General features: G+C 65.6%; 49 protein-coding genes, 1 tRNA gene and 1 pseudogene (1 of these 51 running past the window's edge). 15 read left to right on the top strand and 36 right to left on the bottom strand.

What is annotated here, in order from left to right; translation table 11 throughout:
• From gltA to WS49_RS04050, 7 genes are all read right to left on the bottom strand, one after another.
• On the bottom strand, positions 1 to 1,232 hold the 5' portion of the coding sequence (gltA, locus tag WS49_RS04080) for a citrate synthase (RefSeq protein ID WP_011881720.1). Its footprint begins 70 nt before the window's first position; the window shows 1,232 of its 1,302 coding nt (coding positions 1–1,232); its start codon is at positions 1,230 to 1,232; its stop codon lies off the left edge, out of view.
• Positions 1,233 to 1,285: 53 nt separating this feature from the next.
• Entirely contained in the window at positions 1,286 to 1,558 is a 273-nt protein-coding gene (locus tag WS49_RS04075) for an FAD assembly factor SdhE (protein ID WP_059450790.1), read from the bottom strand.
• Positions 1,559 to 1,566: 8 nt separating this feature from the next.
• Complete coding sequence (locus WS49_RS04070; protein ID WP_059524716.1) at positions 1,567 to 2,268, bottom strand: succinate dehydrogenase iron-sulfur subunit; 702 nt, start codon at positions 2,266 to 2,268, stop codon at positions 1,567 to 1,569.
• A gap of 21 nt (positions 2,269 to 2,289) precedes the next feature.
• Positions 2,290 to 4,065 (bottom strand): succinate dehydrogenase flavoprotein subunit, encoded by a 1,776-nt coding sequence (sdhA, locus tag WS49_RS04065; protein WP_059524714.1) that lies wholly within the window; start codon positions 4,063 to 4,065, stop codon positions 2,290 to 2,292.
• A 3-nt stretch (positions 4,066 to 4,068) separates the two neighbouring features.
• A complete protein-coding gene (gene sdhD / locus WS49_RS04060) occupies positions 4,069 to 4,437 on the bottom strand; it encodes a succinate dehydrogenase, hydrophobic membrane anchor protein (RefSeq protein ID WP_006399546.1) in 369 nt (122 codons plus the stop codon).
• A gap of 4 nt (positions 4,438 to 4,441) precedes the next feature.
• Positions 4,442 to 4,858, bottom strand: a complete 417-nt coding sequence (gene sdhC, locus WS49_RS04055) for a succinate dehydrogenase, cytochrome b556 subunit (protein ID WP_059524712.1) — start codon at positions 4,856 to 4,858, stop codon at positions 4,442 to 4,444.
• 170 nt (positions 4,859 to 5,028) lie between these two features.
• The gene (locus tag WS49_RS04050; RefSeq protein ID WP_082721900.1) at positions 5,029 to 5,853 is read right to left on the bottom strand and encodes a GntR family transcriptional regulator; all 825 of its coding nucleotides are present in this window, start codon (positions 5,851 to 5,853) and stop codon (positions 5,029 to 5,031) included.
• 288 nt (positions 5,854 to 6,141) lie between these two features.
• Here WS49_RS04050 and WS49_RS04045 point away from each other — a divergent pair, with 288 nt between their 5' ends.
• From WS49_RS04045 to acnA, 5 genes are all read left to right on the top strand, one after another.
• Positions 6,142 to 7,128: a malate dehydrogenase gene (locus WS49_RS04045; RefSeq protein WP_044843799.1), complete on the top strand. Its 987-nt coding sequence runs from the start codon at positions 6,142 to 6,144 to the stop codon at positions 7,126 to 7,128.
• Between the two features lie 184 nt (positions 7,129 to 7,312).
• Positions 7,313 to 8,317 carry an HpcH/HpaI aldolase/citrate lyase family protein gene (locus WS49_RS04040; RefSeq protein ID WP_059524710.1) on the top strand — a complete coding sequence of 335 codons (1,005 nt, stop codon included), beginning with the start codon at positions 7,313 to 7,315 and terminating at the stop codon, positions 8,315 to 8,317.
• Between the two features lie 223 nt (positions 8,318 to 8,540).
• Entirely contained in the window at positions 8,541 to 9,050 is a 510-nt protein-coding gene (locus WS49_RS04035; protein ID WP_059524708.1) for a hypothetical protein, read from the top strand.
• Between the two features lie 32 nt (positions 9,051 to 9,082).
• Positions 9,083 to 10,534, top strand: coding sequence for a bifunctional 2-methylcitrate dehydratase/aconitate hydratase (locus tag WS49_RS04030; RefSeq protein WP_059524706.1), 1,452 nt, complete (start codon positions 9,083 to 9,085; stop codon positions 10,532 to 10,534).
• A 45-nt stretch (positions 10,535 to 10,579) separates the two neighbouring features.
• The gene (gene acnA / locus WS49_RS04025) at positions 10,580 to 13,297 is read left to right on the top strand and encodes an aconitate hydratase AcnA (RefSeq protein WP_059524704.1); all 2,718 of its coding nucleotides are present in this window, start codon (positions 10,580 to 10,582) and stop codon (positions 13,295 to 13,297) included.
• Positions 13,298 to 13,417: 120 nt separating this feature from the next.
• On the opposite strand, the gene WS49_RS04020 is transcribed toward acnA, so the two are convergent.
• From WS49_RS04020 to WS49_RS04010, 3 genes are read right to left on the bottom strand one after another with little or no spacing between them, the layout of a single operon-like run.
• The gene (locus WS49_RS04020) at positions 13,418 to 13,846 is read right to left on the bottom strand and encodes a DUF1801 domain-containing protein (protein ID WP_059524702.1); all 429 of its coding nucleotides are present in this window, start codon (positions 13,844 to 13,846) and stop codon (positions 13,418 to 13,420) included.
• Positions 13,843 to 14,274 (bottom strand): SRPBCC family protein, encoded by a 432-nt coding sequence (locus tag WS49_RS04015; protein ID WP_059524700.1) that lies wholly within the window; start codon positions 14,272 to 14,274, stop codon positions 13,843 to 13,845. The genes WS49_RS04020 and WS49_RS04015 overlap by 4 nt, the downstream gene beginning before the upstream one ends.
• Positions 14,271 to 14,594, bottom strand: a complete 324-nt coding sequence (locus WS49_RS04010; RefSeq protein ID WP_059524698.1) for an ArsR/SmtB family transcription factor — start codon at positions 14,592 to 14,594, stop codon at positions 14,271 to 14,273. Before WS49_RS04010 ends, WS49_RS04015 begins: the two co-directional genes overlap by 4 nt.
• 700 nt (positions 14,595 to 15,294) lie before the next feature.
• Between WS49_RS04010 and WS49_RS04005 the strand changes: the two genes are divergently transcribed.
• Positions 15,295 to 17,034 carry a S53 family peptidase gene (locus WS49_RS04005; protein ID WP_059524696.1) on the top strand — a complete coding sequence of 580 codons (1,740 nt, stop codon included), beginning with the start codon at positions 15,295 to 15,297 and terminating at the stop codon, positions 17,032 to 17,034.
• An 82-nt stretch (positions 17,035 to 17,116) separates the two neighbouring features.
• Here the strand turns inward: WS49_RS04005 and WS49_RS04000 are convergent, their stop codons facing one another.
• The 5 genes from WS49_RS04000 to WS49_RS03980 all read right to left on the bottom strand — a co-directional run bounded on the left by WS49_RS04000 (position 17,117) and on the right by WS49_RS03980 (position 23,235).
• Complete coding sequence (locus WS49_RS04000; RefSeq protein WP_063888579.1) at positions 17,117 to 18,544, bottom strand: MFS transporter; 1,428 nt, start codon at positions 18,542 to 18,544, stop codon at positions 17,117 to 17,119.
• 241 nt (positions 18,545 to 18,785) lie between these two features.
• Complete coding sequence (locus WS49_RS03995) at positions 18,786 to 19,622, bottom strand: ABC transporter permease (protein WP_059525632.1); 837 nt, start codon at positions 19,620 to 19,622, stop codon at positions 18,786 to 18,788.
• A gap of 37 nt (positions 19,623 to 19,659) precedes the next feature.
• Entirely contained in the window at positions 19,660 to 20,916 is a 1,257-nt protein-coding gene (locus tag WS49_RS03990) for an ABC transporter permease (RefSeq protein ID WP_059525635.1), read from the bottom strand.
• Between the two features lie 102 nt (positions 20,917 to 21,018).
• Complete coding sequence (locus WS49_RS03985; protein ID WP_059524693.1) at positions 21,019 to 22,065, bottom strand: ABC transporter substrate-binding protein; 1,047 nt, start codon at positions 22,063 to 22,065, stop codon at positions 21,019 to 21,021.
• 78 nt (positions 22,066 to 22,143) lie between these two features.
• Positions 22,144 to 23,235, bottom strand: coding sequence for an ABC transporter ATP-binding protein (locus WS49_RS03980; RefSeq protein ID WP_059524691.1), 1,092 nt, complete (start codon positions 23,233 to 23,235; stop codon positions 22,144 to 22,146).
• Positions 23,236 to 23,342: 107 nt separating this feature from the next.
• Here WS49_RS03980 and pdxR point away from each other — a divergent pair, with 107 nt between their 5' ends.
• Complete coding sequence (pdxR, locus tag WS49_RS03975; protein WP_059524690.1) at positions 23,343 to 24,866, top strand: MocR-like pyridoxine biosynthesis transcription factor PdxR; 1,524 nt, start codon at positions 23,343 to 23,345, stop codon at positions 24,864 to 24,866.
• Positions 24,867 to 24,875: 9 nt separating this feature from the next.
• Here pdxR and WS49_RS03970 read toward each other — a convergent pair whose 3' ends face one another.
• The 5 genes from WS49_RS03970 to WS49_RS03950 form a co-directional block, all read right to left on the bottom strand.
• On the bottom strand, positions 24,876 to 25,910 hold the full coding sequence (locus WS49_RS03970; RefSeq protein ID WP_059524688.1) for a lipase secretion chaperone: 1,035 nt from the start codon (positions 25,908 to 25,910) through the stop codon (positions 24,876 to 24,878).
• A 3-nt stretch (positions 25,911 to 25,913) separates the two neighbouring features.
• The gene (locus WS49_RS03965; protein ID WP_059524686.1) at positions 25,914 to 27,008 is read right to left on the bottom strand and encodes a triacylglycerol lipase; all 1,095 of its coding nucleotides are present in this window, start codon (positions 27,006 to 27,008) and stop codon (positions 25,914 to 25,916) included.
• 236 nt (positions 27,009 to 27,244) lie between these two features.
• Complete coding sequence (locus WS49_RS03960) at positions 27,245 to 29,377, bottom strand: TonB-dependent copper receptor (RefSeq protein WP_059524684.1); 2,133 nt, start codon at positions 29,375 to 29,377, stop codon at positions 27,245 to 27,247.
• Positions 29,378 to 29,460: 83 nt separating this feature from the next.
• Positions 29,461 to 29,829, bottom strand: coding sequence for a DUF2946 domain-containing protein (locus WS49_RS03955; protein ID WP_059524682.1), 369 nt, complete (start codon positions 29,827 to 29,829; stop codon positions 29,461 to 29,463).
• Between the two features lie 158 nt (positions 29,830 to 29,987).
• Positions 29,988 to 30,524: a cytochrome b gene (locus WS49_RS03950; protein WP_059524680.1), complete on the bottom strand. Its 537-nt coding sequence runs from the start codon at positions 30,522 to 30,524 to the stop codon at positions 29,988 to 29,990.
• A gap of 234 nt (positions 30,525 to 30,758) precedes the next feature.
• Here WS49_RS03950 and WS49_RS03945 point away from each other — a divergent pair, with 234 nt between their 5' ends.
• Entirely contained in the window at positions 30,759 to 31,397 is a 639-nt protein-coding gene (locus WS49_RS03945; RefSeq protein ID WP_059525630.1) for a Pr6Pr family membrane protein, read from the top strand.
• Between the two features lie 48 nt (positions 31,398 to 31,445).
• Here WS49_RS03945 and WS49_RS03940 read toward each other — a convergent pair whose 3' ends face one another.
• Positions 31,446 to 32,180 (bottom strand): peptidoglycan DD-metalloendopeptidase family protein, encoded by a 735-nt coding sequence (locus tag WS49_RS03940; protein WP_059524678.1) that lies wholly within the window; start codon positions 32,178 to 32,180, stop codon positions 31,446 to 31,448.
• A gap of 427 nt (positions 32,181 to 32,607) precedes the next feature.
• Between WS49_RS03940 and WS49_RS03935 the strand changes: the two genes are divergently transcribed.
• Entirely contained in the window at positions 32,608 to 32,928 is a 321-nt protein-coding gene (locus WS49_RS03935) for a hypothetical protein (protein ID WP_059524676.1), read from the top strand.
• A 115-nt stretch (positions 32,929 to 33,043) separates the two neighbouring features.
• Here the strand turns inward: WS49_RS03935 and WS49_RS03930 are convergent, their stop codons facing one another.
• The 4 genes from WS49_RS03930 to WS49_RS03915 all read right to left on the bottom strand — a co-directional run bounded on the left by WS49_RS03930 (position 33,044) and on the right by WS49_RS03915 (position 36,633).
• Complete coding sequence (locus WS49_RS03930) at positions 33,044 to 33,388, bottom strand: DUF4148 domain-containing protein (protein ID WP_059524674.1); 345 nt, start codon at positions 33,386 to 33,388, stop codon at positions 33,044 to 33,046.
• Positions 33,389 to 33,588: 200 nt separating this feature from the next.
• The gene (gndA, locus tag WS49_RS03925; RefSeq protein WP_059524672.1) at positions 33,589 to 35,001 is read right to left on the bottom strand and encodes an NADP-dependent phosphogluconate dehydrogenase; all 1,413 of its coding nucleotides are present in this window, start codon (positions 34,999 to 35,001) and stop codon (positions 33,589 to 33,591) included.
• Positions 35,002 to 35,098: 97 nt separating this feature from the next.
• Entirely contained in the window at positions 35,099 to 35,740 is a 642-nt protein-coding gene (locus WS49_RS03920) for a DUF938 domain-containing protein (protein WP_059524670.1), read from the bottom strand.
• Positions 35,737 to 36,633 (bottom strand): NAD-dependent protein deacetylase, encoded by an 897-nt coding sequence (locus WS49_RS03915; RefSeq protein WP_059524668.1) that lies wholly within the window; start codon positions 36,631 to 36,633, stop codon positions 35,737 to 35,739. Before WS49_RS03915 ends, WS49_RS03920 begins: the two co-directional genes overlap by 4 nt.
• A gap of 1,146 nt (positions 36,634 to 37,779) precedes the next feature.
• On the opposite strand from WS49_RS03915, the pseudogene WS49_RS03910 reads away from it, so the two are divergent.
• Positions 37,780 to 38,738, top strand: a pseudogene (locus tag WS49_RS03910) (LLM class oxidoreductase).
• A gap of 287 nt (positions 38,739 to 39,025) precedes the next feature.
• The gene (locus WS49_RS03905) at positions 39,026 to 41,473 is read left to right on the top strand and encodes a mechanosensitive ion channel family protein (protein WP_059524666.1); all 2,448 of its coding nucleotides are present in this window, start codon (positions 39,026 to 39,028) and stop codon (positions 41,471 to 41,473) included.
• Positions 41,474 to 41,842: 369 nt separating this feature from the next.
• On the opposite strand, the gene WS49_RS34790 is transcribed toward WS49_RS03905, so the two are convergent.
• Positions 41,843 to 42,004 carry a hypothetical protein gene (locus WS49_RS34790; protein ID WP_156441336.1) on the bottom strand — a complete coding sequence of 54 codons (162 nt, stop codon included), beginning with the start codon at positions 42,002 to 42,004 and terminating at the stop codon, positions 41,843 to 41,845.
• A gap of 327 nt (positions 42,005 to 42,331) precedes the next feature.
• Here WS49_RS34790 and WS49_RS03900 point away from each other — a divergent pair, with 327 nt between their 5' ends.
• Positions 42,332 to 44,167 carry a S53 family peptidase gene (locus tag WS49_RS03900; RefSeq protein ID WP_059524665.1) on the top strand — a complete coding sequence of 612 codons (1,836 nt, stop codon included), beginning with the start codon at positions 42,332 to 42,334 and terminating at the stop codon, positions 44,165 to 44,167.
• Between the two features lie 142 nt (positions 44,168 to 44,309).
• On the opposite strand, the gene WS49_RS03895 is transcribed toward WS49_RS03900, so the two are convergent.
• The gene (locus tag WS49_RS03895; protein WP_059524662.1) at positions 44,310 to 45,860 is read right to left on the bottom strand and encodes a phospholipase D family protein; all 1,551 of its coding nucleotides are present in this window, start codon (positions 45,858 to 45,860) and stop codon (positions 44,310 to 44,312) included.
• On the opposite strand from WS49_RS03895, the gene WS49_RS34785 reads away from it, so the two are divergent.
• Positions 45,853 to 45,999, top strand: coding sequence for a hypothetical protein (locus WS49_RS34785; protein WP_156441335.1), 147 nt, complete (start codon positions 45,853 to 45,855; stop codon positions 45,997 to 45,999). The genes WS49_RS03895 and WS49_RS34785 overlap by 8 nt on opposite strands.
• 174 nt (positions 46,000 to 46,173) lie before the next feature.
• On the opposite strand, the gene WS49_RS03890 is transcribed toward WS49_RS34785, so the two are convergent.
• The 6 genes from WS49_RS03890 to WS49_RS03865 form a co-directional block, all read right to left on the bottom strand.
• Positions 46,174 to 46,252, bottom strand: a tRNA-Ile gene (locus tag WS49_RS03890).
• A 138-nt stretch (positions 46,253 to 46,390) separates the two neighbouring features.
• Positions 46,391 to 48,808 (bottom strand): RNA polymerase sigma factor RpoD, encoded by a 2,418-nt coding sequence (gene rpoD / locus WS49_RS03885; RefSeq protein ID WP_082725464.1) that lies wholly within the window; start codon positions 48,806 to 48,808, stop codon positions 46,391 to 46,393.
• An 88-nt stretch (positions 48,809 to 48,896) separates the two neighbouring features.
• Complete coding sequence (gene dnaG / locus WS49_RS03880) at positions 48,897 to 50,774, bottom strand: DNA primase (RefSeq protein ID WP_059524658.1); 1,878 nt, start codon at positions 50,772 to 50,774, stop codon at positions 48,897 to 48,899.
• A gap of 72 nt (positions 50,775 to 50,846) precedes the next feature.
• A complete protein-coding gene (locus WS49_RS03875) occupies positions 50,847 to 51,293 on the bottom strand; it encodes a GatB/YqeY domain-containing protein (RefSeq protein WP_059524656.1) in 447 nt (148 codons plus the stop codon).
• 185 nt (positions 51,294 to 51,478) lie between these two features.
• Positions 51,479 to 51,691 (bottom strand): 30S ribosomal protein S21, encoded by a 213-nt coding sequence (gene rpsU, locus WS49_RS03870; protein ID WP_006479415.1) that lies wholly within the window; start codon positions 51,689 to 51,691, stop codon positions 51,479 to 51,481.
• Positions 51,692 to 51,797: 106 nt separating this feature from the next.
• A complete protein-coding gene (locus tag WS49_RS03865) occupies positions 51,798 to 53,024 on the bottom strand; it encodes an NAD(P)/FAD-dependent oxidoreductase (RefSeq protein WP_257127646.1) in 1,227 nt (408 codons plus the stop codon).
• 91 nt (positions 53,025 to 53,115) lie between these two features.
• Between WS49_RS03865 and WS49_RS03860 the strand changes: the two genes are divergently transcribed.
• Both WS49_RS03860 and WS49_RS33125 read left to right on the top strand, forming a co-directional pair.
• Positions 53,116 to 54,591 (top strand): site-specific integrase, encoded by a 1,476-nt coding sequence (locus tag WS49_RS03860; protein ID WP_306453895.1) that lies wholly within the window; start codon positions 53,116 to 53,118, stop codon positions 54,589 to 54,591.
• 72 nt (positions 54,592 to 54,663) lie between these two features.
• Positions 54,664 to 55,200, top strand: a complete 537-nt coding sequence (locus WS49_RS33125; RefSeq protein ID WP_082725463.1) for a lysozyme — start codon at positions 54,664 to 54,666, stop codon at positions 55,198 to 55,200.
• Between the two features lie 55 nt (positions 55,201 to 55,255).
• On the opposite strand, the gene WS49_RS33120 is transcribed toward WS49_RS33125, so the two are convergent.
• The 3 genes from WS49_RS33120 to WS49_RS03855 form a co-directional block, all read right to left on the bottom strand.
• Positions 55,256 to 55,672 carry a type II toxin-antitoxin system HicB family antitoxin gene (locus WS49_RS33120; RefSeq protein ID WP_059596236.1) on the bottom strand — a complete coding sequence of 139 codons (417 nt, stop codon included), beginning with the start codon at positions 55,670 to 55,672 and terminating at the stop codon, positions 55,256 to 55,258.
• A 61-nt stretch (positions 55,673 to 55,733) separates the two neighbouring features.
• Positions 55,734 to 55,916 (bottom strand): type II toxin-antitoxin system HicA family toxin, encoded by a 183-nt coding sequence (locus WS49_RS33115; RefSeq protein ID WP_082725462.1) that lies wholly within the window; start codon positions 55,914 to 55,916, stop codon positions 55,734 to 55,736.
• 90 nt (positions 55,917 to 56,006) lie between these two features.
• Positions 56,007 to 56,663 (bottom strand): SOS response-associated peptidase, encoded by a 657-nt coding sequence (locus tag WS49_RS03855; protein WP_059524653.1) that lies wholly within the window; start codon positions 56,661 to 56,663, stop codon positions 56,007 to 56,009.
• Positions 56,664 to 56,993 lie beyond the last annotated feature (330 nt).

The following is a 56,993-nucleotide window of genomic DNA, read 5'->3' as shown; positions in this document are numbered from 1 at the left end:
TTCTGTTCCGGATCCGCGATCATTTCGTTCCACTGTGCGATCCAGCCGACCGTACGTGCCATCGCGAAGATACACGTGAACATCGACGTCGGGATGCCCAGCGCGCGCTGAACGATACCCGAGTAGAAGTCGACGTTCGGGTACAGCTTGCGCGACACGAAGTATTCGTCTTCCAGCGCGATCTTCTCGAGCTGCATCGCGAGCTTGAACAGCGGGTCGTCGTGCAGGCCGAGTTCGTTCAGCACTTCGTAGCACGTTTCGCGCATCAGCTTCGCACGCGGGTCGTAGTTCTTGTACACGCGGTGACCGAAGCCCATCAGCTTCACGCCCGAATTCTTGTCCTTCACCTGCTTGATGAATTCGGGGATGTTGTCCGGCGAACCGATCTGCTCGAGCATGTTCAGCGCGGCTTCGTTCGCACCGCCGTGCGCCGGGCCCCACAGACATGCGATACCGGCTGCGATACACGCGAACGGGTTCGCGCCCGACGAGCCGGCCAGACGAACCGTCGACGTCGAAGCGTTCTGCTCGTGGTCGGCGTGCAGGATCAGGATACGGTCGAGTGCGCGGACGAGCACGTCGTTGACCTTGTACTCTTCGCACGGGTTCGAGAACATCATGTGCATGAAGTTCGCGCTGTACGACAGCGAGTTCTTCGGATACACGAACGGCTGACCGATGCTGTACTTGTATGCCATCGCGACGAGCGTCGGCAGCTTCGCGATCATGCGGATCGCCGACACTTCGCGGTGACGCGGGTCGTTGATGTCGAGCGAGTCGTGGTAGAACGCGGACAGCGCGCCGACTGCGGCGACCAGGATCGCCATCGGGTGCGCGTCGCGGCGGAAGCCACGGAAGAAGAAGTGCATCTGCTCGTGCACCATCGTGTGCTTCGTGACGGTGTCGACGAATTCCTTCTTCTGCGCCGCGTTCGGCAGTTCGCCCTTCAGCAGCAGGTAGCAGGACTCGAGGAAGTCGGCGTTCTGCGCGAGGTTGTCGATCGGATAACCGCGGTACAGGAGTTCGCCCTTGTCGCCGTCGATGTACGTAATCGCCGAATTACACGAAGCCGTCGACATGAAGCCCGGGTCGTAAGTGAACTTGCCGGTCTGGCCGTACAGCTTGCGGATGTCGATCACGTCCGGGCCCATCGTACCCTTGTAGATCGGCATTTCGACGCTCGGCGAGTTGTCGCTGAACGATAGCGTGGCTTTAACATCAGACGGAGTCATGGCACATCCTCAATCGAAATAAAGAAACGGGATTCGATAACGGGCGTAACGCGTTACACGTTGCGCAGCATCTCCAACAGCCGGTGAACGTCCGGGCTGTCTAGGTCGCCCTCTGGTTCCTTGCGCGCGAGGAGCAAGTCCATCAGGTCGTTGTCGCTCAGATCGAGCAGGCGCGACAACGCGCCTACGTCTGCATCGGTGAGGTCATGCTCGTATCTGCTGAAGAAACGCTCGAATACGATGTCGTTTTCCAGCAGACCCCGCCGCGCGCGCCAGCGGAGGCGCGCGCGACGGTGCGGGTCGGATTGATGCGAATCGTCGCTCATCACAAACTTCAAACCGCGCGACGAACCATCAGTTCCTTGATCTTGCCGATCGCCTTCGTCGGGTTAAGGCCCTTCGGGCAAACGTCGACGCAGTTCATGATCGTGTGGCAACGGAACAGACGGTACGGGTCTTCCAGGTTGTCGAGACGCTCGCCGGTGGCGGTGTCGCGGCTATCGGCGATGAAGCGGTAAGCCTGCAGCAGGCCGGCCGGGCCGACGAACTTGTCCGGGTTCCACCAGAAGCTCGGGCACGACGTCGAGCAGCTCGCGCACAGAATGCACTCGTACACGCCGTCGAGCTCGTCGCGTTCTTCCGGCGACTGGAGACGTTCCTTCTCGGGCGGCGGCGCGTCGTTGATCAGGTACGGCTTGATCGAGTGATACTGGTTGAAGAAGTGCGTCATGTCGACGATCAGGTCGCGCACGACGGGCAGGCCCGGCAGCGGGCGCAGCACGATCTTCTGCGGCAGCTCGTTCAGGTTCGTCAGGCACGCCAGACCGTTCTTGCCGTTGATGTTCATCGCGTCGGAACCGCACACGCCTTCACGGCACGAGCGACGGAACGACAGCGTCTCGTCCACGGCCTTCAGCTTGACCAGTGCGTCGAGCAGCATGCGCTCATGCTGGATCTCGAGCTCGTACGTCTGCATGCGCGGCGCCGCGTCCTTGTCCGGATCGTAGCGGTAGACTTCAAAAATGCGTTTTGCCATTTCGGATTCCTTTGACTCGGCTTAGAACGTGCGCGGCTTCGGCGGCACGGAGTCGACCGTCAGCGGCTTCATTTGAACCGGCTTGTAGTCGAGGCGATCGCCTTCGCTGTACCACAGCGTGTGGCGCAGCCAGTTGTCGTCGTCGCGATGTTCGTAATCGCTGTGTGCGTGCGCGCCGCGGCTTTCCTTGCGCGCTTCCGCCGACACCATCGTCGCGCGGGCGACTTCGATCAGGTTCTCCAGCTCGAGCGCTTCGACGCGCGCGGTGTTGAACACCTTCGACTTGTCCTTCAGGTGGATGTTTTCCACGCGTGCCTTCAGGCCGGCCATCTGGTCGACGCCTTCCTTCAGCAGTGCCGATGTGCGGAACACGCCTGCGTGCTTCTGCATCGTCGCGCGGATGTCGTTGGCGACGTCCTGCGTGTACTCGCCCGAGGTCGACTTGTCGAGCTTGTTCAGACGTGCCAGCGAGAATTCGCCTGCATCGGCCGGCAGCGGCTTGTGTTCCTTCTGGTTCTTCACGTGCTCGACGATGTGGTTGCCGGCCGCACGGCCGAACACCACGAGGTCCAGCAGCGAGTTCGTGCCGAGGCGGTTCGCGCCGTGCACGGACACGCACGAGCACTCGCCCACTGCGTAGAAGCCGTTGACCGGATCCTTGTGGCCGCGCGACGTGCCGACGACCTGACCATGGATGTTGGTCGGGATGCCGCCCATCTGATAGTGAATCGTCGGGACGACCGGGATCGGTTCCTTGATCGCATCGACGTTCGCGAACTTCAGCGCGATTTCGCGGATCGACGGCAGACGCTTCATGATCGTCTCGGCGCCGATGTGCGACAGGTCGAGCAGCACGTGGTCCTTGTTCGGACCGACGCCGCGGCCTTCCTTGATTTCCTGGTCCATCGAACGCGACACGAAGTCACGCGGCGCCAGATCCTTCAGCGTCGGTGCGTAGCGTTCCATGAAGCGCTCGCCGTTCGCGTTGCGCAGGATACCGCCTTCGCCGCGCACGCCTTCGGTGATCAGCACGCCCGCGCCGGCCACGCCGGTCGGGTGGAACTGCCAGAACTCCATGTCCTGCAGCGCGATGCCCGAGCGCGCAGCCATGCCGAGGCCGTCGCCGGTGTTGATGAACGCGTTGGTCGACGCCGCGAAGATCCGGCCTGCGCCGCCCGTCGCGAACAGCGTCGTCTTGCCTTCCATGATGTAGACGTCGCCCGTCTCCATCTCGAGGGCCGTCACGCCGAGCACGTCGCCGTCCGCGTCGCGGATCAGGTCGAGCGCCATCCATTCGACGAAGAATTGCGTCTTCGCTTCGACGTTCTGCTGGTACAGCGTGTGCAGCAGCGCGTGACCGGTACGGTCGGCGGCCGCGCAAGCGCGCTGGACCGGCTTCTCGCCGTAGTTCGCGGTATGGCCACCGAACGGACGCTGGTAGATCGTGCCGTCCGCGTTACGGTCGAACGGCATGCCGAAGTGTTCCAGTTCGTACACGACGTTCGGTGCTTCGCGGCACATGAACTCGATCGCGTCCTGGTCGCCGAGCCAGTCGGAACCCTTGATCGTGTCGTAGAAGTGGAAGTGCCAGTTGTCTTCGCTCATGTTGCCGAGCGACGCGCCGATGCCGCCCTGTGCGGCCACCGTGTGCGAACGGGTCGGGAACACCTTCGACAGCACGCCGACCGACAGGCCCGCGCGCGACAGTTGCAGCGCTGCGCGCAAGCCCGAGCCGCCCGCGCCGACGATCACCACGTCGAACTTGCGGCGCGGCAGGGAAGTTTTGATTGCAGCCATTCTTTACACTCTCCAGAGAATCTGCGCGGCGTAGCCCGCACATGCGAGCAGCCAGACGATGGTCAGCGATTGCAGCAGCAGGCGCACACCGACGGGCTTCACGTAGTCCATCCAGATGTCGCGCACGCCGACCCATGCGTGGTAGAAGAGGGAAAGCAGCGTCACGAAGGTCGCGAGCTTCATCCATTGCGCGGAGAAGATCGATGCCCAGCCTTCGTACGAGAAGTCATGCGCGCCGAAGAACAGGACGAGCAGAATGACCGTGTAGACCGCCATGATCGTGGCGGTGACGCGCTGCGCGAGCCAGTCGCGCAGGCCGTAGTGAGCGCCGACGACGAGGCGCTTCGAGCCGATTCGGTTATTGGCTGCCATTTTCTTAGAATGCTCCGAACAGTTTGAGTGCCATGGCGATCGTCAGGGCGATCGAGACGACAAAGACGACGATGGCCGTCCGCTTGCCGCCTTCCTTCGAGACGGCGTCGTGATTGACGTCCATCAGCAGGTGGCGAATGCCGGCGCAGAAATGGTGGAGGAACGCCCAGGACAACGCGAGGACGATCAGCTTGACGACGATGTTGGAGAGGAAAGCCTTGAAGACTTCGAAGCTGAGCTCGGAGGTGAGGCTCTGATCGAAGAGGAACAGCAGGAACGGCAGGAACAGGAACAGCAGCGCGCCGCTGACTCGATGGAGGATCGACAATATCGCCGCCAAGGGCATGCGATATTTCATCGTGATATCGCCGAATCCGATGTTCCGGTATTCCGGCCTCGGCTTTCTTACTGCGTCAGTCATGCTAGACCCCTACTATGTTGTCACACTAATCCGCGATTTTAGCGCCTTTTTATATCGCGCTGCAGCGAAAGTCTGCTCTGGATCATTACGCGAACGGGAATAAAGGCGGCCCGAAACGTGCTACGCGAACACGGGAAGCGCGCGCGCACGCTGCTTGTGCCGATACGTCGTCAGCTCAAGTCATTCTGATAGTAATACCCGGTTGTGACATACCAGCCGCGTCGCACTTCCACCGGCCGGTCTCCGTATGTATAGGACACACGCTCCACCGACAGCAAAGGAAAACCCGCCGGCACGTGCAGCAGGTCGGCCACCGCCGGCTCCGCCGCCACCGCGCGGATCTTCTCCGTCGCGCGGATCATCCGCGTGCCGAACTCCGTCTCGAACATCGCGTAGAGCGGCCCCTTGTACTCGCTCAGCCGCTCGAACGTGAGCCCGCGGAACATCGCGCCCGGCAGCCAGATCTCGTCCAGCACCGTCACTTCGTTCTCGAACTCCAGCAGGCGGCGCACCTGCACGACCGGGTCGGCCGGCTTCAGGTCGAGCTGCCGCGCGATCTCGGCCGGCGCGCGCAGGCGCCGGCATTCGAGCAGGCGGCTCACGTGCGGATGCTCGGCACCGTCGTCGGCCAGCAGACGCAGAAAGCGGAACTGCGCGCGATCTTCGTTGTGCGTCGCAACAAAAGTGCCCTTGCCCTGCCGCCGGACCACCAGGTTTTCGGCGGCCAGTTCGTCGATCGCCTTGCGAACGGTGCCCTGGCTGACCTTGTAACGGGCCGCGAGCTCCACTTCGCTCGGAATGATCTCGCCCGGCTTCCACTCGCCGGATTCCAGGCTTTGCGTGATCAATGACTTGATCTGCTGGTATAACGGACTGAAGGTCGGCGACGGCGAAGCGGCAGGCGCCGGCACGGAATCGGCCGCGCCCGGCTGCCCTGGGCCGCCTGCGCCGGTCGGATTCGCGTTGTTCGCCTGGTTCGATGTCATGGCGCGCATTTCATCACAAACCGCGCTTTTCCGTCCACTCAAATTCCGCAAAACATCTGTCTTATATAAGACATATGATACCGTTTGACTTTGGGCCCGCCGGCTCCTACACTCCGGGGCGAGCAAGGGTTCGCGGGTGCAAAACGCGTCCCCGGCTACGTGCCACGGCCGTCTCCAGGTTCACCGCGTCTGCCTTTCGCGAGTCCTCCGCCCTGCTTCAATGCAACGCTACGCGTAACGCGCATAGAATGGCGTTTTGCCTAGCGTCCACCGCTTCACCCGTCCTGGAGATTTTCAATGGCTAAGCCCGCAAAGCGCGTTGCCGTCACCGGCGCCGCAGGTCAAATCGCTTACTCCCTGCTGTTCCGCATCGCGAACGGCGACCTGCTCGGCAAGGACCAGCCGGTCATCCTGCAACTGCTCGACCTCCCGCAAGCCCAAGCCGCCGTCAAAGGCGTCGTGATGGAACTCGACGATTGCGCGTTCCCGCTGCTCGCGGGCGTCGTGATCACCGACGATCCGAAGGTTGCATTCAAGGATGCGGACGTCGCGCTGCTGGTCGGTGCACGTCCGCGCTCGAAGGGCATGGAGCGCAAGGACCTGCTGTCGGCGAACGCCGAGATCTTCACGGTCCAGGGCGCCGCGCTGAACGAAGTCGCGAGCCGCGACGTGAAGGTGCTGGTCGTCGGCAACCCGGCGAACACCAACGCGTACATCGCGATGAAGTCGGCGCCGGATCTGCCGAAGAAGAACTTCACGGCAATGCTGCGCCTCGACCACAACCGCGCGCTGTCGCAGCTCGCGGCGAAGTCGGGCAAGCCGGTCGCTTCGATCGAGAAGCTCGCCGTGTGGGGCAACCACTCGCCGACGATGTACCCCGACTTCCGCTTCGCGACCGTCGAAGGCGAGTCGCTGCTGAAGCTGATCAACGACGACGTGTGGAACCGCGACACGTTCATCCCGACTGTCGGCAAGCGCGGCGCGGCGATCATCGAAGCGCGCGGCCTGTCGTCGGCAGCGTCGGCGGCGAACGCGGCGATCGACCACGTGCGTGACTGGGTCCTCGGCACGAACGGCAAGTGGGTCACGATGGGCATCCCGTCGGACGGCTCGTACGGCATCCCCGAAGACATCATCTACGGCGTGCCCGTCACGTGCGAAAACGGCGAGTACAAGCGCGTCGAAGGCCTCGAAATCGACGCATTCTCGCGCGAGAAGATGGACGGCACGCTGGCCGAACTGCTCGAAGAGCGCGACGGCGTCGCTCACCTGCTGAAGAACTAAGCAGACTGCACGGCCGGGCCGCCTCCGGGCGGTCCGGTCACGGCACGGGCGGCGGGCCGGCAGCCGGCCCCGCCGCCCGATCCGATCCGGGCACGTTTTGCCGCTCCAGGCGCCCCGCGCGCCGGCCCAGAACGCGCCCGAATCCGATTTTCTCCACGTTGCCCGCCTCCTTGACGTAGAAGAGATGTCCGCGCTCACTCCTGCACAAGTGCTGTACGACGGGGCGTCCCCGCCCGCGATCCTGCCCTGCTGCGATCACTACGCGGGCAGCGAGAAGCTGATGCGCAAGTCGCTCGCGCTCCAGGCCGAACTCGGCCCCGTGTTCGACATCACGCTCGACTGCGAGGACGGCGCGGCCGTCGGCCAGGAAGCCGCGCACGCGCAACTCGTCGCCGAATTTCTCGGCAGCGCCGAAAACCGCTTCGGGCGTGTCGGCGTCCGCATCCACGACTTTTCCCATCCCCACTGGCGCGACGACGTGCGCATCGTGCTGCGCGCCGCGCGCGCGCCGGCCTACGTCACGCTGCCGAAGATCGCGAGCGCCGCGGACGCGGCCGAGATGGTCGCGTTCATCGAAGGCACGCGCCGCGAGCTGGGCCTCGCGCAGCCGATCCCGGTCGACGTGCTGGTCGAGACGCACGGCGCGCTCGCGCAGGCGGCCGCGCTCGCCGCGCTGCCGCGGGTCGGCACGCTCAGCTTCGGGCTGATGGACTTCGTGTCCGCGCATCACGGCGCGATTCCCGATGCGGCGATGCGCTCGCCCGGCCAGTTCGACCACCCGCTCGTGCGCCGTGCAAAGCTGGAAATCGCCGCCGCCTGCCACGCGCACGGCAAGACGCCGTCGCACAACGTGACGACGGAGGTGCGCGACATGGCCGTCGTCGCCGGCGACGCGCGTCGCGCACGCGACGAATTCGCGTTCACGCGGATGTGGAGCATCCATCCCGCGCAGATCCGCCCGATCGTCGACGCATTCGCGCCGCGCACCGATGAAGTCGCGCTGGCCGCCGAGATCCTGCTGGCCGCGCAGGCCGCCGACTGGGGCCCGACGCGCCGCGGCGATACACTGCACGACCGCGCGAGCTACCGCTATTACTGGTCGGTGCTGCGCCGCGCACGGGCGACCGGCCAGCCGGTGCCGGACGAGGCCGCGCCGCTGTTCGGCCCGGCCGCCGGAGACGCGCGGTGAGCGCGCGCCGACACACGCATTTCATCGAATCACCGGAGCGTGAACCCGCGACAGGTTTGCGAAACGACAAAAAACGTAACGGAGCCCGAAAACCTGAAATATGCGCGGCCAAATAGGTGAAAATAGCGGCCGCTGCGCGCTTCCGGGGCGCGTGCAGTTTCAAACCGGCCGACGGTGTCTGCCGCCGGCCCTTGTCAACTGATTATCGAAAGGTTCTGACTCCATGAAGAAACTCCTGATCGCTACCGCCATCGGCGCGTTGTCCGCCACGATGCTGGTGTCGGCTCCGAGCGCGTTCGCCCAGGATACGGCGACGACCGCGAAGAAGACGGCCAAGCGCCCGGCGCCGGCCAAGCGCATCGTTCCGCGCAGCAAGAAGGCGCAGGCGCGTGCCGCGGCCAAGGTCGATCCGGTACCGGACGGCGCAGCCAAGTGGGCGTGCAAGGACGGCCTGTCGTTCGACCTCGCCGGCGACATGAAGCGTGACCAGGTCGTCACGGTTCACTGGGCGAAGAAGAACTACAAGCTGCCGCGTCAGGCCACGACGACGGGCGCCGACACGTTTTACGATCCGGCCGCGGGCTTCAAGCTGGTCGTGATCCCGAGCAAGGCGATGCTGTTCAGCGACGCCAACGGCGGCGAGCGTCTCGCCGACGAATGCGTGACGCCGGAAATGGCGCAAGGCACGCCGGCTCCGACGCAATCGAACGAACTGAAGCCGGCAACGAACTAAGCGCCCGCGTCTTCACGCTCCCAGGCCCCTCGATGTCCGCCTCGGTCTCCAACGTCCGCCCCGCTCCGGATACGGTACTCGTCGATATCGTCGACTACGTGCTGAACACCGGAATCGACAGCGCGCTCGCGCTGGAGACGGCGCGTCATTGCCTGATCGACACGCTCGGATGCGGACTCGAGGCGCTGTCCTACCCGGCCTGCACCAAGCTGCTCGGCCCCGTCGTGCCCGGCACGATCGTGCCGAACGGCGCGAAGGTGCCCGGCACGTCCTTCCAGCTCGATCCCGTCCAGGCCGCTTTCGACATCGGCGCGATGATCCGCTGGCTGGACTTCAACGACACCTGGCTCGCCGCCGAATGGGGTCATCCGTCCGATAATCTCGGCGGAATCCTGGCGACGGCCGACTGGCTGTCCCGCACGGCCGTCGCGGCCGGCAGGAAGCCGCTTTCCATGCGCGACGTGCTCGTCGCGATGATCCAGGCCCACGAGATCCAGGGCTGCCTCGCACTCGAGAATTCGTTCAACGCGGTCGGGCTCGACCACGTGCTGCTCGTCAAGGTCGCGTCGACGGCCGTCGTCGGCCGCCTGCTCGGCCTCACGCGCGACGAGCTGATCAACGCGGTATCCAACGCATTCGTCGACGGCCAGGCGCTGCGCACGTACCGCCACGCGCCGAACACCGGTTCGCGCAAGTCGTGGGCGGCCGGCGACGCGACATCGCGCGCGGTGCGCCTCGCGCTGATCGCGAAAACGGGTGAAATGGGCTACCCGTCGGCGCTCACCGCGAAAACCTGGGGCTTCTACGACGTGCTGTTCGGCGGGCAGCCGTTCCGCTTCCAGCGCCCGTACGGCACGTACGTGATGGAGAACGTGCTGTTCAAGATCGCGTTCCCCGCCGAATTCCACGCGCAGACGGCCGCCGAGGCCGCGCTGCAACTGCACGCGCAGCTCGCCGCGGCGGGCCGCACCACCGACGAGATCAGCCGGATCACGATCCGCACGCACGCGGCCGCGATCCGCATCATCGACAAGCAGGGGCCGCTCGCCAATCCGGCCGACCGCGACCACTGCATCCAGTACATGGTTGCCGTGCCGCTGCTGTTCGGCCGGCTGACCGCTGCCGATTACGAAGACGCGGTCGCCGCCGATCCGCGCATCGACGCGCTGCGCGCGAAAACCGTGTGCGTCGAGGATCCGCAGTTCACGAAGGATTACCATGACCCGACCAGACGATCGATCGCGAACGCGCTGACGATCGAATTCGCGGACGGGTCGAAACTCGCCGAAGTGGCGGTCGAATACCCGATCGGCCATCGGCGTCGCCGTGCGGAGGGCATCCCGCTGCTGGTCGAGAAATTCAGGACCAACCTCGCCCGTCGCTTCCCGGCAAAGCAGCAACAAGCGATTCTCGACGTGTCGCTGGACCAGGCAAAGCTCGAAGCGATGCCGGTCGATGAGTACGTCGACTTGTATGTGATTTAGCACCAGGACTCTTTGTTTCCTAGCCTTAAACCCAGGAAAATCACCATGGCCCACAATCTCCACAAGACCCTCAAGGAATTCGACAGCGGTTCCGGCAAAGGCAAGTTCTACTCGCTGCCGCAGCTCGGCAAGGAACTGAAGACGAAGATCGAACGCCTCCCGGTGTCGATCCGTATCGTGCTCGAGTCCGTGCTGCGCAACTACGACGGCAAGAAGATCACCGAAGAACACATCGAGCAGCTCGCGAACTGGAAGCCGACCGCCAAGCGCGTCGACGAGATTCCGTTCGTGGTGTCGCGCGTCGTGCTGCAGGACTTCACTGGCGTGCCGCTGCTCGCCGACATCGCGGCCATGCGCGGTGTGGCAGAGCGTTCGGGCAAGAACCCGAAGAAGATCGAGCCGCTGGTCCCGGTCGATCTCGTCGTCGACCACTCGGTCCAGATCGACTACTTCCGCCAGAAGGACGCGCTCGACCTGAACATGAAGCTGGAATTCCAGCGCAACAACGAGCGCTACCAGTTCATGAAGTGGGGCATGCAGGCGTTCGACACGTTCAAGGTCGTGCCGCCGGGCGTCGGCATCGTCCACCAGGTGAACCTCGAGTATCTCGCGCGCGGCGTCCACAAGAAGGCGGACGGCGGCGACACCGTGTACTACCCGGACACGCTCGTCGGCACGGACAGCCACACGACGATGATCAACGGCATCGGCGTGGTCGGCTGGGGCGTGGGCGGCATCGAGGCGGAAGCCGGCATGCTCGGCCAGCCGGTGTACTTCCTGACGCCGGACGTCGTCGGCGTCGAGCTGAAGGGCAAGCTGCGCGAAGGCGTGACGGCCACCGACCTGGTGCTGACGATCACCGAAATGCTGCGCAAGGAGAAGGTCGTCGGCAAGTTCGTCGAGTTCTTCGGCGAAGGCACGAAGTCGCTGTCGCTGCCGGACCGCGCGACGATCGGCAACATGGCGCCGGAATACGGCGCGACGATGGGCTTCTTCCCGGTCGACGAAAAGACGATCGACTACTTCGAAGGCACGGGCCGCACGAAGGCGGAAATCGCCGCGTTCGAAAACTACTTCAAGGCCCAGAAGCTGTTCGGCATTCCGAAGGCCGGCGACATCGACTACACGAAGACTGTGACGCTCGACCTGGCAACGGTCGCCCCGTCGCTGGCCGGCCCGAAGCGCCCGCAGGACCGCATCGAGATCGGCAACGTCAAGTCGACGTTCACCGACCTGTTCTCGAAGCCGGTCGCGGAAAACGGCTTCGCGAAGAAGGCGGACGACCTGAACGCGCAATACACGACGAGCAACGGCGTCGACGTGAAGAACGGCGACGTGCTGATCGCCGCGATCACGTCGTGCACGAACACGTCGAACCCGAGCGTGCTGCTGGCCGCCGGCCTGCTCGCGAAGAAGGCCGTCGAAGCCGGCCTGACCGTCGCGCCGCACATCAAGACGTCGCTCGCGCCGGGATCGCGCATCGTCACCGAATACCTGACGAAGACGGGCCTGCTGCCCTACCTCGCGAAGCTCGGCTTCGAAGTCGCCGCCTACGGCTGCACGACCTGTATCGGCAACGCGGGCGACCTGACGCCGGAACTGAACGAAGCGATCACGAAGAACGACATCGTCGCGGCTGCGGTGCTGTCGGGCAACCGTAACTTCGAAGCGCGCATCCACCCGAACATCCGCGCGAACTTCCTCGCGTCGCCGCCGCTGGTCGTCGCCTACGCGATCGCCGGCAACATCACGCGCGACCTGATGACCGAGCCGGTCGGCAAGGGCAAGGACGGCTACGACATCTACCTCGGCGACATCTGGCCGACCAGCGATGAAATCCACGCGCTGCTCAAGTTCGCGCTCGACCCGAAGAAGTTCGAGGACAACTACTCGAAGCTGACCAAGAAGGGCGACCTCTGGAGCAAGATCGAGGGCGAAACGGGTCAGGTCTACGACTGGCCGAAGTCGACCTACATCGCCGAGCCGCCGTTCTTCGGCAACGACTTCTCGATGGAGCCGGCCGCGTCGATCCCGACGGTCAAGGGCGCACGCGCACTGGGCATCTTCGGTGACTCGGTCACGACCGACCACATCAGCCCGGCAGGCTCGATCAAGGAAGACTCGCCGGCCGGCAAGTGGCTGAAGGAGAACGGCGTGCAGAAGGCCGACTTCAACAGCTACGGCTCGCGCCGCGGCAACCACGACGTGATGATGCGCGGCACGTTCGCGAACGTGCGGATCAAGAACCTGATGATCCCGGCGAAGGCGGACGGCACGCGCGTCGAAGGCGGCCTGACGATCCACCAGCCGAGCGGCGAACAGCAGTCGATCTACGACGCGGCCATGCAGTACGTCGCGGCCGACACGCCGACCGTCGTGTTCGCAGGCGAAGAGTACGGCACGGGCTCGTCGCGCGACTGGGCCGCGAAGGGCACGCAACTGCTCGGCGTGAAGGCCGTGATCGCACGCAGCTTCGAGCGGATCCACCGCTCGAACCTGGTCGGCATGGGCGTGCTGCCGCTGCAGTTCAAGGGCGCGGACAGCGTCCAGTCGCTCGGCATCACCGGTGAAGAGACGTACGACATCGAAGGCCTCGGCGACGACTTCAAGCCGCAGCAGGACGTCACGCTCGTGATCCACCGCAAGAACGGCGAAGCGACCCGCGTGCCGGTGCTGCTGCGCATCGATACGCCGATCGAAGTCGACTACTACAAGCACGGCGGTATCCTGCCGTTCGTGCTGCGCTCGCTGCTCGCAGCGTAAGCGTCCTGCTTTTGCAGGTGCCGCAGCCGCCTCGCGGCGGTTGCGGCCGATTTGGATGCCCGACCTCGTGTCGGGCTTTTTTTTATGCGCGCGCGGCGGGAGCGCGATGTCGGCGGTACGTCATGCGGTCTTGTCGCCGCGTGCCTTGGCCCCCGCCCGCACGTTCTTCTTCAGGTGGGCGCGGTTGTAGTCGATCGCCGCGCGAACGAGGCGCTTCAGCGCGCGCTTGTCGAGCGTGTCGCCTTCGAGGAAATCGATCGCGCGCCGCGCATTGCCGTCGAGGCCGGCATTGAACAGCCCGTCGGGATCGGGCAGGTGCGCGCCGTGCATGAACGTGAGCTTCACCTTGCCCTTGTGCGCGTTCGCGACCGCGATCATCCCGTCGCAAGACCACACCGGGCTGCCCATCCATTTCCATTCCTCGACGATGCCGTCTTCGGCGGCAAGGATCGTCTCGCGCAGTTCGGCGAAGGTCTTGCCTCGCCAGTCGGCGATTCCCGCGATCAGCGCGTCGATGCGTGCCGACGGCTCCAGGTCCGGCGCGCTCATGCCCCGGCCTCCGGTTCTCCATCGGGCCGCGCCAGCACCTGTTCGAGCGACTCGAAGAATCGCACCCACCCGTGCTGCGCCCCGCGATACGCCTGTTCCTGATCCGCGCGGAAGCCGGCCTGCTCCATGCGCAGCAGCGTGCCGCCCGGCGTCGGCGTGAGCGTCCACGTGACGACACTTTCCAGGCCATACGCGGCCCATGTATAGGACAGCACGCGCTGCGGCTCGATCGTCAGCACCGTGCAGTCGACCGAACCCCAGTCCGCGCGGAAGCTGAACGCACGGCCCGCGACGGGCTCGAAGTCGCTCTGCATCAGCCACGCCTCGATCAGGTGCGGTTGCGTGAGCGCACGCCAGATCCTCTCCGGCGGATGCGACAGTTCCCGTTCGACGACGACGGTACGCGTTTCGGTAGTGGCCTGGTTCATTGATCCATCCTTTTGAGCAGATCTTCGAGAGCGTCGAACCGGTTCTGCCAGAAGCCGGCCATCTGGCTGGTCCAGTCGATCAACGGCGTCAGCGCCTGCGGCTGCGCGCTGTAGTGCGTCTGCCGGCCTTCGTGACGATCGCTCACGAGCCCGGCCTGCTTCAGTACGCCCAGATGCTTCGATACCGCCGGCTGCGACACGCCTGCATGGGCCGTGAGCGCGGCGACCGTCAACTCGCCCTCCTCGCACAGCCGCTCGAAGAGCGCGCGGCGCGTCGGATCGGCCAGTGTTCTGAAAAGCAGGTCGTGAGCGTCGTGCATGTCCGAATCAATAACCCGATGGTTATGGATCGAAGCATAGCCGGCGAACGATACGCGTCAAGGAGGAATTTCGCGCGTGACGTCGTTCGATCCCGCAGTGTGCTCGTTCGCCGGCGCGGGCCGAGCGGCAACGGAACCGCTGGCGACGGACATCCGGCGCGCGCCGAATCGGCGCCATCGTTCGCATTCGAGCATTTCCTCTAATCCGCTCGCCCGACCCGCGAACCGAAAGCACGCTGCAAGACTCGGCATCGCGCTGTTCCACAGTTCGGGAAACGCTCGCGATCGACCGGCCCCGTTTCTGTGCATCCGCGCATCGCGGCGTCGTCGCGTTGGCGTCATGGCGACGCTTGACCACATAGTGCAACGCGCGACGCGCCGACGCCCCATCACGCGCAATGCGCTTTCGCGGCGATTCGCTCCGCAATCGCGCGCATTCCGATACCGCAACGAACGAGTCGTGCGTGCAAACGTCGTCGACCGCAGCGCGATCGCGTCGCGAACCGGTTCCCTTCGGCGGCACCGATGCCGCGTGCGTCGACGCCGCCGCGCATGCGCGCGAACCCGCCGATGTCAGAACTGACAGCTATGGAAACTGGCAGCTACCTGAACGGCACCGACGCCCTACGCTCGTCACCGCTCGCGGCCCCACAAGGGCCGGGGGCTCCAGCAACGTCGTCTCTCCTAAAAAGGACTCCCGATGAAAAGGAACGCCTGGTTTGCCCTCCCCCTTCCGTCGCCCCGCCGCCTCGTGTGCGCGTGGCCGCTCGTGCTCGCCGCCGGCGCGGCGCATGCGACGACGGACTGGGTCGACACCCACACGAAAGCCTTTCTGACCGGCCCGCAACTGATGGCGCGCAGCGCGGCGCCGTCGCTCGAACTCGCGGCCGGCGAGACGACCGACGTCGTCGTCAGCCTGAAGCTGCGCAACGCCGCGCAGCTCAAGCAGCTCGCGCACGACGTGAACCGGCCCGGCAACGCGCATTACCGGCAGTACCTGACGCACGAGCAGTTCCTCGCCAGCTACGCACCGACCGACGCGCAGGTGAAGTCGGTCGTCGACTATCTGCGCAAGAGCGGCTTCGTGAACATCGAAGTGGCGCCGAACCGGCTGCTGGTGTCCGCACGCGGCACGGCCGGCACGGTGAAGACCGCATTCAACACGTCGCTCGTGCATTTCCAGTACGCGGGCCGCTCGGGCTTCGCGAACGCGTCGACCGCGCAGGTGCCGCGCGCGCTCGGCGACGTCGTCGGCTCGGTGCTCGGGCTGCAGAACGTCGCGCGCGCACGGCCGATGCTGCGCATCGGCAACGTCGCGAAGCCGCAGGCACTCGCGGCCGGCACGGCCACCGGCCACTATCCGAAGGAATTCCCCGGCCTCTACAACGCGACCGGCGTGCCGACCGCGGCCGGCGTGACCGTCGGCATCATCACGATCGGCGGCGTGTCGCAGACGCTGCAGGACCTGAAGCAGTTCACGTCGAGCAACGGTTACGGCACGGTCACGACCCAGACCGTCAAGACCAACGGCACCGGCACGAGCGGCAGCTACAGCGACGACCAGGACGGCCAGGGCGAATGGGATCTCGACAGCCAGTCGATCGTCGGCTCGGCCGGCGGCCAGGTCGGCAAGCTGGTGTTCTACATGGCGGACCTGAACGCCGCCGGCAACACGGGGCTCACGCAGGCATTCAACCGCGCGGTGTCGGACAACACCGCGAAGGTGATCAACGTGTCGCTCGGCTGGTGCGAAACCGACGCGAACGCGGACGGCACGATCGACGCCGAGGAACAGATCTTCACGACGGCTGCCGCGCAGGGCCAGACGTTCTCGGTATCGTCGGGCGACGAAGGCGTCTACGAGTGCAACAATCGCGGCTATCCGGACGGCGCGAACTACACGGTGTCGTGGCCGGCCGCGTCGCCGCACGTGCTCGCGATCGGCGGCACGACGTTGTACACCACGTCGGCGGGCGCATTCTCGAACGAAACGGTGTGGAACGAAGGCCTCGACGGGAACGGCAAGCTGTGGGCCACGGGCGGCGGCGTCAGCACGGTCCTGCCGGCGCCGGCGTGGCAGTCGGGCAGCAATCGTCAGTTGCCCGATGTATCGTTCGACGCCGCGCAAAGCACGGGCGCGTACATCTACAACTACGGCCAGCTGCAGCAGATCGGCGGCACGAGCCTCGCCGCGCCGATCTTCACCGGTTTCTGGGCGCGTCTGCTCGCGGCGAACGGCACGGGTCTCGGCTTCCCGGCCGGCAAGTTCTATGCGGACGTTCCGTCGAACCCGTCGCTCGTGCGCTATGACGTCGTGTCGGGGAACAACGGCTATCAGGGGTACGGCTACAAAGCAGGCACCGGCTGGGATCTGACGACCGGCTTCGGCAGCCTGAACATCGCGAACCTCAACAAGCTGATCCAGACGGGCGGCTTCTGAGCGTGATGCGAAGGCCGGCGCGCGGCGGTCGTTCGCCGCGCGCCGGCCGTGAAACTCGCGGGCAGCGGGCGCGTACGGAACGCTACTCCGTCGCCGGCTCCTTCGCCGGCGTCGCCGCGACCGATGCGACCGGCGCGCCGGCCCGATGCGACGGTGCGAAGAGCCGCAGCCCGCTCGCGACGCTCGCGGCGCCGGCAAAGCCCGCACCGAGCATCAGCGCGAGCGTCGGCCCATGACGCCCGGCGATCCCGAACGACAGCGCGACGAGCGCCGCGCCGGTCGCCTGCCCGATCAGCCGCGCGGTCGCGATGATGCCGCTCGCGCCGCCGCTGCGCTCGGGCGGCGCGCTCGACATCAACGCCTTCAGGTTCGGCGACTGGAAGAAACCGAAGCCCGCGCCGCATAGCATCATCCGCCAGCCGATGTCGACGACGTTCGGCGCCGCCGGCAGCGCGGCAAGCGACACCATCCCCGCGCTCAGCAGCGCGAGCCCGATCGCCCCGAGCAATCCGGGCGGATAGCGATCCGAAAGCCGGCCCGCGATCGGCGCGGCGAGCGCGACGATCGCCGACCATGGCGTCATCAGGAAGCCCGTCTCCACCGCGTCGCGATGCAGGACGGTTTCGAAGTAGAACGGCAGCGACACGAACGCGAGCCCCTGCGCGGCGAACGCGCACACGGCCGTCAGCGCGGACAGCGTGAACACCGGCCGGCGGAACAGGTCGACCGGCAACATCGGCGCCGGGTGCCCGGCCTGGCGGCGGATCAACAACGCCCCGAACGCGAGCGCGACCGCGGCAGCCGCGAACACGACGGACAGCGGCCCGCGCTGCGCGAATTCGCCGAGCGCGAAGATCAGCGATGCGAACGTGATCACGTTGAACAGCGCGGCGAGCGGATCGAACGCATGCTTGCCGCGCGCCGTCTGCGGCAGCGACGGAATCGCCACGGCAAGCGCGAGCACGCCGAGCGGCACGTTCACCGCGAACAGCCACGGCCAGGCGGCCACCGACAGGATCAGCGACGCGATCGTCGGCCCCACGGCGAACGACACGCCGACGACCAGTGCGTTGAAGCCGACGCCGCGCCCGAGCCGGTGCGCGGGAAACAGGTTGCGGATCAGCGCGACGTTCACGCTCATGATCGCGCTCGCGCCGAAGCCCTGCACGATCCGCGCCGCCGTCAGCTGCGGCAGCGTCGCCGCGAGCGAGCAGCCGAGCGACGCGAGCGTGAACACCGCGAGGCCCGCGACATACACGCGCTTGTGACCGACGATGTCGCCGAGCGACGCGAACGGCAGCAGCGTCGCGACCATCGCGAGCTGGTAGGCGTTGATGATCCACACCGACGCGGCCGGCGACGCGTGCAGGTCGGTGGCGATCGCGGGCAGCGCGGTGTTCGCGATTGCCGTGTCGAGCGTCGCGAGCGCGACGGCCAGCAGCACGGCGGACATCGCGCGCCAGTTGACGGCCGGCTCCCGGGCGCCGGCAGGGGATGCGAATTCGGACAAGATGAGGCTCGGCTGACGAGCGACGCGCGGCGTCGCGGATTGAGCGGCGCGGCACCGGGCGTCCCTGCTGCACGAACGGAACGCGCGGCACCGCGAGCCGTATTGTTGCAGAGCCGCATCGAACGTGCAGGCGACCGCGTCGTCAGTCAGCGAAACGAAAGCTTCGGTGTGCCGCGTCAAGTGCGTGGCATCGTTGAAAACGCAACGATCGACGGCGCACCGGACGCTGCGCTTCCGGCCGTCACGACACCGCGCGTCGCGCGTTGCGTCCGCGCAGCCATTCGAGCGCGAGCAGCAGGCTCGTCGAGAAGATGATCAGGATCGTCGCGAGCGCGGCGATCGTCGGGCTGATGTTCTCGCGAATGCCGGTGAACATCTGGCGCGGCAGCGTCGTCTGGTCCGCGCCCGCGAGGAACAGCGTGACGACGACTTCGTCGAACGACGTCGCGAACGCAAACAGGGCACCCGACATCACGCCCGGCGCGATCACCGGCAGCGTCACGCGGAAGAACGTCGTGACGGGATTCGCACCGAGCGACAGGCTCGCGCGCACCAGGTTCTGGTTGAAGCCCTGCAGCGTCGCGGCCACCGTCGTCACGACGAACGGCACGCCGAGCGCCGCGTGCGCGGCGATCAGCCCCGTGTAGGTATTCGCGAGCCCGAGCGGCGCGAAGAACAGGTACATGCCGACGCCGACCACGACCACGGGCACGATCATCGGCGACAGCAGCACGGCCATCAGGAGCCCCTTGCCGCGGAAGTCCGCCTTCGTGAGGCCGATCGCGGCGAGCGTGCCGAGCACGGTCGCGACGACGGTCGCCGACGGCGCGACGATGAAGCTGTTCTTCGCGGCCATCCGCCACTCGTCCGACGCGATCAGGTTCTCGTACCAGCGCATCGAGAAGCCCGGGATCGGATAGACGAGGAACGTGCTCGACGAAAACGACAGCGGCACGATGGCGAGCACCGGCAGGATCAGGTACAGCAGCGTCAGCACGACGAGCACGCGCAGCGCGACGTACCACGCGCGCTCGACGAACGACATGTGCGGCGCGAACAGCGGCCTGGCGAGTTTCATGGTCGGCATCCCCTTCCCGTTTCGTTGTGCGCGGCGCTCAGCCGAGGCTCACGTTGGTGCGCGTGAAGCGCCCATATACCGCATACAGCACCAGCGTCGCCGCGAGCAGCAGCCCGCCGAGCGCGCACGCCATGCCCCAGTTGATCGTCACGTTCGTGAAGTACGCGACGTAGTAGCTGACCATCTGGTCGTTCGGCCCGCCGAGCAGCGCAGGCGTGATGTAGTAACCGATCGCGAGGATGAACACGAGCAGCGCGCCGGCGCCGACGCCCGGATAGGTCTGCGGCACGTATACACGCCAGAACGCGGCGAACGGATGGCTGCCGAGCGACACGGCCGCGCGCTGGTAGGTCGGCGGGATCGACTTCATCACGCTGTAGAGCGGCAGGATCATGAACGGCAGCAGGATGTGCGTCATCGAGATGTATACGCCGACGCGGTTGAACAGCAGCGTCAGCGGATGCGAGATCAGCCCGCTGCCGATCAGCGCCGTGTTGATGAGCCCTTCGCTCTGCAGCAGCACGATCCACGCGGCGACGCGCACCAGCACCGAGGTCCAGAACGGAATCAGCACGAGGATCATCACGAGGTTCGCGCGCCGCTCCGACAGCGTCGAGATCCAGTACGCGAGCGGATAGCCGAGCAGCAGCGCGAACAGCGTGACCGCGACGCCGATCACGAACGTGCGGCCGAAGATCGCGAGATAGATCGACTGATCGGGATCGGCCTGCACGATCCGGCCGAAGCCGTCCTGCTTGTGGTCGAGCGCGGCGAGCAGGTAGAACGGCGACATCTGGCTGCCGTTCTTCGCGATCGACTGCCAGTACGCGACGTCGCCCCAGCGCGAATCGAGATCGATCAGTTTCGCGCGCGTTTGCGCGGGCGTCAGTGCCGCGTCGTTGTCGCCTTTCAGCGGCATCGCGCGCGCCGTCTTCGCGACGAGCGAGCGGTAGCCGGGAATCTCGGTGTTCAGGCGCCGCGCGAGTGCGCCCATCGCCTCGCTGTCGGCGACCTTCGTCATGTCGGCCGCGAGCGCGGCATACGCGGCGTCGGCCGGTGGCGCCTTGCGGTCCCAGCCCGACAGCGCGGCGATCGTGTTCGGCAGCGCGGTCGCGATCTCGGGGTTCTGCACCGCGCGCGTGAGCAGCGTGCCGATCGGCACGACGAAGATGAGCAGCAGGAAGATCGCGAGCGGCGCGATCAGCAGCAGCGCCATCGTGCGCTTGCGGGCCTCGGCGGCCTTCAGCTCGCGCTTGAGCGCGGCTGTCGACGGCGAGGAAGGAGCGATCGTCATCGTGTTCAACGGTTCTCTCCGGCCGGGCTCGATCCGGCGGAATGCCGCGCGACGCAGTCGATGCGCCGCGCGGCAGGTTGCATCAGGACACCTGAGTAGCGGTTACTTCGTCGCCCACGCGGCGAAGCGCTGCTCGAGCTCGTCGCTGTGGTCGGTCCAGAAGCCGATGTCCTCCAGCACCGCGTTCTTGCCGTTGGCCGGCGAGTTCGGCAGGTTCGCGAGTGTCTTCGCGTCGAGCGACTTGATCGCCGCGATGTTCGTGGGGCCGTACGCGATGTGCTGCGCATACCCTTGCTGCGGCTTCGGCGTCAGCGTGTACGCGATGTACTGCTCGGCCAGCGCCTTGTTCGGCGAGCCCTTCGGAATCGCCCAGTAGTCGAGGTCGTAGATGCTGCCGTTCCACACGACCTTCAGGTTCTTGCCTTCCTTCTGCGCGGCATCGATACGGCCGTTGTACGCGGTCGACATCACGACGTCGCCGGCCACCAGGAACTGCGGCGGCTGCGCGCCCGCTTCCCACCACTGGATGTACGGCTTCAGCTCGTCGAGCTTCTTGAACGCGCGGTCCTGGCCGGCCTTCGTGCCGAGCACCTTGTACACGTCCTTCGTCGCGACGCCGTCGGCCATCAGCGCGAACTCGAGGTTGTAGCGCGCGCCCTTGCGCATGCCGCGCTTGCCCGGGAATTTCTTCACGTTCCAGAAATCGGCCCAGCCGGTCGGCGCGGTCTTCAGCTTGTCCGCGTTGTACGACAGCGCGGTCGACCACACGAAGAAGCCGACGCCGCACACCTGCGGCGATTCGGGAATCAGGTCGGACTTCTTCGCGATCTTCGACCAGTCGAGCTTTTCGTACAGCCCTTCGTCGCAGCCGCGGTTCAGGTCGCCCGATTCGACTTCGACCACGTCCCAGTTGACGTGCTTCGCCTCGACCATCGCCTTCACTTTCGCCTGCTCGCCGTTGTACTCGACGGCCGTGACCTTGTTGCCGGTCGCCTTCTCGAACGGCTGGTTGAATGCGGCCTTCTGTGCGTCGCCGTTCGCGCCGCCGAAGTTGACGACCGTGAGTTCGGCCGCCGTGGCCGATGCGCCGACGACGGCGAGCGCCAGTGCGAGCGCGGTGCGACGCGCGGTAGAGCTTGCTCCGTTCATGATGGTTCCTCTCCTCTCGTGGTGGAAGTGGGCAGTTGTTGTTGACGACGTGCTGCGATAAAGCGGGAAAACCCTGCGTCAGGCGAATACGCGCAGATGCTCGGGCGCGAATGCGAGCGATACCGGCGCGCCGGGCGAGAACGCGTCGAGCGCGCCCGTGCCGAGCGGCACCTTCACGAAGCATTCGTCCTGGCCCGGCAGCGCGCAGCGCATGCGCACGTGATCGCCGAAATAGATGAGACTGCGCGCCTCGCCGGTCACGCGGTTGGCGGTGCCGTTCGCGTGGCCGTTCGCGAGGCTCATGCGTTCGGGCCGGATGCATGCGACGGCCGGCGCGCCTTCGGCCGCGTCGCCGATGCGGCGACCGACGAGCTGCGTGCCGTCGTCGAGGCGGAATTCGCAGAATTCGCCGTCGACGCGCGCGATGGTGCCGCGCAGCCGGTTGCTGTCGCCGATGAAGTTCGCGACGAATTCGTTGCACGGCGATTCGTACAGGCGGTCGACGGTATCGAGCTGCTGCACGATGCCCTTGTCGAACACCGCGACGCGATCGGACATCGTCAGCGCCTCGCCCTGGTCGTGCGTCACGTAGACGAAAGTCACGCCGAGCTTCTCGTGCAGCGCCTTCAGTTCGTACTGCATGTGTTCGCGCAACTGCTTGTCGAGCGCGCCGAGCGGCTCGTCCATCAGCACGAGCTTGGGCTCGAACACGAGCGCCCGCGCGAGCGCGATGCGCTGCTGCTGGCCGCCCGACAACTGCGCCGGATAGCGTTTCGCGAAACGCTCCATCTGCACCATCTTCAGCGCATGCGCGACGCGCTCCGCGCGCTCGGCCGGCGGCAGCTTGCGCACCGACAGCGGATACGCGACGTTCTGCTCGACCGTCAGGTGCGGAAACAGCGCGTAGTTCTGGAACACCATGCCGATGTTGCGCTTGTGCGGCGGCACGGTGTTCAGCAGTTCGCCGTCGAGGCGGATCTCGCCGCCCGTCGGAAACTCGAAGCCCGCCAGCATCATCAGGCAGGTGGTCTTGCCCGAGCCGGACGGCCCGAGCAGCGTCAGGAATTCCCCTCGGTGGATGTCGAGGTCGAGCGATTTGACGACCAGCGTCTCGCCGTCATAGGTCTTCCGCACGCCGCGAAAGCTGACGATCACATCATCGGACTTCATCGTGGCTGTCCCCTTGCTGCGCGACAAACGTTTTTGAGATGAACCCACTATACGGTGCGTACGGTTCTACAATAGGGAACCATTTCAATATTCCTAGTAGGACCACTTTGGATACCGTGATCCTGGCCGACTGGCTCTCCGCCCGTCTCGACCGCAGTTCGTCCGAGCCGATGTATCGGCAGTTGCTGCAACTGATGCAGCAAGCCATTCTGACCGGGGAATTAGGGCCAGGGACGAAGCTGCCCAGTTCGCGCACCCTCGCGGCAGATCTGTCGATCGCGCGCAATACCGTGCTGCACGTGTACGACCAGTTGACGGCCGAAGGCTACGTGCTGACGACGACCGGGAGCGGCACCTATGTGGCCGACACGCGCCCGGACGCGGCCGCGATCCGCGTGCCGGGCGCCGCGCCGCCGCCGTCCGACGCCGGTGCGGCGGCGCAGCAGGACGCACAAGGCGACCTGTCGATGCGCGGGCGGCAACTGATCGAGCATGCGGGCGTGTCGCGGCGCCAGTGGGGCGCGTTCATGCCGGGCGTGCCGGATGTGTCGGAATTCCCGAGCCGCACATGGAGCCGCCTGCAGGCACGCCTGTGGAAAGAAGCGAATCCCGAATTGCTGACCTATTCGCCGGGTGGCGGCTACCGGCCGCTGCGCCGTGCGCTCGCCGACTACCTGCGCGTCGCGCGCTCGGTCAAATGCTCGCCGGACCAGGTGATCATCACGACCGGCATTCACCAGTCGATCGACCTTGCGGTGCGGTTGCTGTCCGACATCGGCGATCGCGCGTGGGTCGAGGAGCCGTGCTACTGGGGCGTGCGCAGCGTGCTGCAGGCGACCGGCCTCGCGCTCACGCCGGTACCGGTCGACCAGGAAGGCATCGATCCGAGCGCGAGCGACATGCAGCATCCGCCGCGGCTCGTGCTCGTCACGCCGTCGCACCAGTATCCGCTCGGTATGGTGATGAGTCTCGCACGGCGTCGGATGCTGCTCGAGTACGCGCGCCAGCACCGCTGCTGGATCATCGAGGACGACTACGACAGCGAATTCCGCTACGGCAGCCGCCCGCTCGCGTCGCTGCAGGGCCTCGACGACGGCGGCCGCGTGATCTACGTCGGCAGCCTCGGCAAGATGCTGTTCCCGGGCCTGCGGATGGGCTACATGGTCGTGCCGGAGCATCTTGTCGACACGTTCCGCACCGGGTTGTCGGAACTGTATCGCGAGGGCCAGCTGATGCAGCAGGCCGTGCTCGCCGAATTCATCATGGACGGGCACCTGACTTCACACGTCAGGCGAATGCGCACGCTGTACGGCGAGCGCCGGCAATTGCTGATCGATGCGATCCATGCGCGCTTCGGCGACGCGCTGCCCGTGATGGGCGACGAGGCCGGCCTGCATCTGGTGCTCGGCCTGCCCGACACGTGCGACGATCGCGCGGTCACGCAAAGCGCATTCGACGCGGGTGTGATCGTGCGTCCGCTGACCAGCTACTACAGCAACCTCGACACCGCGCGGCGCGGGCTGCTGCTCGGCTATGCGTGCGTCGCGCACGAAGGCATCGGCCCCGCGTTCGACACGCTCGCGGCAACCATCGAACAGCATCTGCCGCGGCACTTCACGCGCGCGGCATGACCGTGTGCGTCACTGCGCGGCAGCCGCGCCGCGGTCGAGCGACGCCGCGCGCATCGCTTCGCCGGGCTTCGTGAACATGCGCTGCCGCAGCGCGGCGATCTGCGCGTCGCGATCCTGCGGCGACAATCCTGCCGCGCCGATCTGCGCACGCTGCGCCGCATAGTCGGCGTAGCGGCTCTGCCACGATGCGTCGTCCTCCTGCATCTGCGCGACGCGCGCGGCAGCTTCCGGGCCAAGTGTCTGCGTCAATTGCGCGCGCATTGCGTCCGGCGTCGCCCCGCTCTTCTGCAACTGCGCGATCTGGTCGATCGCGGCCTGCTGCCGGTCGGCCTTCTGCCGTGCCGCGCGTTCGTCGGCGGGCATCTGCTGCGCGAGCGCTGCGAGCCGCTCCGCCTTCTGTGCATCCGTCAGCGTGCGGTCCTGCGCAATCTTCAGCCGCGCGAGGTCGTAGCGCTGCCGCCACTGCTCCGAGCCGAAGAACGGCTGGCTCCAGTCGCCGAGCGCGCGCGACGCGATCGACGCGCGCCGATCGAGCGCGAGCTGCAGCGCACCGAGGTCGGACTTGTCGACCGCGCCCGCCTCCGGCAGCTTCGCCAGCGCGTCGAGATACGCGCGATATCGATGCCAGACGTCGAGGGCCTCGGGTTGCGCGACCGTGCCGTCGAGCTGTGCGGCGATCTCGCGCACGACGAGTGCGTCGAGCGCGGCCGCGTTCAGGTCGCTGCGCGCGGTCAGGCAGTAGTCGAAGAAATCGCGCACCGCGCGCGACTTCGCGAGATGGCCGCCGGCATCGAGCGGCAGCCTCGGCGCACTGGAACCGGCGAGCGGCGGCGGCAGGCCCGCGCTCGCGGGTAATGCGGCCTGCGGCGGTGCGACACGCGTACCGCCGAGCACTGCCGCATCGGCCGCCGCATGCGTCGCGTCGGCGCCGCGATGCGACGCCGTGCCGCTCCAGATCGCGACGCCGGCTATCGCCGCCACCCCCACCGCGCCATAGACCGCTACGCGCCGCGCCAGCGGCGCGCGTCCTTCACGTGCCGTCATCGATCATGCGCCCGCGAGCTTCAGCCGGTTCGCATGCGTGCGGATCACCGCGACCGGATCTTCCGCATTCGCGCCGCGCACGCCGAGCAACTGGTTGATCTCGTCGAGATGGTTCCACTTGTAGCTCGTGCTCAGCACCTTCCCGTAAAGCGCACTGCACTTCGACACGAGCCCGTCGTTCTGGCCCGAGGCGCGATTGATCATCACCGTGCCCGTGCCGAACAACGCAAGCGTCGACAGGTCCAGCGCGTTCGCCGGGTCGATCAACGGAATCGTGCTGGTGTCCGTCGCGCCCGTCACGCCGAACGCGGAGACGGTCGGCTGGATCGCCGTGCCGGCCCACGAATACAGCAGGTGCGTATTGCCACCGACGGTTTCCGTCGGCGCACCCGTCTGGCAGCTTCCCGGCGCGCCGAGGCCCGCGCTCGGGTAATTCTGGTTGTACGTGGCGGCCTGGGAAGTCGTCAGCGTCTTCAGTGAGGCGAGCGCGTCCTGGTTGGCGTTGTTGCTGCTGCTCGTCAGGATACCGAACACATTGGCGAACGCCGCGATCACCGACGACGACAATCCGGTCGGATCGTAGGCGAGCACGCCCTGCACGAAGTCGGCGAACTCCGAGCCGCGATGCGGCGTGCCGATCGTCGTCACCGACGCGACGAGATCGGGTGCGACGGCCGCGACGTAGCGCGAAGTGAGGCCGCCCTGACTGTGACCGACCAGGTTCACCTTGGTCGCACCGGTCGCCGCGAGCACCGTCTTTACGTAAGCGAGCAGTTGTTCGCCGCGCCCGTTCGGCCCGTCGTCGCTCTGGAACCCCGACAGGTTCGCGACGTAGACGGTCGCGCCATGCTGCTGCAGGTCCTCCTGGATGCCGTACCAGTACTCGAGCACGCCCGCGTACTTGTCGGTGCCGGTGAGCCCGTGCACGAGGATGATCGGATAACGCGTCGCCGCGTAGTCGTCCGCCGGCGCGGTTGCCGCCATCGCCGCGTGCGTCGTTGCGAGCGTCATCAGCGCGGTCGTCCCCGCGAACGGCGCGACGCTCATCGCGCAAGCCACTGCCCCTGCCACCACCCTGGAACGCATCGATCTGGCCATGTATGTTCTCCTGATTATTGTGCTGCCGGTGCGAATGAGATCGGATCGACGCGCACGGCACGTCGCGAACGGGACGGTCGCGGGCAACGTGTGCGTCGAGTACAGGAGTGAATCACGAGTCGCGAACGTTTGCGCCCTGACTAGATACGGTTCTCTAATCGGTTGACGCGCCCCGCCCATTCGGGCGGGGCTGCGTTCACGCGTGCGCATGCTGCATCGCACACGCGCGCCGCGCGTTACAGCTTCGCGCTCACACGCACCCATGCCGTGCGCCCCGGCTCCATCACCGGCGCGTTCGCCGGATAGCCGAAGCCCGCATTGCCGGCGAGGTTCAGATGCTCGGTGTAGGCCTTGTTCAGCACGTTGTCGATGCCGACCGAGATCTGCACCTTCTTGCTGACGTTGTACTGCGCATGCAACGACAGCACGCCGAAGCCGGCGCTCGGACCGAAGTCCTTGCCCACCACGTTGCCTTCGTTCAGGGTATAGCGATGCTGCGGCGCAACGACCCGCCACAGGCCGCCGGCCGACCATGCGCCGCGCGTGTATTCGAGACCGAAGCGCGCCTCGAGCGGCGGCATCTGCGGCAGCGGATCGCCGCTCGTCGCGTTGCGCCCCCACGCATACGCGAGCGACGTCTCGACGCGCAGCGGTGCGACCGGCCGCCACGACACGCCGGCTTCGCCGCCCATGATCTGCGCGTTGACGTTGGTCGCCTGCGTGGTCGGCCCCATCATCCCTGCCGCGTAGTTGAACAGGATGTAGTCCTGCACATAGCCCGCGTAGGCCGACACCCACGCATCGAACCGGTCGCTCTTGTACTGCGCGCCGATGTCGAGCTGCGTGGTCTTCTCCGGCTGCACCGCCGAGAACGCGTTGATCGAACCGGCCGGCCCGCGCTTCGCGGAGAACAGCTCCCAGTAGTCCGGATAGCGTTCCGCGTGACCGATCCCCGCGTACCACGTGACCGGCAGCGCGGCGAGATCGCGCTCGTACCGCACGAAGCCGCTCGGCAGCACGCGCGCGCGATCGTCGTCGAAGGTCGGGTTCGGCTTGCTCGACATCATCCCGCGCGTCGTCGCACGCTTGTCGCGCGCGCTCGCGTAGTCGACCCGCGCGCCGCCGATCACGCGCGACGCATCGCTCGCATACCACGTCAGCTCGCCGAACGCGCCGGCATTCCACATCGTGGCCTGCGCATCCCACGGCTGGTCGCCGTAGTTCTGTCGCCCCATCGCCGAGCGCGAATCGAGCCGGTTCGACTGCGCATCGACGCCGGTCACGAGCTTGAAGTCGTCGCCGAATCGGAACGTCGCGGCCGCCCGCGCACCAAGCGTGCGGCGCCGCACCTCGGATGCCATTCGCATCGGCATGCTGCTGGTCGGATCGGGTTGCCGCAGCGTGTAGTTGTCCATCACGTGGTCGGCTTCGTTGTAGTACACGCGCGCTTCGATCCGGTCGAGCACGTCGCCGAGATGCCGCTTGTCGAACGACAGGCCGAACGTCTCGCGGCGGAAATGCGCGCCATCCATCCCGCGCCCCGCGTAGCGCGCATAACCGTCACCGGTGCCCGCCGTCAGTTCGACGCGCGTATGATCGTCGGGCGTCCAGCCCAGCGCCGCGTCAGCGTTCCACTTGTCCCATTGCGACGGCACGGTGTTGCCGTTGCCGTCCTCGTAGTCCTGCGCATGCGCATGGTTCGCGGTCACGCGGCCGTAGACGTCCGGCGTACCGGCCGTCACGTCGACGTTCTGATCGTTGCGGCCGAACGATCCGCCGACCACGCTGCCGTCGAAGCGCATGCCGGGGCGCTCGAAGCGCGGCGTCACGCGTTCGAACAGCACGGTGCCGGCCGATGCGCCGGGGCCGTACAGCACCGTCTGCGGGCCCTTCACGACGGTGACCTTGTCATAGCTTTCCGGCGCGATATACGAGGTCGGCGCATCCATCCGGTTCGGGCACGCGCCGAGCGTCGGCATCCCGTTCGCGAGGATGTTCAACCGCGACCCGAACATCCCGCGCAGCACGGGGTCGCCGTTGGTCCCGCCGCTACGGATCGACGTGAAGCCGGGAATCGTCTTCAGGTAGTCCGCACCGTCGCTCGCCGGCAGCGGCTGGCGCGGCGTCTTCGGATCCGTGACGACGACGAGCGGCGTCGTCAACGGTGACGCAACGACTTCGACGGGCGGCAGCAGCACGGCCGCGTCGTCCGTCGGCGCACCGGCGGCCTGCGCGGATTCGGTCGCGGCCGCGGCGGCGGTCATCGCGCCGACGGCCAGCGCGGGAACGGTGAGTTTCAGCATGCGCGGCACGCGCCGCGCACGGGAATGGCGCGCCGCCCTCGGCGCGCGCAAGGAAAGAATGGTCATGATCGAAAGCCCGAGTGACGCCCTCCACGCGGCCTCGACGGACCGCACGGATATCGGCGATGAATGGAACGGAAGACAGCGCGTCAGGCGCGCTCGGGCGGTGCGCGTGGGTACGCGCGCGGATAGCGGTCGGCGCGTGCCGCGACCGCATGAGGCGCGGCGGCGGAAACGGCATCAGGGGGGACGAAGACGAACGATGCGGCGGTCGCGCCGCCGATCGCCAGACTGTGCGCGAAGAAGCCGCAATAGCCGCACGCATCGAGATGCAGTGCATGGTCGTGCGCACGGCCCGCATCGGGCGCGCGGTGTGCGCCATGCTCTGCACTGCAGACGATTGAGTCAGGAGTGGCCGCCTGCGCGATGCGCCACTGCGACACCAGCGGCGCCGCGATCGCGAGCCAGATCGCGAACACGCCGAGCCAGGCGGTCAGGTGACGATGTCGGTGCAGCATGCGCGGCGATGCGTAAGCGGAATGTAAAAGCAGCCGAGATGTTACAGAATGTTCGCCGCGATGGCCAGTCGCGCATCGCGGTAAACGGACCGGGGGGCACATGGTTGTCGATACAACCATGCGCCCCCCGGCTGCTGCGCGGCTTCAGCGCGCGGCCATCACGGTGCCATGCGTCGCAGCACGTCGTCGCGCCGGATGAAGTGATGGTAAAGCGCGGCCAGCGCATGCAGGCCGATCACGAAGTAGAACGCGTTACCGATCAGTTCGTGCGCTTCCTTGATCGTCGGCCGCAGCGCCTTGTCCGGGCCGAACAGCGTGAACGACACGCCGATCCAGTCGAGCGACACGGGCTTGCCGCCCATGTTGATCAGCATGATGCCGAGCAGCGGCTGCGCGATGATGAATACATACAGCGCGAAATGCGCGAGCTTCGACAGCCACTTGAGCAGCGTCGTCTGCGGAATGGCGTCCGGCACGCGGCTGATCACGCGCCACAGCACGCGCAGCACCGACAGCACGAGCACGAAGGTACCGGCCAGCAAGTGCACGTTCATCCAGAACACGCGACTGTCGCTGCCTTTCGGGCCGCGAATCTCGATGGCCAGGTAGGCCAGCGCCACCAGCAGGAAGATGGCCCAGTGGAAGAAGATCGCGGGTGAGCTGTAACGCGTCTGTTTCGCGAGGATGTTTTTCATGCTGTGTCTCGTAATTTCTCGTGTGGTATGCGGGGCCGCCACATGCCGCGGTTGACGGCAGCCCCCGGCGGCTGCCCCGATTGTAGCCTCACGCGCGACCGGCGTTGTCCGGCCGGATCAAATATCCGAGGAATTCGCTCGGCCCGTCCACTGGCCCGCCATATGGAAAGTCCGAATCGCGCGCGCCAGTGGCTGTGGCACGATGAAGCTTTGGTGCGACGTTGCGCGGGCATCATGAGCAAAGCGTTCTTCGTTGCGGCCTACCGGCTGATCGCCGCGTTGCTCGCGGTGTCGACCACGCTGCACAGCGTCGCCGGCTACTGGGGCATGCCTGCCTTCCATCTCGGCAACTACTTCAGCTACTTCACACAACTGAGCAGCCTCTATGCCGCGGCCATGCTGGTCGTGGGGCTGTCGCGTGTCACGCGTCCCGGCTCGGCGCGCTACGAATCGATGCGCGGCGCCGCCGTGCTCTACGTGCTGATCACCGCGATCGTCTACGAACTGCTGCTCGCGCGGCTCGATGCATTGCGCCACGTCACGCCGGCCCTCAACAACTGGGTCCTGCACCGGATCGTGCCGCTCGTGGTGCTGTGCGACTGGCTGTACGTGGAACCGCGCTCGCCGATCGCGTGGCGCAGCGCGCTCGCATGGCTCGGCTTTCCGGTCGTCTATCTCGGCTATACGCTCGTGCGCGGCGCGCTGGAGAACTGGTATCCCTATCCGTTCGTCGATCCGCGGCCGCACGGGTACGTGCCGGTCGCGATCCAGTGTTCGCTCATCGCGCTCGGCGCGGCGGGACTCGCGCTGGGCATTCGCTGGCTCGGCAATCATGCGAGGCAGTCCGGCACCGCGGAGCTCAAGGAAGGGTGAAGGCGGGAACGTGTGCGCCGCGCGGCGCACACGCCTTGACGCAGCGCGTCAGCCGCCGTTGCGCGGCAGGAAGTTCATCGGATCGACGACCTTGCCGTTCTGCCGGACTTCGAAGTCGAACGTCGCGCGACCGCTCGCGTCGGTGCCCATCTCGGCGACCGGCTGGCCCGCGCGCACCGCGTCGCCTTCGTTGACGAGCAGCTTGCCGTTGTGCCCGTAGGCCGTGATGAGGCCGTTGTCGTGCTTCAGGATCACCAGCGGGCCGTATGCCTTGACGCCGGACCCGGCGTAGACCACGCGCCCGTTTGCCGCCGCCCGCACCGAACGGTCGGGCCCGGTCGCGGCGATCACGATGCCGCGCGTCTTGCCGGCCAGGAATGGCGCGGCGACCATGCCCGTGGCCGGCCAGGCCAGCGAGCCCGGTTGTGCGGCCGCGGCGGGCGCCTGCCCGAGCGAGGTCGCGGCAGGCGGCGGCGCGACGCGCAGCACCTGGCCGGGCGACACGGCGTCATTCGGCGACATGTGGTTCCAGCTGGCCACGTCCTGCACGCGCTGCCCGTAGGCGGCGGCGACGCCGGCAAGCGTATCGCCCGGGTTCACGCGGTAATAGCCGGCGATCACGCCCGGCGTGGCGACCGACGCCGGCGTCGACGGTCGTACCGGCTGCCAGCTGTCGGTCCACGGCGTCATCGTACAGCCCGTCAGCGCGGCAGCCGCGGCGACGAGCGCCGCCTGCGGCAACCAGCGCGCCAGCGCATCGTGGATCGGAATCGTTTTTCTCAAGGGTCCTCCCGGATTTGCGTCGTTGCGCCGCCCACCGCCCTCCGGCGTGCGACGCACGATGTCCGGCCAGAGGCCGGACCAACCAGTATCCGACCGCTCTCGCGGCCGTCAGTTTCCACAGCGGGACGTCGGCGCGAACGGGCTCACCGGCCCCTTTTTCGCGCCATTTTCGCGTCGTCCCGGGCGTCAAAGATACCATCTGTCGTGGTCAGGACCGCGACAGGCGCCCGATCCGGCAACAATCTTGCGGTCTCGCAGACGCGTGTCGGCGGGCCGCGAGCCGCATCCCGCAGGGCGTCCGAAGCGGCGTCAGGCCGCCGTTCCGCAACCGCCGGCCGTGTCTCGCCGACAACCGCCACCTCGCCTGCGGCCGCCTCCTATACTCGGAGGTGCACCGCACGACCCAGCGATAACGAGGAGAAAAACCATGAACAATGCAACGTTTCTGTCCGTGCAGCTCAACGCCGAGGATTTCGCCGGTTCCAGCGGCCTCGTCGAATTGCTCAACCGGCACCTGCTGTTCGCGACGGACGTCGCCGAAGCGGCGGACGCACTCGTCCAGCTGGCGAGCGTCGCACACCTGAGCGGCGCCACGCGGCACAGCGTCGAGCTGCCGGTACTTGTGATCGAGCGGCTGCGCGACGCGCTCGACACGCTGAGCGGCTACGACGAGGCCTGGCTGCAGGCGCTGGAGCCGGCCGACGCGCTGTTCCGGGACATCGGCCGCGGGCCGCGGCCGCTGCATTGACACGGCGGGCGCCGCCAATGAAAACAGCCCGTCGTTCCGTGATGCGGAACGACGGGCTGCGGGTACTGCGCGGGGTCACATCAGGCCGCACATGCGGCCCGGCGATCGATGCCGATTAACGACCCTTGTAGACCGGTGCGCCATCCGACACGCGCTTGACCTGCCAGCCGGTCTTGGCGGTCGCCGGAGCGCCCGATTCCTGCTGGGCGGCCGGTTGCGCACCGTAGCCGCTCGTGTCGGCAACGGCCACGTTTTGTTGCGGGTTCACGCGGGCTTCGGCTGCCTGGATGCCTGCCGGGTAGTCGGTACGGTCGCTGCCCAGCTTGTAGCCGGCCTGTTGCAGCTGGGCCAGTTCGGCCTTCACCTGCGCACGGGTGACAGGGGCGTTCTGTTGGGCGAACGAGACGGCGGGAACGGCGAGGACAGCAGCAGCAGCGAACGTTGCGATCAGCGATTTCATGATTACCTCCGGGATTTTTTTGCTCCGCCGCACACACCATGTCTGCAGCGATGGAACAAAGTTTAGTCCCGAGATCACCTAGGGAAAACCATGAAAGAACGAAAACACTGTTTCCTCGAAGCCAACAATTCCGGCATCCGGGAACGAAAAACCCTACTCAAAGAATAGAATTTCGCAACAATGCTGTCCTCGCCCGCCGGTTACGACCAGTTCGCGTGGAAGCTGCCCGGCTTGTCGGTACGCTCGAACGTATGCGCGCCGAAGAAGTCGCGCTGCGCCTGCACAAGGTTCGCCGGCAGCCGCTCGGAACGGTAGCTGTCGAAGTACGCGACCGCCGACGCGAACGCCGGCACCGGCACGCCTGCCTTCACCGCGGCCACCACGACGTCGCGCAGCGCCGTCTGGTAATTCGCGGCGATGTCCTTGAAGTACGGGTCGAGCAGCAGGTTCGCGAGCGCGGGATCCTTCGCGTACGCGTCCGTGATCTTCTGCAGGAAGCGCGCGCGGATGATGCAGCCCGCGCGGAAGATCTTCGCGATCGTCCCGAGATCGAGGTTCCAGCCATACTCTTCGGACGCCGTGCGCAGTTGCGCGAAGCCCTGCGCGTACGAGATCACCTTGCTCAGGTACAGCGCGCGGCGCACCGCTTCGACGAACGCGGCGCGATCGCCGTCGAACGGCGCGGCGGCCGGGCCCGACAGGATCTTGCTGGCCGCGACGCGCTCGGTCTTCAGCGACGACAGCACACGCGCGAACACCGACTCGGTGATCAGCGGCAGCGGCACACCCAGATCCAGCGCGTTCTGGCTCGTCCACTTGCCGGTGCCCTTCTGCGCGGCGCGATCGAGGATCACGTCGACGAGGTGCTTGCCGGTTTCTTCGTCCTTCTTGCCGAAGATCTTCGACGTGATCTCGATCAGGTAGCTGTCGAGCTCGCCCTGGTTCCACTCGGTGTACACCGCGCCGAGTTCGTCGTTGGTCAGGCCCGCGACGTCCTTCAGCACGGCGTAGCTTTCGGCAATCAGCTGCATGTCGCCGTATTCGATGCCGTTGTGGACCATCTTCACGTAATGGCCCGCACCGTCCGGCCCCATGTATGCGACACACGGCTCGCCGTCCGACGGGGCCTTCGCGGCGATCTGCTTGAGGATCGGCTCGACCAGATCGTACGCGTCGCGCTGGCCGCCGGGCATGATCGACGGGCCGCGCAGCGCGCCCTCTTCGCCGCCCGACACGCCGGTGCCGATGAAATGCAGGCCCGATTGCGCGAGTTCCTGGTTGCGGCGGATCGTGTCCGTGAAATGCGTATTCCCGCCGTCGATCAGCACGTCGCCCTTCTCGAGCAGCGGCTTGAGCGATGCGATCGTCGCATCGGTCGCTTCGCCGGCCTTCACCATCATCAGGATCCGGCGCGGCGTTTCGAGCGACGCGACGAACTCTTCGAGCGTATAGGTCGGTACCAGATTACGGCCGGGGAATTCGGCGATCAGTTCGTCGGTTTTCTCGCGGCTGCGGTTGTACACCGACACCGCGTAACCGCGGCTCTCGATATTGAGTGCGAGATTGCGGCCCATCACCGCGAGCCCGATCACACCGATTGCTTGTTTGCCCATTAGTCAATTCTCCGGAAAAAACAGGGCGCGACCCGAACCGGGCCGCGCGCACAGGCGAAAGGATAGTGGAAACCCGGCTGCGATGCGCGCTTGCGTGTCATTGCTCCGCGTGCGGCAGACGCCGGAACACGACGCTCAGGTTGTTCGCCGGCATCTCGACGACCTCGATGCAGTCGAGCCCGCGGTCGAGGCCGAGCGCGACGACCGCCTCGAGATCGCGTACGCCCCACGACGGGTCGCGGCTGCGCAACTGCTGGTCGAACGCTTCGTTGGACGGCGCGGTGTGCCGGCCTTCGCGGCGATACGGGCCGTACAGGAACAGCACGCCGCCCGGACGCAGCACGCGCGACGCGCCGGCGAACAGTGCGTCGGTGCAGGCCCACGGCGAGATGTGGACCATGTTGATGCAGACGATCGCGTCGAGCGCCGCGGCCGGCCACGACGCGTCGCGCACGTCGAACGCCAGCGGCTCGGCCAGGTTCGCGAGGCCGGCATGGGCGACCCACGCGGCGATCGAGCGGCGCGCGTGCGCGTCGGGATCGCTCGGCTGCCAGCGCAGCGCCGGCAGCGCCCGCGCGAAATGGACCGCATGCTGCCCGGTGCCGCTCGCGATCTCGAGCACGTCGCCGCTGGCCGGCAGCACGCGACGCAGCACCTCGAGGATCGGCTCGCGATTGCGCTCGGCCGCCGGCGCCGACAGCCGCGCGGACGGATCGGGCGAAGACGTCGGCCCGGTCACGATGCGTGCTCCGGCGCGTCGCCGGCGACGCCCAGCCGCGCGTTCAGCGCGTCGAGCGCGGGCGCGCAACGCGCCTCGACCTTCAGTGTCAGCATCGGATCGGCGCGCGTATGACCGAGGTTCAGCGCGGCAACGGGCTTGTTCTGCGCCTGGGCCCACACGCAGAACCGGTAGCCGGAATACACCATCAGCGACGAGCCGACGACGAGCAGCGCATCGGCCGCATCGAGCGCCTGCGAGGCCAGCGCGACGCGTTCGCGCGGCACGTTCTCGCCGAAGAACACCACCGCCGGCTTCAGCAACCCGCCGCAGGCCGGGCAGGCCGGAACGCGGAACGTGTCGAGCGCGGCCCATTCGAGGTGTGCGTCACCGTCGGCGGCGGGTTCCGCCTGCGCACCGAGCAGCTCGGGGTTGTCCGTTTCGAGCAAGGTCTGGATCGTCGCGCGCGCGTGATGCGCGCCGCAATCGAGGCATGTGACGCCGTTGATGCCGCCGTGCAGTTCGATCACGTCGCCGCTGCCGGCACGCTGGTGCAGCCCGTCGACGTTCTGCGTGACGAGGCGCTCGATCCGGCCGCTGCCGCCGAGCCGCGCGAGCGCGACGTGCGAGCGGTTCGGCTGCGCACGGCCCACCACGGGCCAGCCGATCATGCTGCGCGCCCAGTAGCGGCGGCGCGCGGTGTCGGAACCGAGGAATTCGTGGAGCTGGATCGGCGGCGAGCGCATCCATTGACCGTTGCGGTCGCGATAGCCGGGAATGCCGGAATCCGTGCTGATGCCCGCACCGGTCAGCACGAGCAGCCGCGGATGGCGCTCGACGAACGCGTGCAGCGCATCGAGCGCGGCCGGATCGATGCTGGCGGACGAGGGGGTGGGCAAGGCGATGTCGTTCATGTTGGCGGCGCGTGATCGGGCGCGGTGGCAAACCGTGCGGCCAGCGCGCCAGCACATGATACAGAACGCCGCGCGATCGGGCCGGCGATCCGCGCGACACCGGCGCGGCAAAAAAAGACGCCCATCGACCACATGGCGATGGGCGCTCCAACAATTGATCCATCGGGGTAGTGGATCAACTGACAGCACAATGTCGTCAGATCCACCGCGGCGCGGCCGGCGGACCTTTCCCCTGGACTACACCTTCGATTTCCTGATGTCGGGCGGATCGCCGCGCGGCACCGCGTGCGGGAGGCACACGCATGCGTCGCGCTCGGCACGCATGCGTTTCGCGCGCCGGCATGACAATCCGGAACTCATGATTGCCCATCTGCGTGCACGGGCGGTTCATCCCCGACGGCCGACCGGCACCGGTCGGCCTCGTGCGTCATGCATGCACGTCGTCGTTCGGAACGAACCCGAATCGTTCGGATGGAACGAAAGGCCGCACGCTCATGTCACCGCGATCAGCGGCGAAGCGAATTCACGGGCAGGTCGGCGATTCATGTTTGCAACACGACACGTTGCGATTCGGTCTGTTCTCATTCTCTTGTCCCCGTCTTCGATGCGTCCGACCCACTGAAGCGATGGCCGGCCCTCTACCGCGCCGGCGATCGCGCTCACGGCGCACACAGACATGCAAGGAGCGCACCATGCTTCGCGGCGCAAGGCCGCGCGGCCGGTGAAGTGACCCCGATGCAGATCGGGCGGCGACAGAAATACGTGAACGTTTCGAAAGTGAAACGACGGGAAGCGGCGTACGCGACGGGCGGATGGACGCGACGCCGATGTTGCAGGAATGTGACGTGTGCGCCGGCGAGGCGTTTGCACGAGAACGACGCCGACGATCTGCTTACAATCGCCCGCTCCCGACCGCGCATGCGTGATCGAACACGCAGGTTGAACGTGCGTGCGTCCCGGCCGTTGACGCGCCCCCAGCGTCGTCCGCAGTGCGTTCTTTGCCCGATGACCGAAGGCGCCGATCATGCCGGAACCGCCGATGCCGCCGTGCATCGCTCGCGGCGCGTCGCAAGCGTCGCGCAAACACGTTAGCATGCGAACACCGTACGGCGCGCGCCCGCTTCGCCCCGTCTTCAAGGAATGGACATGCCCCTGCCCGCCTCCGGCCGCGCCGACGTCGCGCAACGCGTCTTCTCGCCCGAGCGGCTGTCGATCGGCCTGACGCTGCCGCTGCTGCGCGGCGGCCGGACCGTCGCCGATTTCAACGAGCAGCTCGAACTCGCGGCGCTGGCCGATTCGCTCGGCTTTCGCGCACTGTGGATTCGCGACGTACCACTGAACAGCGCCGACTATCCCGACCCGGTCGGGCACCTCGATCCGTGGGTGCTGCTGGGCGCGCTCGCGTCGCGCACGCGCCGGATCGCGCTCGCCAGCGGCGCGATCGTGCTGCCGCTGCGTCATCCACTGCATATCGCGAAAGGCGCGCTGTCGGTCGCGACGCTGTCCGGCGGACGCTTCGTTCTCGGCCTCGGTTCCGGCGACCGGCCGCCCGAATATGCGGCGTTCGGCGTCGATGCGGAAACGCGGCGCGACCGGTATCGCCGGCATTGGGACATCGTCGCGGCCGCGCTCGGCGTGCCGTCCCGCGTGCTGTCCGACGAAACACCGCCCGACGCGCCCGACTTCACGCTGCTGCCGCGCGGCGACGCCGCGGTGCCGATGCTCGCGGTCGGCTCGGGCGGACAGAGCGTCGACTGGATCGCACGGAATGCGATCGGCTGGATGACGTACCACCGCGATCCGGACACGCAGCGTTCTCGTTATTCGATGTGGCGCGCGGCCGTCGACCGGCTCGCGCAGCCGGGTTTTCGTGCGTTCGGTGTGTCGATGCGGCTCGATCTCGATGCGAATCGCGATGCGCCGGCCCGCGCGCTATCGCTCGGCTACGCGACCGGACGGAACGCGTTGATCGGCATCTTGCGGGACATGCGCGCAGCCGGCACGACCACGTCACGCTGAATCCCGGCTCCGACCGGCCCGTGCGCGAGGTCATCGAGGAAATCGCCGAGCACGTGCTGCCGATCTTTCACGACGAGCAGGGTTGATTCATCAGGATTCCCGAGTTCGCTGCAGGTAGCCGCACTCGTGGATTGCACCGAATCGATGTGCCCGGGAGCACGTTTCGTTCCTGGCCTGATCGTCACAAGATTCGACGTGCGCGAACAAGGGCTCGCGAACACCGCCGGCACGCGAAACAAGCCGCGCCGCCTGCCGCATGCCCGATTCGAATATTCGTCGACGGAACTATTCGGGTCCGTTCGCGATCATGTTAACTTCCGTCCATCGTCCAGACCGGCGGGCCACATTTCGATGTGCGCCCGCATGCCAACCCATGCGACATTTCCTGCTCGGCTGGCTGCTCGCCGCCGTCGTATCGATCGCTCACGCGGCTACCCCTGCACCAGCCGCCGCGTCGGCCGCCTCCGGCGCGGCGCCGACACTGACGCCGCAACAGGCGCAGCGCGCCCTCTCCGTCCTGCAAAATCCGCGCGAGCGCGAACAGGTCGAAACGACGTTGCGCGCGATCGCCGCCGTCGGCGTGCTGAGCACGCCCGTGCTTCCGGCGAGCGCCGCGGCACCGGCCAGCGCGGCATCGGCCGCCACCGCCGCGCTCACGACGAACGGCCTCGCGTCGATGCTCGTCCGGCAGGGAGCACACTGGGCCGGCGAAATCGCCGGCGCGCTGAACGAATCGCTTCGCTCGCTGCTCGATGTCGGCTCCGTCGGCAGCTGGTGGCACGAGCGGCTGGTGCGCGCCGACGAACGCGCGGACCTCACGCGCGCGCTCCTGGTCATCCTCGCCGTGCTCGTGCCCGCGTTCGTCGTCGAATGGTTCGCGAAGCGGCTGCTGCGGCGCGCACTGGCTGCCCTGGGCACGCGTCGGGCCGAATCGTCGCGTCTGGCCGAGCCCGAACCCGCCGAGGCGGACGATTCCAGGGCGTCAGTGCCGGCCAATGCCAGCGCCAGCGCCGAAGGCACCACCGCGCCCGATACGTCGTCGCAAGGCCGCGGCCATGCACGGCGCCACACCACGCTGCTGCGCCGGATGCCGCGCGCGCTGGTCAGCCTCGCGCTGCGCGTGGTGCCGCTGCTGGTGTTCGTCGGCGTCGCGAGCCTGACGATGTCGGTGCTCGACGGCGCCGGCACGCCAACCGAAACCGCACTCGAATCGTTGATCGACATCTATGTGATCTGCCGTCTCGTGACGATCGTCAGCCGGCTGTTCTTCCAGCCCGATGCGCGGCAATTGCGGCTGCTGCACGTCAGCGACGCATGGGCCGCGATCGCGCAGCGCTCGATCGCGCGGATCGTGATCGTCGTCGGCGTCTGCACGGCCGCGGTCGAGATCGCCGCGAGCTTCGGCCTCAGCGACGCCGGTCACGTCGCGCTGCTGAAAGCCGTCGCGCTCGTCGGCCACTTGATGATCTCGGCACTGATTCTCCGGTGCCGCCAGCCGGTCGCCGCCCGCATCCGCGCGGCCGGCGACGATCGGCCGGCCTTCGCGATGATCGGCAACGCGCTCGCCGACGCGTGGGCGCCCGTGTCGGTGTTCGTCGTGATGGCGCTGTGGTTCGTGTGGGCGCTCGACGTCCACAACGGCTACCGCGTGCTGATCGCGCTCGGCGGCCGCTCGATCGCCGCGATGATCGGCATGCGGATCGTGTCGATCGTCGTGTTCGGTGCGCTCGCGCGACTGTTCCAGCGCCGCGACGACGATCGCACGCTGGTCCACCTGCACGCGTACCGCTACTACCCGCTGGTGCGCCAGATCGTGTCGGCGGCGATCGCCGTCGTGACCGTCGTGCTGCTGCTGCAGATCTGGGGCGTGCCGATCTTCCACGCGTTCCAGACCGGCACGATCGGCCATCGCCTCGCGTCGGCGCTGATCACGATCGCGATCGCGGCCGTCGTCGCGCTGATCGTGTGGGAAGCCGCGAACATCGCGATCGAGCGCCGCCTGCAGCAGTGGACGCGCGAGGGCAACCTCGTGCGCGCGGCGCGGTTGCGCACGCTGCTGCCGATGCTGCGTTCGCTGCTGTTCATCATGATCGCGCTCGTCGTCGTGCTGACGGGCCTCAGCGAAATCGGCGTGAACGTCGGGCCGCTGCTCGCCGGCGCCAGCATCTTCGGCGTCGCGCTCGGCTTCGGCTCGCAAAAGCTCGTGCAGGATTTCATCACCGGGATCTTCCTGCTGATGGAGAACGCGATGCAGGTGGGCGACTGGGTCACGCTCGCCGGCGTGTCCGGCACGGTCGAATACCTGTCGATCCGCACCGTGCGACTGCGCGCGGGCGACGGGTCGCTGTATACGATCCCGTTCAGCTCGGTGACGACCGTCAACAACACGAATCGCGGGCTCGGCAACGCAGCCGTCAAGGTCAGCATCGCATACGGCCAGGACATCGATCGGGCGATCGCGACGCTGAAGGAGATCGGCGCCGCGTTGCGCGAAGATCCGAATTACAAGGACGGCATCCTGTCGGATTTCAGCTACTGGGGCATCGACCAGGTCGACGGCGCGACGATTGCGCTGGCCGGACAGATCCAGTGCAAGGACTCGGCACGCTGGGGCGTGCAGCGCGAATTCAACCGGCGTATCGCGGTGCTGTTCCACGAACGCGGAATCCGGATCGCGAATCCGCAGCGCAGCCTCGTCGCGTATGACGACGGTTCGCGGCCCGTGGCGCCCGAGAACGATGAGAATGACGCCCCTACCGTCGGCACACCGGCCGCCGAGCAACCGCCACCGCCCGCTTCACCAGACCGCAAGCCGGACTGATCGTGCGGATGCCGCGGGCCTGGCCACCGCGTATCGTGCCGTGCCTGTGCCATCGAACGACCGATGGGCGCGCTCAACGTGCGGCGGTTTTCATCGCGCGCTGAACGCACTTCGCCGCGTTCGCCAGCGCTGCCCGCTTCGCGCCGGCGGCCCGCTCGCCACCTTCACGGTCACAACTATCCCAATCGAAGACGGGCGCGGGAGATTCGAATGATTTCTCGAATACCGTTCGTTCATTACAAATCAAATCGCGAATTATTCTGCATAAAGATCTGAAATTGCATCCGGTTTCGGGTTCGAAAATTACAAAATACCCCGTGACTTTTCAAAAGCATTTCAGCCTAACCCATTTAACTTTGTTTCATATCATCAGAAAAAGTTTGACACCGAACTTTCGTTCTTGATACCGTCCGATGCAAGCAATCCGACGAATTGCAAACCACGCAATCGTTCCCGCTCGACGCATCTCGTTTCCGCCGCACCGAAGTTCACGCCGCCGACCGTCGCTTCTTCCGTTGGCGCATGCAACATCCCGATGCACTCATTGGGCAGCCGCCATCCGGCAGCAGTCCGAAGGACCGAACCAGATGAGCAGGACACCGAAACTGTTGCTCTAGCCATCCCGCCTGCATCAGGCCTGCTGGCGCGGCCGGTCCTCATCGCGGCCCAGCGCCTTCGTCACCGAGCTTTCCAGCATTTCGCCCCCGGAGGATTACCACCCGTCCGGGTCGGGCGAAAGGCCCCGTCGCGTCCGCGCCATCCGCGCGAGCGCGGCGGATATCGACGGCGCACGATCCGCGCCGCTGTCGACCGTTGTTGTTCGTGCAGTTCGATGTTCAACCGGAGGGGTAATTCAAAATGAATCAGGTTGCAAACAAGAAACAAAAGCACATCCGCATCGTCAAGCTCGCCTTCGCCGCCGCAGCAGCCGCTTCGTTCGGCATGACGGCCGTCCATGCCGCACCGGCCGCCGGCTGGACGGAAACGCGCACCAAGGGATTCCTGCCGCTCGTCCAGCAAGGTGAAAGCAGCAGTACCGCCGGTGCGCCGGCGGCCAGCACCGCCGCCGCTGCCGCGGCTGCCACCGAGATGGCGCCCGGCGAATCGGTCGACATCGTGCTCGGACTGAACCTGCGCAACGAGGCGCAACTCGACCAATACCTGCACGACCTGCATACGCCCGGCTCGCCGCACTACAAGCAGTTCCTCACGTCGGCGCAGTTCGCCGCGCAATACGCGCCGACCGACCAGCAGGTCGCCGCCGTCGTCGCGCACCTGCGCCAGGCCGGCTTCGTCAACATCGTGGTCGCGCCGAACCGCCTGCTCGTGTCCGCGTCGGGCACCGCGGCAACGGTCAAATCGGCGTTCCGCACGACACTCAAGCGCTTCACGCGCAACGGCCGCAACGTCTACGCGAACACCGATGCCGCGCAGGTGCCGAACGCAATCTCCAGCATCGTCGGCGCCGTGCTGGGCCTGCAGAACGTCGAGCTCATGCATACCGGCGCGGGCAGCAAGCCGCAAGGCAACACCAGCAACCTGACGATTCCGGCAGGCGCATCCGCGGTGCCGCACTACCCGACGGAATTCTCGTCGCTCTACGGCGGCGACGGCACGCCGACGGCCTCGCAAACCACCGTCGGCATCATCTCCGAAGGCGATCTGTCGCAGACGGTCAGCGACCTCAACACGTTCGCCGCCAACAACGGCCTCGGCACGATCAGCAGCAGCGTCGTGCAGACGGGCCCGTCAGGCAGTTCGTACACCGATACATCCGGCACCGTCGAATGGAACCTCGACAGCCAGTCGATCGTCGGCGCAGCCGGCGGCAGCGTGAAGCAGGTCGTATTCTACGTGGCGCCGTCGATGACGCTCACCGCGATCACCGCCGCGTACAACAAGGCGGTGAGCGACAACGTCGCGAAGGTCATCAACGTGTCGCTCGGCGTGTGCGAATCGTCCGCGTACAGCACCGGCTCGCAGGCGACCGACGACACCATCTTCAAGCAGGCCGTCGCGCAAGGTCAGACCTTCTCCGTATCGGCCGGCGACCACGGCGCGTACGAATGCGCGAGCGGCACGCCGTCGCGCTCGACCTACACGGTGAGCGAGCCCGCGACGTCGCCGTACGTGATCGCGGTGGGCGGCACGACGCTGTTCACCAACACGTCGACCAACGCATACAACAGTGAAATCGTGTGGAACGATCCGAGCTGGCAGCCGGGCACCGTATGGTCGACGGGCGGCGGCTACAGCAAGTACGAAGCCGCGCCGTCGTGGCAATCGTCGAGCCTCACCGGGTCGACCAAGCGCGCACTGCCGGACGTCGGCTTCGACGCCGACCTGCGCACCGGCGCGATCCTCGTGGTGAACGGCCAGACGTCCGACACGCTGTGGGGCTCCGGCTACCTGAACAACGAAGGCGGCACGAGCCTCGCCGCGCCGATCTTCACCGGCATCTGGGCGCGGCTGCAATCGGCCAACAACAACGCGCTCGGCTTCCCGGCGTCGAGCATCTACAAATACTTCCCGAGCAATGCGGCGCTGGTGCACGACGTGACGTCCGGCAACAACGGCAGCGGCACGTACGGCTACAAGGCGAAGGCCGGCTGGGACGCGACGACGGGCTTCGGCAGCGTGAACATCTCGAAGCTGAACACGTTCATCCAGAGCACGTCGGATTTCGCGCGCTGATCGATCGTGCAATGAGCGGTGCGGTTCCGGGTGCGGGTCGTTTTGCGCGCCTGGAGCCGTATCTGCGCCGCTGCGCGCGGCGCCTCCAGATCGACGCTGCACGTCGGCACACACCGCCCGCGGTCGTCGCGGGCCAGCGAAATCACAGCTGCGATTCGATCGGAAACAAGCCGAGAAACCACACTTCCATGCGCCGCGCCGCCGACACTTCCGGTTCGTGATCGAGCTCGGTCACCGTCCCGTCCGCGTCGGTCTGAATCCACTTGAGCCGCTCCTTCCCGGCCGGATCGGTCCGCGATTCGACTCGCCACGCGATTCGATCGAGCCGCGGCTCCAGGTCCGTCGCGACTTCCGACGCAATTGCCGGGCTCTCGCAGTAAACGCCGATCTCGGTATTGAGGTTCAGCGAACGCGGATCGAGATTCATCGAACCGATGAAGATGCTCTTGCGATCGAACACATAGGTCTTCGCATGCAGCGAAGCACGCGACGAGCCGATGATGACCTGCTTCGCGATGCTCTTGTCGCCGGACGGCCGCCGTTCGTAAAGCCGCACGCCGGCTTCCAGCAACGCACTCCGATAGCGCCGGTAGCCGGCATGCACGGCCGCGACGTCGGTCGATGCGAGCGAGTTGGTCAGGATCGTCACGCGCACGCCGCGTGCCGTGAGCGCGTGCAGCCGTTCGACCATGTCCTTGCCCGGCACGAAATACGGCGACACGATCAGCAGCTCCTGCTCCGGCCGCAACGCGAGTGCGCGCAGTTGCGGCATCAGGTGCCCGTCGCTGTCCTTCGGCGAGCGTGAGATCTTCGCCGGATCGTCGTACAGGACCGTCGCCTGCCCCCACGACAACTCGGTGCCCTGCCCGTGCACGATCTGGTCGAGCCTGTGTCGCGCCTCGAGCACGTACGGATTGTCCTCCATCGCGCGCAAGTAATCGCGCAACCGTTCGCGCTCCCGGTCGAGACCGCCCGGCGCCGCGTCGTGTCCGACCAGCGCATCGATCGGATACGCATACGGCGAATTCCAGAACGTATCGAATTCGGTCGAGATGTCGTTCACGACGGGGCCGTGCACGACCACATCGAGATCGCCGAACTCCAGCATCGACGACGCGCCGAAATACTCGTCGCCGATGTTGCGGCCGCCGACGATCGCCGCCTGGTTGTCCGCGATCATCGCCTTGTTGTGCATGCGCCTGTTGACGCGCGAGAACTCGAGCACCGTGCCGATCTTCTTGAAGTGGCGCGTGGCGACCGGATTGAAGAGCCGGATCTCGATGTTCGGATGCGAACTGATCTCGAGCAGCTTGCGATCGTCCGCGTTCGTCCCGAGATCGTCGAGCAGCGCACGCACGCGAACCCCGCGATCGGCCGCACGGATGATCGCGTCCGCGAGTTCGTGTCCGGTCAGGTCGTCGTGCCAGATGTAGTACTGAAGGTCCAGCGAGCGGTCCGCGCGATCGGCGAGCAGCACGCGCGCATCGAGCGCATCGACGGGATCGCGCAACAGGTGAAACGCATCCTGCCCTGGATGGGCGGCGGCCTGCTGGCGGAACGCGATGCCGAGGCGCGTGGTTTCGGTATCGGTGAATGCGTGCGTTGGCGCGCGACCGGCTTGCGGCGGCAGGCTGGCGCACGCGGCAAGCATCAGCAACGACAGAATCGCACTCCACGAACGCAACATGATCATGATGGCCGCCCCCACTGTCGGGCGAAGTCTGTTTGTGTTTGTTCTGGCCGCCGGGCGGAACGCGACGCTGGCCTGCGGTTCGCGTGCGCGACGATTCTCGATCGTGCGCGCCGACCGCGCTACAGCATACTTCGATTGATATCGGGACGGCACGCTCCGCGCGTTTCGCCGGTGGCGGCGATGCGACACGCGACGCCGGCGTGAACGCATTCAACACGCTCGACACATTCAGGCAGCGCGCAAAAGAAAAACCCGCAAGGCCTTGCGGCGTCGCGGGTTTCGGGACTTCCCCGGATAACCTGGGAAGCGAATCTGGTGGGCCCCCCGGGAGTCGAACCCGGCACCAACGAATTATGAGTTCGCTGCTCTAACCAAGCATGAGCTAGGGGCCCAGACGAGAAGCAACGTGTGCTACACGCCACGCCGGCAACGAAGCCGGGCCGGCATTGTAACAACAAAGACACCAAAGAGGACAAACGCCACCGGCATCACGCGGATACCGGCGGCGTTCGCAAGTAAGACGCTGGAAATCAGTTCCCTTCGAGGAACGACTTCAGCTTGTCGGAACGGCTCGGGTGACGCAGCTTGCGCAGCGCCTTGGCCTCGATCTGACGGATCCGCTCGCGGGTGACGTCGAACTGCTTGCCGACTTCCTCGAGCGTGTGATCGGTGCTCATCTCGATACCGAAACGCATCCGCAACACCTTCGCCTCACGCGGCGTCAGCGAATCGAGCACGTCCTTCACGACGTCGCGCATGCTTGCATGCAGCGCGGCATCCGCCGGCGCGACCGTGTTGTTGTCCTCGATGAAGTCGCCGAGATGGGAATCGTCGTCGTCGCCGATCGGCGTTTCCATCGAGATCGGCTCCTTCGCGATCTTCATGATCTTGCGGATCTTGTCTTCCGGCATCTCCATCTTCTCGGCGAGCGTTGCCGGATCCGGCTCGAGACCGGTTTCCTGCAGGATCTGCCGCGAGATGCGGTTCATCTTGTTGATCGTTTCGATCATGTGAACCGGAATACGGATCGTGCGCGCCTGGTCCGCGATCGAACGCGTGATGGCCTGGCGGATCCACCACGTCGCGTAGGTCGAGAACTTGTAGCCGCGACGGTATTCGAACTTGTCCACCGCCTTCATCAGGCCGATGTTGCCTTCCTGGATCAGGTCGAGGAACTGCAGGCCGCGGTTCGTGTACTTCTTCGCGATCGAGATCACGAGACGCAGGTTCGCCTCGGTCATTTCACGCTTCGCCTGACGCGCCTTCAGTTCGCCGGCCGCCATCTGGCGGTTGGTTTCCTTCAGGTCCTTCAGCGGCAGCACGACGCGCGCCTGCAGGTCGATCAGACGCTGCTGCTGTTCGCGGATCGCCGGAACGTTACGCGACAGGACCGCGCTGTACGGATGGCCTTCGGCCGTGATCTTCTCGGCCCAGTCGAGATCCGTCTCGCTGCCCGGGAAGCGCGCGATGAATTCCGAACGCGGCATGCCGCACTTGTCGACGACGATGTGCAGGATCTGGCGCTCGACCTGACGCACTTCGTCCACTTGCGCACGCAGCGTGTCGCACAGACGCTCGACGGTACGCGCGGTGAAGCGGATCGTCATCAGTTCGGTCTGGATCGTTTCCTGCGCCTTCAGGTAGGACTTCGACTTGTAGCCTTCCTTCTCGAACGCGCGGCGCATCTTGTCGAACCACTCGCTGATCTGCGAGAACTTGTCGAGCGATGCACGCTTGAGGGCTTCGAGTTGAGCGGCGTTGGCCGACGCCTGAGCGGCACCGTCATCCTCCTCCTCTTCCTCTTCTTCCTCTTCCTCTTCGGCTTCCTCGTCCTCGTTCTCGATGGCTTCGGCTTCCTTCGCGGAGAAACCGTCCGTATCGGCGGAGTCCGAAGCATTCGGATCGAGCAGGCCGTCGACGAGTTCGTCGACGCGGATCTCTTCGTTCGCGACGCGCTCGGCCATCGCGAGGATGTCGGCGATCGTCGTCGGGCACGCGGAAATCGCCATCACCATGTGGCGCAGGCCGTCCTCGATCCGCTTCGCGATCTCGATTTCGCCTTCGCGCGTGAGCAGCTCGACCGTGCCCATTTCGCGCATGTACATCCGGACCGGATCGGTCGTGCGACCGAATTCCGAATCGACGGTCGACAGCGCGACTTCCGCTTCTTCCTCGACTTCATCGTCCGACGACGCGGCCGGCGCGTTGTCGTTCAGGAGCAGCGTTTCCGCGTCCGGAGCCTGCTCGTAAACCGCCACGCCCATGTCGTTGAACGTGCCGATGATGCCTTCGAGGGCTTCAGTTTCGGTGAAGTTGTCCGGCAGGTGGTCGTTGATTTCGGCATACGTGAGGAAGCCGCGCTCCTTGCCGAGCTTGATCAGCGCGCGCAGCTTCACGCGGCGCTCTTCGAGCTCCTCGGCCGTGCCGGGCGTGCTCGTCGCGAACGCTTCCTTCAGCAGCGCCTTTTCCTTGGCGCGACGATCGCGCACCTTGGATTTGCCCGGGGCAGCCGCGGCTGCGGGCTGCTCGTCGCTCTGATTTGCGTCGTCATCGACGGATACTTCGTTCAGCTTTTTGGTCATGGAGTTCGCCGTACCGGCTATATCGACTCGCGGCTGCTGGACGACAGCCGGTTGAACCGTGGGTGCATGAGTAGTACGTACTGCCGTTTCGTCCGCGGCGGCAGTCGTGTCCCTTGCGCTTTTCGCACTTGCCCGCTTCGCCGCCGGCTTGGCCGGCCCGGAGTCGGGTCTGGCGGCAGCCCGTGTTCTGGCTGCCGGCGCCGGCGCAGCCTGAGCAGTGCCGGCCGCGGTTTTCTTTCCCGCAGGGGCTGACGTGGCTGAAGACGTTGTCCTGGCGGAAGAAGCAGACTTGGCCGCTGTGACCTTCGTGGTCGGCTCCGTCGAGCCCTTGCCTGTTGCTTTCTTTCCGCCTGTCGTCTTTGCCATCGCGATTCTCGCCTCTGCTTGGAAAACAAACCGCTGGAAACCTTATATTATAGCACGCTGGGGCGCCCTCTCTTGGCGCCCCGGCCGCCTACAGCCCGAGCCGACGCTTCATGTCGGGCAGTTGCCGGCTCAATTTCACGTACTCCTCCATCTCTTCCGGTGTCCGCGAAGATTTTTCCGCCAACCGGTCGAGCCGGTCGCGGTAGGCGTCATAGCGCATCTTGAGCACCGCGGCCTGCAGTTCCTCCCCCGCGATCCGTTCCTGTTCACGCTGCCGCTCGGGCACCGTCTCGTCTTCCGGATTCTGTAACAGCAAATCGCGGACGTTTTCATCATAGTCCAGAATTTCGCGGAAGATTTCCTCGTAAGTCGCGCCGTTCGAGGACGTCCGCAGGACATCCGACAGCAGCCGGAACTCCGCGCCGTCGCCCAGCGCGCGCGCATGCTCGACGACTTCGGCGAACAGCTCGCCGATCCGCGGCAGCGCGCGCAGGGTCGCAAGCTGTTCGTCGTCGAGCTGCGACGCGATCCGCGGATGCATCACGAGCGTACGCAACGCACGCTTTTCGCTGTCGGTCACACGCCGCCGTTCGCTGCGCGCGGGCGCCTGGCGCGCCGGCGCCGCGATGCGCGCATCGACGTCCGACAGCCCCGCGACTTCCTCGAACGGGATATCGAGCCGGTCGGCGAACATGTGCATAATCTGCGCGCGCAACGCGTTCGCCGGCAGCGCCTGCAGCAGCGGCTTCGCGTCGAACAGCGCCTTCGCTCGACCTTCCGGCTGATCGAGCGCCTTGCCGGCAATTGCTTCGTTCAACAGAAATTGTGACAGCGGCATCGCGCGCTCGACCTGCTCGGAAAACGCTTCCGCGCCGAATTCGCGTACGTAGCTGTCCGGATCGTGCTCGGACGGCAGGAAAAGGAATCGGATCGTCCGGTTGTCCGCCGCATGCGGCAGGCACGCCTCGAGCGCGCGGCGCGCCGCACGCCGGCCGGCGGAGTCGCCGTCGAAGCTGAAAATGACCGTGTCGGTCTGGCGCAGCAACTTCTGCACGTGAATCGGCGTGCATGCCGTGCCGAGCGTCGCGACCGCGTTCGGGAAGCCGAGCTGCGCGAGCGCGACGACGTCCATGTAGCCTTCGACAACCAGCACGTACTTGCGCTCGCGGATCGCGAGACGCGCCTCGAACAGCCCGTACAGCTCACTCCCCTTGTTGAACAGCGGCGTTTCGGGCGAATTCAGATACTTCGGCTCGCCGCTGCCGAGCACGCGGCCGCCGAACCCGATCACCTGCCCCTTCACGTTGCGGATCGGGAACATGATTCGCTCGCGGAACCGGTCGTAGCGACGCGCGACGCCCTGTGCATCGGTTTTCTCGCTGACGATCACGAGGCCCGATTCGACGAGCGAGTCGTCGCGGTAGTCCGGGAACGCGGTTTCGAGGTTTTGCCAGCCGTCCGGCGCATAACCGAGCCCGAAGCGCGCGGCGATCTCGCCGGTCAGGCCCCGGTTCTTCAGATACTGGATCGCGACCGTCGCGCCGCGCAACTGCTTGCGGTAGTAGTCGCACGCGGCGGACATCACGTCGGACAGCGCGGTCGCCACCGATTTCGACACGGGCGCCGGATAGTCGCCGCCACCCGCACCGCCCCCGCCACCCCCGCGCATCGACGGTTCGTGCGGCACGGTCAGCCCGACCGATTGCGCAAGCTCCTGCACGGCTTCCGGGAACGTGAGCCCCGCGTGTTCCATCAGGAAACCGATCGCCGTGCCGTGCGCGCCGCAGCCGAAGCAATGATAGAACTGCTTGGTCGGGCTGACGGTAAACGACGGGCTCTTCTCGTTGTGGAACGGGCACAACCCCATGAAGTTGGCGCCGCCCTTCTTGAGCTGCACGTACCGGCCCACCACGTCGACGATATCGACGCGGTTCAGCAAATCCTGCAGGAACGAATGCGGAATCACCGTGGGATCGAGCGAAAAAAAGACAATACGACGCCCCGGCGCATGCGAATGCAGTGCGCCGGGAAGCGGGTTTTACTTCGACAGCGCGGCCTTGACCTGCGCGGAAACGGCCGTCATGTCGGCGCGGCCGGCGAGCTTGCCCTTCAGCACGCCCATCACCTTGCCCATGTCCTGCGGGCCAGCCGCGCCCGTTGCCGCGACCGCGGCCTGGACTTCGGCGGCCACTTCGGCGTCCGACAGCTGCGCGGGCATGTATGCGCCCAGCACGGTCAGTTCGGCCTGTTCCTTCGCGACGAGATCGTCGCGGCCGGCGGCTTCGAACTGGCTGATCGAGTCCTTGCGCTGCTTGATCATCTTGTCGATCACCGCGGTAATGCCCGCGTCGTCGAGGGTGACCCGATCGTCGACCTCGCGCTGCTTGATCGCGGCCATCAGCAGGCGAATCGTCGCCAGACGCTCGCTTTCCTTCGCGCGCATCGCGGCCTTCATGTCTTCGCTGATCTGCTCTTTCAAACTCATCTTGCACCCGGGATGGAAACGTGACTTCGACACCCGCGAACGGGCGTCAACACAAAAACCCGCTTGGGACTAAGTCTCAAGCGGGTTGCTCGAATCCGGCATCGGCGACTCGCGGCCCCGGATCGAGGCCGATCGTGCGGAGGTCGCCGGTGCGCCGCTCAGTGAATCGTGCGGCGCTCAATCGTTCAGTACAGCTTCTTCGGCAGCGTCTGGCTGCGGATTCGCTTGTAATGACGCTTCACCGCGGCAGCCTTCTTGCGCTTGCGCTCGGCGGTCGGCTTCTCGTAGAACTCCCGCGCACGAAGCTCGGTCAGCAGACCGTTCTTCTCGATCGTGCGCTTGAAGCGGCGCATGGCGACTTCGAACGGCTCGTTTTCTTTAACGCGAATGATCGTCATGATCCGACACGAATAAAGGTTTGCAGGGAAGATTTACGAGTATAGCAGAGCGCCAGGCAAAGACATAAGGGCCGGGTCCCGTCAATGGCGGGCCCGCGCAGCCGTGTCAGGCGCCCCGCGCAAACTCCGCCGCCGCCTGCCCGGCCGCCGTGCCGGATGCCCACGCCCACTGGAAGTTGTAGCCGCCGAGCCAGCCCGTCACGTCCACCGCCTCGCCGACGAAGAACAGCCCCGGCACCCGCGCGCTCATCATCGTCGCCGACGACAGTTCGCGCGTATCGACGCCGCCCTTCGTCACTTCGGCCTTCTTGTAGCCCTCGGTGCCGTTAGGCGTCAGCGTCCAGCCGGACAGCGCTTCGCCGATCTGTCGCAGTGTCTTGTCGGGCAGGTCCGCGAGCCGCGCATCGGCCGCGACACGGTGCGTGTCGAGCCAGACGTGAGCGAGGCGCGACGGCACCCAGTCCGCGAGCAGCGAGCCGATCTGGCGCTTCGACGTGCGCTTCGCGTCGAGCAGGTCGGCCACCGCGTCGCGCTGCGGCAGCAGGTCGATGCGGATCGGATCGCCGGACTGCCAGTAGCTGGAAATCTGCAGGATGCCGGGGCCCGACAGGCCTCGATGGGTCAGCAACAGGTCCTCGACGAATTCGCCGCCGCGCTTCTTGTCGCCGGTCGACACGCGCACTTCGAGCGACACGCCGGACAGCGCCGCGAACGGCTCCCAGTCCTGCTGCGCGAAGGTGAGCGGCACGAGCGCGGGCCGCGTATCGACGAGCTTGTGGCCGAACTGCTTCGCGAGCCGGTAGCCGAAGTCGGTCGCACCGATCTTCGGGATCGACAGGCCGCCGGTGGCAACGATCAGCGCGCGTGCGCGGATCGGCCCCGCCTGCTGCGTGTCGAGCGTGAAGCCGTCGGCCGACGCGTGGCGCACCGCGTCGACGACCACCGGCCGGCGCCAGGCAATGCCGCCCGCGTCGCATTCGTGCTTCAGCATGTCGATGACCGCGTCGCTGCCGTGATCGCAAAAGAGCTGCCCCTTGTGCTTTTCGTGCCAGGTGACGTGATGGCGCTTGAGCAGCCCGAGGAAGTCGCGCGGCGTGTAGCGTGCAAGCGCCGAGCGCGCGAAATGCGGATTCGACGACAGGTAGTTGTCGGGGCCCGCGTAGAGATTCGTGAAGTTGCAGCGGCCGCCGCCCGAGATGCGAATTTTCTCGGCGAGCCGCGGCGCGTGGTCGATCAGCACCACGCGGCGGCCGAGTTGCCCGGCGACCGCGGCGCTCATCATCCCGGCGGCGCCCGCGCCGATCACGGCGATGTCATAAGTTTCTTGGGACACAATTAAAACGCCCGTTGTACAATGAAGCCCCGCCACACAAGGCGTTGGCGAGAATAACTAGTACACATGTACGGTACACACGGGGTCACGTATGAGCGCACATTTGCACAAGGTTGGGACGCGATATTACTACCGTCGCCGGGTTCCCCTCGATCTTGTCGATCACATGGGTAAGAAAGTCATCAAGCTCGCGCTTGGCACCGACAACCGCGCAAAGGCGATTGAGCTATGCAACGTGCATGACCTAGCATACGCGGTCATGTTTGCCGACCATCGCCGCGCGCTGGAGAACAGGACTTACCCGAAATACTGGGATGCTCTGCCGCTTGAGCAACTGGAAGCGGACGAAGAACAGGACCGGGACGCATGGTTTTTCGAACACGAAGAGGCTAAGTTCGACCGCATGGCGATGTTCCTGTCCGCACGGGTGGTAGAGCATTGCGACCGCACAGGCTTGCTCACAGCTTCCGAGCGGGCCAAGTACGACGTGTCATCGCATCAGGCATCAAAGGCGATCGACAAGGCCCGCGTTTCGTCGGCCGCCGCAGTCACCCAGGTGCGCGAAGCCGGTCACGACATGGACGCACTTCTTGCCGAGTGGGAAAAGGCCCGTTCTCCGGCTCCCAAAACCATCGCATCGCATGCGCGCGTAATCGACCGATTTACTACGTACATTGGGAACTTGGATGCAGCCCTGGTCACAAAGGCGCACGTCGTGCAGTTCAAAGACAAACTTTCTGACGCAGGTTTTTCTACGAACGTCGTCCAAACAAGCCTTACGCAACTTGGGTCCATGTTCTCGGTAGCTGTCAGCCGCGCGTGGCGAGAAGATAACCCATGCACTGGTGTCCGCGTGGACGTAAAGGTTCGACGCGCGCGCAAGTCGGCTCGACCATCATTCGACGTTGCTACATTGAACCGGATTTTCTCCGGGCCTGCTTATGTAGGCGAGCGCCCCGCATGGTCCGGGGTGGGCGCGTCCCCCGCTACCTACTGGCTACCTCTTCTCGGTCTGTACACTGGCGCGCGCGTCGAAGAACTCTGCCAACTGCATCCCGATGATATCTACGAGGAACAATACATTGACGGCAACGGTAAGCGTCAATCATGTTGGGTAGTAAGACTGACCCACAACGAGGAACGCCAACAAGGGGTAAAGACCGCTGGGTCCGTCCGGCGCATTCCTTTGCACCGGGAGATAGTAGGCCGCGGATTCGTTGAGTTTGTCGCATCCCGTCGTGACAAGCCCCGCGTGTTCTACGAGATGAAGGCCGATAAGTTTGGCGTCGAATCCGGCGTTTGGTCGCTGTGGTGGATTCGGGAGTATCTGCGTAAATATTGCAGCCCAAGCGACCCAAAGATGGTGTTTCACAGCTTCCGGCACACGTTCAAGGATGTATGCCGGGATCACGGGATTTCAAAGGAGATTGCGGACGCGTTACAAGGCCACAGTGACGGAGACGCGTCGAGCAACTACGGGGCGGAGTTCTACCCGCTGCGCCCGCTTGTCGATGCAATGAGCAAGTACGAGGTTCACGGCGTGACGTTACCACCGATCAAAAAATAGCCAAGGCAGTTACGGCAAGACACAAGCCCGCGAGCAGTTAGCGCGGGCTTTTCTTTTCTACCAAGGAAATCAATGCCACAAATCAACAGGGCCATTGTCGCCCGTGTAGCAGGTGCCGCAGCAGTGGCCGCCGCGCTGTTCACCGCCCAATTTGAGGGGCATTCCAACAAGGTCTACCTTGACCCAGTAGGCATTCCAACTGTGTGTGATGGACATGCACGTACAGGCCCGGACGGAAAGCCGCTGCGGCTGGGTCAGACGTATTCAGACGACGTGTGTAGCTATTTGCTGGGGAAGGACATCAGCGAGGCTGATAGAGCCGTCCAGAGGCTTGTTAAGGTGCCTCTGTCGGAAGGGGAACGGATCGCCTATACGGACTTCGCATTCAATGCAGGAGCAGCCAACCTCGCGGCTAGTACGCTCCTCAAGAAAGTCAATGCTGGGGATCGTGTGGGGGCATGCCATGAACTGCCGCGATGGACTTGCGCGACGGTCGAGAAAGGCAAAGGGGATGCTAGTGGGATGTGTGCAACGAGGGATCGGTCAAAGAAGCAACTTCCCGGATTGGTCAAACGCCGTGACGCCGCTATGCGCGCGTGCCTCGGTTGACACAATGAAAAAGGCCCGCATCTCTGCGGGCCTGATACTACGGGTGTAGGCGACGCTACGCATGCCTACCTTTTCCTTCTGTTAGTGCCTCCAGGGCTGCACGTGCAAGAAAGCCGCTCCGGGTTTCGTGGCGGGATGCCACATAAGCGTCAATCTTGTGCAGCACGAAGCGAGGAAGGCTAACGTTGATCCGTTCCGGCTTAGAGTCAAGCTGTTCAAGATCAACACTAACAAACGCCCAAATCGCTCCAGCGTAGTCGGGATTCGCCGCCAGTTCTTCAACGGTCGAGCAGGTAAAGCCGACTTCTTCACCAAGCTCAATCAACGTCTCGACGTGGCTAACGATCGCCTCTTTAGAGTTTTTGATTGCTTCATCGATGGTATCGCCCCAGGAATGAACGCCCGGAATATCCGGAACGGTCACACCGTAGACGCTCCCATCGTCCTTATGAATTGCGATGGGAAATTCCATACAGATCACTCCGACAGTTCAGCGTTTCCTCTGCATCCTATGGTCGGTTAAAAACCGCCGGTCACTTAAGACCAGCGGTTTTCAGGATGCTCTTGGTTGTGCCCATTGGCAGGTCCTTGTTCGGGTGTGGAACCGTCGCAAGCCCCGGCTTCGTGGGGTGTTTGAAGTGGTGATGGCTGCCTTTCGTTCTTACCAAAAACCAGCCGTCCGCTTCGAGCATCCGGATAAGTTCTGTCGAACTCATAGTCACCTCCAGATGTCTTGTGTGTAATTATACACACGGACGGAGGAAGTGCAAGGATTTTGTGTAGTCGTGTGTACCAACCTCCTAATATCACTTAGGCTGGGTAGTCATATCTCGATCAGGGTAAAGCTGTAGCAATGATCGGGCTCCCTCGACGTTCTTCGTATGCAGCCACTCGTCGTAGTCTTCTTGCCGAAGGATCACGACGGATCGCTTTTCGTCATTCGGCTTGTGCATCCGCGACATGACTGGATGTCCGTCCGCATTGACGGTCAACATCGACATGCCAATCAAGGACCGGCCGTCCTGATCCTCATAGCGCTTCCAGATTCCCGCAACGCAGTACGGCTGCCAATCCGTAAGGCCGATCCGTTGCCACACGTTCTTGCCGGTCTCGTAGCAGGGTTCGTAAATCCATTGGGCCGGGATCAAACAGCGCTGCCCCGCCCGCCACGCTCGCGCATACAAGCGAGATTCTCCAACCGTTTCGGAGCGTGCGTTTACCGTGTCGAACTTCCTTTTCTTCTTCCCTGCCTCGTCCAAGCGATCCGGCTGCATGAACTTCGGCCAGAAGCCAAACACGGCCTTTACGACTTCCAGACCATCTCCGGCCGCGTAGGCAATCGGGGCGCTGTAGTCCGGGTACACGTCCAAGTCCCAAGGGTCACGGCGGTACAGGTCGCCTATGCCTAGCTTTAGCTCGCTGATACCTGGGTCCTCCCCCGGTGCCTTGTAATTGGTGCACATGCCGCCCCCGTTTCTAGGACTTGACCGAACCATAGTAACGCGGAATATACTGTACATCCATACAGTATTTAGAGGTGAATCGTGGAACCGCTCTGGGAGTACCGCTGGGAGTACGTTGACTCGTACTACGGCGTGATCGACTGCAAATTGTGGATGACGGATGAGGAGGCGAAGCGTTGGCACGCGTACGGGCAGGAAGGGACACGGCGTCTAGATGAGACGCGGAGGGATAGGCAGTTGCAGCCGAAGTCTACCGTATGCGGTCTTTTAACGACGCCCATCAGAGGTTGGGAGTGGCAGGCATGCTCCATGGCATGAGGGCGGCATAGT

The sequence above is a fragment of the Burkholderia sp. RF7-non_BP4 genome, from assembly GCF_001521935.1.
Taxonomy (GTDB): Bacteria; Pseudomonadota; Gammaproteobacteria; order Burkholderiales; family Burkholderiaceae; genus Burkholderia; species Burkholderia diffusa.
The sequence above is the reverse complement of the archived record's forward strand: the minus strand, read 5'-3'. Positions and strand labels throughout refer to the sequence as shown.

What these genes read in the sequence shown, in the direction of transcription:
- WS49_RS04035 (WP_059524708.1), top strand. Translation starts at nt 8,541, where the DNA reads ATGAAGAAACTCCTGATCGCTACCGCCATCGGCGCGTTGTCCGCCACG.
- WS49_RS33125 (WP_082725463.1), top strand. Translation starts at nt 54,664, where the DNA reads ATGCCACAAATCAACAGGGCCATTGTCGCCCGTGTAGCAGGTGCCGCA.
- WS49_RS03905 (WP_059524666.1), top strand. Translation starts at nt 39,026, where the DNA reads ATGCGACATTTCCTGCTCGGCTGGCTGCTCGCCGCCGTCGTATCGATC.
- WS49_RS03945 (WP_059525630.1), top strand. Translation starts at nt 30,759, where the DNA reads ATGAGCAAAGCGTTCTTCGTTGCGGCCTACCGGCTGATCGCCGCGTTG.
- rpoD (WP_082725464.1), bottom strand. Translation starts at nt 48,808, where the DNA reads ATGGCAAAGACGACAGGCGGAAAGAAAGCAACAGGCAAGGGCTCGACG.
- WS49_RS03875 (WP_059524656.1), bottom strand. Translation starts at nt 51,293, where the DNA reads ATGAGTTTGAAAGAGCAGATCAGCGAAGACATGAAGGCCGCGATGCGC.
- WS49_RS03900 (WP_059524665.1), top strand. Translation starts at nt 42,332, where the DNA reads ATGAATCAGGTTGCAAACAAGAAACAAAAGCACATCCGCATCGTCAAG.
- acnA (WP_059524704.1), top strand. Translation starts at nt 10,580, where the DNA reads ATGGCCCACAATCTCCACAAGACCCTCAAGGAATTCGACAGCGGTTCC.
- WS49_RS04005 (WP_059524696.1), top strand. Translation starts at nt 15,295, where the DNA reads ATGAAAAGGAACGCCTGGTTTGCCCTCCCCCTTCCGTCGCCCCGCCGC.
- WS49_RS04075 (WP_059450790.1), bottom strand. Translation starts at nt 1,558, where the DNA reads ATGAGCGACGATTCGCATCAATCCGACCCGCACCGTCGCGCGCGCCTC.
- WS49_RS03985 (WP_059524693.1), bottom strand. Translation starts at nt 22,065, where the DNA reads ATGAACGGAGCAAGCTCTACCGCGCGTCGCACCGCGCTCGCACTGGCG.
- WS49_RS03955 (WP_059524682.1), bottom strand. Translation starts at nt 29,829, where the DNA reads ATGCTGCACCGACATCGTCACCTGACCGCCTGGCTCGGCGTGTTCGCG.
- WS49_RS03935 (WP_059524676.1), top strand. Translation starts at nt 32,608, where the DNA reads ATGAACAATGCAACGTTTCTGTCCGTGCAGCTCAACGCCGAGGATTTC.
- WS49_RS04050 (WP_082721900.1), bottom strand. Translation starts at nt 5,853, where the DNA reads ATGCGCGCCATGACATCGAACCAGGCGAACAACGCGAATCCGACCGGC.
- WS49_RS34790 (WP_156441336.1), bottom strand. Translation starts at nt 42,004, where the DNA reads ATGTTGCATGCGCCAACGGAAGAAGCGACGGTCGGCGGCGTGAACTTC.
- WS49_RS04015 (WP_059524700.1), bottom strand. Translation starts at nt 14,274, where the DNA reads ATGAACCAGGCCACTACCGAAACGCGTACCGTCGTCGTCGAACGGGAA.
- WS49_RS04040 (WP_059524710.1), top strand. Translation starts at nt 7,313, where the DNA reads ATGTCCGCGCTCACTCCTGCACAAGTGCTGTACGACGGGGCGTCCCCG.
- WS49_RS03930 (WP_059524674.1), bottom strand. Translation starts at nt 33,388, where the DNA reads ATGAAATCGCTGATCGCAACGTTCGCTGCTGCTGCTGTCCTCGCCGTT.
- sdhC (WP_059524712.1), bottom strand. Translation starts at nt 4,858, where the DNA reads ATGACTGACGCAGTAAGAAAGCCGAGGCCGGAATACCGGAACATCGGA.
- WS49_RS04020 (WP_059524702.1), bottom strand. Translation starts at nt 13,846, where the DNA reads ATGAGCGCGCCGGACCTGGAGCCGTCGGCACGCATCGACGCGCTGATC.
- WS49_RS04010 (WP_059524698.1), bottom strand. Translation starts at nt 14,594, where the DNA reads ATGCACGACGCTCACGACCTGCTTTTCAGAACACTGGCCGATCCGACG.
- WS49_RS03895 (WP_059524662.1), bottom strand. Translation starts at nt 45,860, where the DNA reads ATGATCATGTTGCGTTCGTGGAGTGCGATTCTGTCGTTGCTGATGCTT.
- WS49_RS34785 (WP_156441335.1), top strand. Translation starts at nt 45,853, where the DNA reads ATGATCATGATGGCCGCCCCCACTGTCGGGCGAAGTCTGTTTGTGTTT.
- WS49_RS03995 (WP_059525632.1), bottom strand. Translation starts at nt 19,622, where the DNA reads ATGAAACTCGCCAGGCCGCTGTTCGCGCCGCACATGTCGTTCGTCGAG.
- WS49_RS04045 (WP_044843799.1), top strand. Translation starts at nt 6,142, where the DNA reads ATGGCTAAGCCCGCAAAGCGCGTTGCCGTCACCGGCGCCGCAGGTCAA.
- rpsU (WP_006479415.1), bottom strand. Translation starts at nt 51,691, where the DNA reads ATGACGATCATTCGCGTTAAAGAAAACGAGCCGTTCGAAGTCGCCATG.
- WS49_RS03855 (WP_059524653.1), bottom strand. Translation starts at nt 56,663, where the DNA reads ATGTGCACCAATTACAAGGCACCGGGGGAGGACCCAGGTATCAGCGAG.
- gndA (WP_059524672.1), bottom strand. Translation starts at nt 35,001, where the DNA reads ATGGGCAAACAAGCAATCGGTGTGATCGGGCTCGCGGTGATGGGCCGC.
- WS49_RS03860 (WP_306453895.1), top strand. Translation starts at nt 53,116, where the DNA reads ATGAGCGCACATTTGCACAAGGTTGGGACGCGATATTACTACCGTCGC.
- WS49_RS03990 (WP_059525635.1), bottom strand. Translation starts at nt 20,916, where the DNA reads ATGACGATCGCTCCTTCCTCGCCGTCGACAGCCGCGCTCAAGCGCGAG.
- WS49_RS03960 (WP_059524684.1), bottom strand. Translation starts at nt 29,377, where the DNA reads ATGACCATTCTTTCCTTGCGCGCGCCGAGGGCGGCGCGCCATTCCCGT.
- WS49_RS03980 (WP_059524691.1), bottom strand. Translation starts at nt 23,235, where the DNA reads ATGAAGTCCGATGATGTGATCGTCAGCTTTCGCGGCGTGCGGAAGACC.
- sdhD (WP_006399546.1), bottom strand. Translation starts at nt 4,437, where the DNA reads ATGGCAGCCAATAACCGAATCGGCTCGAAGCGCCTCGTCGTCGGCGCT.
- WS49_RS04030 (WP_059524706.1), top strand. Translation starts at nt 9,083, where the DNA reads ATGTCCGCCTCGGTCTCCAACGTCCGCCCCGCTCCGGATACGGTACTC.
- WS49_RS03965 (WP_059524686.1), bottom strand. Translation starts at nt 27,008, where the DNA reads ATGGCCAGATCGATGCGTTCCAGGGTGGTGGCAGGGGCAGTGGCTTGC.
- sdhA (WP_059524714.1), bottom strand. Translation starts at nt 4,065, where the DNA reads ATGGCTGCAATCAAAACTTCCCTGCCGCGCCGCAAGTTCGACGTGGTG.
- WS49_RS03950 (WP_059524680.1), bottom strand. Translation starts at nt 30,524, where the DNA reads ATGAAAAACATCCTCGCGAAACAGACGCGTTACAGCTCACCCGCGATC.
- WS49_RS04070 (WP_059524716.1), bottom strand. Translation starts at nt 2,268, where the DNA reads ATGGCAAAACGCATTTTTGAAGTCTACCGCTACGATCCGGACAAGGAC.
- WS49_RS33120 (WP_059596236.1), bottom strand. Translation starts at nt 55,672, where the DNA reads ATGGAATTTCCCATCGCAATTCATAAGGACGATGGGAGCGTCTACGGT.
- WS49_RS33115 (WP_082725462.1), bottom strand. Translation starts at nt 55,916, where the DNA reads ATGAGTTCGACAGAACTTATCCGGATGCTCGAAGCGGACGGCTGGTTT.
- WS49_RS03915 (WP_059524668.1), bottom strand. Translation starts at nt 36,633, where the DNA reads ATGAACGACATCGCCTTGCCCACCCCCTCGTCCGCCAGCATCGATCCG.
- WS49_RS03970 (WP_059524688.1), bottom strand. Translation starts at nt 25,910, where the DNA reads ATGACGGCACGTGAAGGACGCGCGCCGCTGGCGCGGCGCGTAGCGGTC.